Source organism: Mesorhizobium sp. M1295 (assembly GCF_040318135.1).
In the GTDB taxonomy this organism is placed as follows: Bacteria; Pseudomonadota; Alphaproteobacteria; order Rhizobiales; family Rhizobiaceae; genus Mesorhizobium.
Genome location: NZ_JAMYLU010000013.1, coordinates 57672 through 115342 on the forward strand (window position 1 = coordinate 57672; position 57671 = coordinate 115342).

The following is a 57671-nucleotide window of genomic DNA, read 5'->3' on the forward strand; positions in this document are numbered from 1 at the left end:
GCGTTGGTCCGAGACAATGCCTTGGTCGCGCAGCCCACTCAGGGCAGCAATTTCCTTTTGGAGAATCTCGGTGCTTTTCTCACAAGCGATTTCCTGCGCCTTGAGCCCCTCGATCTCGTGCTCATATTGAGTGATGCGTTCCGCTAGCTGCGCCTGCCTTCCGTCGCGGGATTGTCTGCGGAATTCGAACAGCCGCGTCTCGCCATGTACTGCCGAAGCTACGTCCGGAACATCTCTGCGGGCGAGCAGCCAGTCCGGGAAGGCGATCTCCGCCAGATCGTCACGCTCAGCTTCGAGTCGTGCCAGGTTGGCGGCCAGCTCATCGAGCCGCTTGGTGACTACAGCGAGAGTGGCGCGCGTCTGGGTGGCGTCGAGCCGCATGAGGATGTCGCCGGCTTTTACTTTATCACCTTCGCTCACCAGGATTTCTCCCACCACCCCGCCGGTCGGGTGCTGCACCTTCTTCACATAGGAATCGACGACAAAGTGTCCGGACGCGACAACCGCACCGGAGAGATTCGTGAAGGCCGCCCAGGCTCCGGCTCCTCCAACAAAGATCACGCTCGCCAGAAGGCCCGCCACCAGGTGCCGGCGAATGGAGCTGGAAACGTCATTGTTCTGATGAATGCCGGCCACCGGGACCCTCCATGTCAGCGCGCTCTCCCACGTTATCCTGTGTAGACTCGATGGCCTTGACGCCAGCGCCTGGTGCCATCGCTGCCCTCTTCAAGACTTTGGAAAGCGCTTCATCACGCGCACCGAATGCTCGCTGCCGTCCACCTTCCATGACCAACACAAAATCCACGGCGCGGATGGCGCTCGGCCGATGGGCGACGACAACCGCAATGCCCTTGCGCCCGCGCACGGAGGCGATCGCCTTGACGACCGCAGCCTCGCCTTCCGCATCGAGATTGGCATTGGGTTCATCCAGCACAACAAGGAAAGGGTCTCGATAAAGAGCACGGGCAAGACCGATACGCTGGCGCTGCCCGGCGGAAAGTGCCGATCCGGCCTCACCAATCGGAGTTTCGTAGCCGTGCTCAAATCGGAGGATCAGTTCGTGCGTGCCCGCTGCTTTCGCCGCGGTGACAATAGCCTCAGGGTCAGGATTATCTTCAAAACGAGCGATGTTTTCGGCAATGGTGCCGTCGAACAGTTCAACACCTTGCGGCAGATAGCCGATATGACGGCCTAGCGCTTCCCGGTCCCATTGATCGAGGCTTGCGCTGTCGATGCGAACCTTTCCGGCGACCGGCGTCCATGCGCCGACGATGGCGCGCGAGAGTGTCGACTTGCCCGAACCCGATGCACCGATGATCCCGAGTGCGCTTCCCGCCTGAACGGCAAACGCAAGGCCGGTCACGGTCGGCTTCCTTTCGCCGGGCGGAACGATTGTCACGCCTTCGAGGCGGAGTTCGCGTTCAGGTGCAGGCATTGGCATAACAGGAGCGGTTTCAGGAACCTTTCCCAGGAGGTCCTCCAGCCGCGCCCAACCCTCGCGCGCCATGAGGAAGGGTTTCCAGCTTGAAATGGCCAGATCGACCGGAGCCAGCGCACGCCCCATCATGATCGAACTGGCAATCATGACCCCGGCCGTAGCCTCCTGCCTGATCACAAGGTACGCGCCGACGGCAAGAATGGCCGATTGCAGCAGCACGCGCAGCGACTTTGAAATGGCACCCAGCCCACCTGCCACGTCCCCGGCTTTCCGGCTGGCGGCCAGATACTTGGCATTGGCCTTGTGCCATCGGGCAGCGATCCGCTTTCCGAGACCGAGAGCTTGCACGACCTCGGCATTGCAACGCGCTGCTTGCAGTAGACCATTGCGTGCCATGTTGTGGGCAATGGTATCGCGTATCGGTCGTTGCGAGAGAGTGTTGGCAAGAAGTGTCAGAGATGTGAGACCGATCGCCCCGACAAGTGCCGTCATGCCGATCCAGAAATGAAAGAGGAAGCAAATGCCAAGATAAAGCAGCATCCATGGCAGATCGAAGAACGCTGTCGGGCCGTTTCCACCTAAGAATCCGCGAACATTGTCGAGATCGCGTAGCGGCTGCAAGCCGTCGCCCGGCATGCGCGTTGAAAGCGGAAGGCGAACGATCGCATCGTGAACGCGTCCGGAAAACTGTTCATCGAAACGCTCGCCAATCCGCAGCAGCACGCGCGCGCGCAAAATGTCGAGCAGGCACTGGAACGCATAAAGCCCTGTAGCAAGCACGACGAGCCCCACTAGCGTCGATACGCTGCCACTTGCCAGAACGCGGTCGTAGACCTGAAGCATGAACAGCGGCGAGATCAGCGCAAGCACGTTCACCACGCCGCTGATCAACAGAATTCCCCAAATAGCGGAAGTCAGAGGGAAAGGTCTCAAAGCTGAATCCTTCAAGGAATGGTTACTCACGTAGGTCTCCGTGAGGATCTGGCGACCCAGCTCCCCATATTGCTCCCCGAGCGGCGACCGACTGCATCCGCTCGCTGCTTCAGGATCAGTGCTCCCGCCGAATATGTTTGGTTTGGCATCTAATGGAGCGGGTCAACAACAACACCGTCCGGCTGAAGGTTTGGAAGGGCAACGTCATCGTGGCCGGCCGCAAGGGCCCGAACAGGCTTCCGCCTCCACGCCTTCAGGGAGATTTCGGTGTACGACCAGCGCGACGTGCAGGGCTTCGTCAAGCTGTACACGCTGCGACTGCTCCCGGGCGCCCCGGCCCATCGCACGTAGCGGAAACGGAAAGCGCCCGCCCCCGGGGGGCGGGGCGCTGTTCCGTATGGGTTTTCTGGATCAAACGAAGGTGAAGTCCGACGCGGTCAGGCCTAGGTCGGCCACGGTGACCACACCGCCCAGGTGGACGAATTCATGCGCGCTGTTGTCGGCGGTGACATAGGCCAGAGTTGCGACTCTGTCGGTGTAGCTGCTTTGGTAGACAATGATGTCGCCGGCGTGCTCGCCGGAGATCGCACTCGCGGCTTCAGAAGCAGAGTTGAAAGATTCGCCAGTGATTACCACGACGTGTTCGCCGTTCGCACCCGAGGCCGCACCACTGTAGAAGCTGCTCACCGGGTAGCCGGACTGTATGCTGGCGTTGTTGACGAAGTTCGCGCCAAAACCGTCATTGTAGAGGCCCACCGCATCGAAGGCGAACTTGTCCTCCGCCGGGTTGAAATCGGTGATAGTGGTAATGTCCGACTTCGACCCGACAACCCCAGGCACCGGATTGTGGAACTGGAACACGAACGTGTCACTGTCGGTGCCCCCGGTCAACGTGTCCTGGCCGTCACCCACGTAGAGGACATCCTGGCCGGGACCGCCGCTGAGCCTGTCATTGTCCTCACCGGAGACGCGCGGGTTGAAGCGGCCGTTGTCGCCGGAGAGATCGTCCCAGCCATCTCCGCCGAAGATGCGGTCGTTACCCTTGCCGCCGATGAGTCGGTCACTGTCCGGGCCACCCGAGATCTCGTCGTTGCCGCCACGACCGTCAATCCAGTCACCGCCCTGGAAACCCTCCATCCAATCGTCAAGCTCGGTGCCGATGAGTGTTTCGGCACCCGGGCCACCCTCGATAATCTTTGCCATCGAAAATACTCCTAATGATGCACCCTGCCTGACGCGTTCATATTGCTCATCGGATAATTAGAGAAATCGATTGCTTGGATAGACACACATTTACGAAATGGATGCATTCACGTTCACTTCGCCCTTCTGCTGAGCAGTTGCGGGCTCGCTGGCGGCGGGGACGCTGGTCGCCCAAGCAATCGATGAAGATTCGACACTCAAACCGGGACCAGGACGAACTTCGTAACGGGGCCGTCCTGGTTGGGCCCCAAACTTCTCTCTGTTTGCTCGACGCCGGCATACCCGCACCGTGAGCGCTGGACGAGGACAAGTTCCGCTGGCGGAGAACGGCGTGATCGGCTTGCCGCGCCGAAACTGATGGCGCTCGTCGAAGGCATGGACTGGACACGCGTTCGAGCCGAACGGCGACGGCGTCCGGCCGGAAGGCGGTGGCGAAGTGACTCAGGCGCAAAAGGCGGGCTTCAGGCCGTGCACAATAAGCTTCTGTCGGCGTCATGACGAGAAGCGCTTCGGCCCGTCCCCACGAAATCGATACGCTCAAGGCGATGTTCGTCGCCATGGCGGCGGAGAAGGCCGAACTGCAACAACTCCGGAGCGAAACACTCAAGGCCGAGATCGTCCGGATGGCGACACTCAACGAGCCTGCCCAGGAGCGAATCGCCGACCTTCATGGGATCGTCAAGCAGCTGGCGCGCGCCGCTTCGGTCGCAGCTCCGAGAAGCTCGAACGTGACCAGCAGGCCTTCGCCTTCGACGAAATCCAGACCGGGCTCGGCGCGATTGAGTCCGAGCTCGAGGCCGCAAGACCGACAGGCGAGCCGCGACGTGCTGCGCGACCGCGCAAGGCGTTCCCGGCGCATCTGGAGCGGGTCGAGATCGTCATCCAGCCCGAGCCATGGGGGAAGAAGCGCTCCCGCAGCCAATCGTCCAGTCCGTCAAACGCGGTCGGCCGCACAGGCTTACGAAACGGAACAGTCCCGCCCTCGCTTAGATACCGAGGCACCGTGTTGCGCGCGCACCCGAATTCTTTCGCCCGTCGGTTCATTCCCCAGCCAAGCTCATGCAGCCGCAGCATCGCTGCCACCTCTTCAGGCTGAAGGATCTGCTCTCCCTGCATCGTTCTCGACAATGCAGGAATCGCCCAATCCCAATCGCCATCCATGCCTCCTCTCATAACCGAGGGGGTCAGTTTCTCAATTCGGCCGACAACTGAGACGTCCGGTGCTCTTAGGCGGGGTAATCATACGAGATGCCTCCTGCAACATCATTTCCCGCATCCATAGGCTTGCCGGATCATTATTGTGAAGCGCAGGCCATTGGACGGCCTCCGTGAATGCGGCAGGAAGTGGCGGCGGAAGTTCGACAATCCGCAGGGGTGTTAATTTTGCGAAATGCTGCGCCAGCCGTAAGGGCATTGTCCCGATGCGGTTGGTGCCTGATAGAAGGGGCGGGATCATGCTAAAGCCCTGTACGACGACCTCGATACGTCTCTCGAAACCGTTCTCGAGCAAATACCATTCCTCGATGGAGGGCTGCCGGGTGTCCCCGAATTTAAGCACAACCTGCCCCATCGACAAGTATCGGTCGAATGTAAGTGGCTCTGACAGCTGCTTGTTCGTGCCGCAGCCTACGCATACGAGTATATCTTCGAACAGGGCTGCGCGAGGATGTTTCGACATGAACACTTCCGGCATAATCAGAAAATCAACGTCGCCGCGCCGGAGAAGCTCCTCGGGGTCGTCGGAAATAGGCAGACATTCGAAGCGGACGGCGGGAGCTTCCCGCGCAGCACGCTTTACGATCTTCTTAAAAAATACGAGTGTGAGGTAATCGGAAAGGATGATGCGGAAGCGACGATCCGATCGGGCCGGGTTAAAGGCGTCCCAGGAAATTATCGATAGCTGGATGTGCAGCAATGCTTCCCGGACTGCTGTGGCGAGCCCCTCCGCGCGCGGTGTCAAAATGAGTTCGCGGCCGTTCATCGTAAATAGCTCATCACTGAAATAGGCGCGTAACCGACCGACGGCGGCGCTCATGGCCGGCTGACTCAGGTTAATACTGCGGGCCGCGGCGGTGACTTTACGCTCCCTTATCAAAGCGTCCAGCACAACGAGGAGATTTAGATCGAGTCCCTTAAAACGCATCTATTGACCTATCCGACGCGTGGATGGGTATCGCCAAAGCAATCAATTTTACGAATGGTGAGTAGCGTCAACGCATCAGCCGACGACGAAATAGAGCAACCGACAGGAAGAACGGCAAAACCGTGTATATGCAAAGCGCGCCGATATGCAGGCCCATGCTGCCGGCCGGACGGCCAAGCATCGCCGGACGAATGAGGTCAATTGCGTGTGCGAGCGGCAACAAGGAGGCGACGTCCTGAAAAGCGCCGGGCAATTGGTTGACCGGAAACATTGCGCCGCAAAGGAACAGCATGGGTGTTATAACAAGCGTATTATAAAATATGAAATATTCATAACTGGGCGCAAGCGCCGTGACGACCATCGCTAGACTCGCGAAGGCGAGGCCACTGAGAGCGATGACTGGCAGCAAGCAGAGGATGGATGGCCACGATGCGTAGCCGAGCGTGGTGGCAACAATAGTGATTGCTGTGCCCGCCATCAGGGCCTTGGTGGCTGCCCACGCCAATTCGCCGAGTAAGATATCGCCGAGCGTCAGCTGAGTGCATAGCATTGCTTCCCAGGTGCGCTGGTGGTCCATGCGGCCGAAACTCCCGTAAACCGTTTCAGCGGTCGCCGATGCCATCGCGCTTGTGGCAACCATGCCAGCCGCGAGAAACGCAATGTACGAAGTGCCATCAACAGGACCTATCATTGTTCCGATGCCAAAGCCGAGACCGAACAGATAGATCATCGGATCGGCGAGGTTGCCGAGAACCGATGCAAGCCCGATTTTCTTCCATCCAAGATAGTTGCGGCGCCAAACCGCGACCCAATTCCACGCATTGGCGGGCATGCCCGCCGCATAACGTTCGCCCATTGTTCAGTCCTCCATCTCGCGCCCGGTTAGCCGCAAAAACACATCCTCGAGATTGGGGGGACGCTGCAGAAGGCGTAGACCCGCGCGCCCGCGTAGCTGCACCAGCACCTGCTCCGGATCGGGTGCATAGCAAAAAAGCGTCTCACCGCTCACCTCGATGCGCTGTGCGTACGGCCGGATCAGCGCACCCAGTTCATGCGGATTGCCGCCGTAGACCTCGACCACGTCACAGCCGATCTGCTCGTCAATGAGTGCGGACGGGCGGCCTTCGGCGATCTTGCGCCCCTCCTCCATAACGCACAGCCGATCGCACAGCCGCTCGGCCTCTTCCATGAAATGGGTAGTCAAAAGAATAGTCTTGCCCCGCGCCAGCAGCGATCGCAGCCGTTCCCAGATCAGGTGGCGGGCCTGCGGATCGAGGCCGGTGGTCGGCTCGTCCATCACCAGCAAGTGCGGGTCATTGATCAGCGCACGCGCGAGCGTCAGGCGCCGCTTCATGCCGCCGGACAGTTCGGCGACGCGCGCATCCGCTTTGTTCTCGAGGCGGGCGAACTCAAGCAGCGACGGTATAACCGCTTCGATCTGGCGTCTGCTCATCCGGAAGTAGCGCCCGAACACCAACAGGTTCTCGCGTACAGTGAACGCGGTATCAAGATTGTCGAACTGCGGGACCACGCCGATGCGCATACGTGCCAAACGCGCGCGCGCCGGCACTGGAGCGCCGAGCACAGTAATCTTCCCCGCATCAGGCGATGTCATGCCGAGGACCATACGCGCAATCGTGCTTTTGCCCGCACCGTTCGGTCCCAAGAGCCCGAAGCATTCCCCCGCTGCAACGCGGAACGACAGTCTGTCGACAACGAGCTTGTCATAAGTTTTGCTTACGTCAGTAAGATCGATCGCTACCATGGACATGGGTTCATTTTACCGAGAGGGTCGCCAAGACTGGCGGTTGCTTGGTTGCCTGCCCGACCTGAAACTGTGACTCGTCTTCGCCATCCCAGCCGTCGATAACGAATTGATCGACATCACAAGGATTTAGCCCCTGTTCCGCCAAAGCGGCGACAATTGCGTCGAGATTATCGATGGTTTGGTAACGCGGATTGTTGTGCCGCTTTTCCTGCTCAACGCAGAAGACGAGCCGTCCATCCTCGACAAGGGCGATCGCCCCGTCATGGGTCAGCTTGATACCACAGATGCGCATAGTGTCTCCACGTTAACGGCGATAAATTCGATTCATCAGGAAGCGGAAAGCGGGTTCCGGAAACGGACGAGCAAGCAGTGTTCGTTAGCCGACTCGCCCCGACACTCAAGACGCTCTACCTCGATCAACGTTTCGTTCAGCATGGCGATGACCGGCTCAGCACCAGCGGCGTGACCCCAGCGACGGCGATTAGCATCCCTTGCCGATCCGAAGATCAGATGCCCGCCTGGCGCAAGCACCCGCACCAGGTTTTTGACGGCCGCGCGCATCTCGGCTATGTCTTCGAGGTAGTATAGGACCTCCGCCACAACGATCAGGTCAAACAACTGGTCGGTCGAAAACTGTTGAACATCGGAGACTATCCAGTTGATGCGCGACGGCTCCTTTATCCGTTGACGTGCTCGAGCAATCGCTTGCGCCACGACATCGATGACGGTGAGCCCTTGGCAGTAGGGAGCTAGTTTTTCCGTGAATGCGCCGGCAGCGCACCCGACTTCGAGGGCATTTGTAATGGAGCCTTGGGCAAGCGCCAGCTGGAGCATTTGCGTGTGGCGCTCCCGCTCGAACGGATTGCCGTCGAGGCGCCACGGATCGTCTGCGGCCAATTCCCGATCGAGCAACTGATGATTCATGTTCTGGGTCAAACTCGTCCACCTCTCGTCCACCTAGGTAATTAGCGATCACTCGTCGCCGCAGATGTTGCTCGACAGCGCTAATCCCGAAGAATCCGCGCAAGATTGAGCCTGCGAAGCGGAGCCGCATGCGGTGAGAATTCTGCCCTGCTTGATCCAGTGATCGGAGTTTGGGTGGGGGCCTGTTTTCCCCCAGTGTTCGATGTAGCGACAGCAGAGCTTCGCGACAGCCAATCGCTATTGCTCAATGTACACAGCGCGTAGGCCTTCAAGGGAAGTAAGAGAAAGATGTTGATGAACGTGTGCAGGGAAAAGCCCAGAAATCGAAACTGTCGAGCACGAAATGCTACCACGCTGCATCGGAGCATGGTCATGGACACAATCATCAGTCCTGTCCACCAAGGCACAGTGCCTGTCAGTGCGAAATGTGCGAGGCCCGTTAGTACCGATAGGGCGAGGAGTAGCGGCCCGAGATTCTGTCCGACCACGTCCAACGTGAGATAGCTATTGAGGCCGGGCAGCAAGCGCAGCCCAAGCAGCGTGTCCCGGAATGTGCTTCGTGCCCAACGGAGTTGTTGGCGCAGATACGGTCCGAGTCTGTTCGGAACGACTGTGGCCGCGATGGCGCCCGGAACGTACTCGGTTCGAAAGCCTGCTTTCAGCATGAGGATAGTGAGATGGCGATCCTCCCCGAAGTCGCTTGGCTTGCCCCGAAAAAATTGCGACTCGTACTGGTCCAGTAACAAAAGGAGCGCAGACCGGCGGTACATGGCACATGGGCCGCAACAGCACATAACGGCACCGAAGCGAGCCTGTGCCGCGCGCTCCTCGTTGCAAGCCAGCCAGTACTCCATGTCTATCAGCCTTGTCAGCCAGCTCTCGCTCCGGTTACTGGCAATCAACTGACCCATGACTGCGCCGACCGCTGGATCTCGCATCTTCGGTACAAGCTTGGTGATGACGTCGGACGCGAGTATCGTGTCTGAATCAACGTTAAGCACCAAATCCCCGGATGAGCGGCGTATCGCGGCGATCTGCGCCTTGCGCTTTCCAACATTCTCGGGAAGCAAAATGATGTCGAACCTAGGGTCGCGCGCGTAGGTTTCGTGGACAATTCCTACGGCTTCGCGATTTCCAGAACCGTCATCAACCACATAGACCCGAAGTCTTCCGGCGTATTCTTGGTCTGCAATGGACGCCAGGCACTCTGAAAGCGTGCGCGGATCCTCGTTGAAGCAGGGGACGATGACATCCACGCTGGGCAGTTGATCGGAGCCGACGAGATCCTCCAACGCCGATGAGTCGTTTGTCGGCAGAGCATAAATCCCCTGCATGCTCTTATAAGCAGTCGAGAGCAGTGCATAAAGCGAAATGGCCACAGTGCTGGTTGTACCAAGAAGAGTCATGTGATCTCGTTTGTTCAGTGATGTTGAGGAAGTGAGCGGATTACAAATCCGCGCTCATGAAGTGCTGGAATCAGCCGGGACAGCGCCGTGACCGTCTGGTCGCGCAGACCGGCGTGAGCGCCCTGGCTCAACTCGCCGGGAGGGCATCCGTCGTGCAAGAGTACGATTGCGCCCGGCCGGACAGAGGCGAGCACGGTATCGATAATCGCGTCGACCCCAGGGCGAGACCAATCTCGAGGGTCGACGGACCAATGGAGGGCCGTCAGCCCGGCGATCTGTGACGCTGTGAAGACTTCTTCGCTCCAGGCCCCGTAGGGCGCGCGAATATAGCGCACCGAGGCCTGAGGGCACGCCCTCATGATGGCGCCGTTCGCTTCAAAGATCTCACGTTGCACTTCGCCGAAGCCGCATTTGTACAGATCCGGATGAGTCATCGTGTGGTTGCCTAGCTCGTGCCCTTCTGCAAACATTCGTTGGATTAGATCCGGGTGCTCTAAGGCGTAGGCGCCGATGACGAAGAAAGTCGCCGGCACCCGCTGCTCTGCCAGCACATCCAGAATCTCCGGTGTGAAAAGTGGATTGGGACCGTCGTCAAACGTCAGATAAACGCTGCGACGGCCGGTGCCGTCAGAGCACTCACGGCGCACTTCGTACAAGCAATCGGGACGGCTCATAGCTCTGGTCCGTTCCGATCGATCATCGTGCCCGTGGGCCATTCGCTGATCGGCCGTCCAACTGGCAGAACAATGGTGAGTGCGTCATCGATGCGTGTGGGCGGCAGGTCGAGGCGCGCCTCTGGTCGGGTGGAGCGCACGCGAATTCCCGACAAAACGGCCAAAGGGCTGTATCGCCGCCCGAACCTCTCAACATGATTCCGCAGCGCGTCCCGGACCGTTCCGAAAGCGAATGGAACGCCAAGCTCCTGCAGTATTGGAAGCATGACATGGATTGAATGGGCGATTCCGAGACCATCAAGGTCCGGACGTACCCCGTACAGGCCCAGCTCAGCCACCAACAGGTCGACCGCGTCAACCTTGATGAAACGGCGCAGTACGCCCATGTGAGCCGCTACACCGCTTGAATCATAGGCGATTGCGCGGAGTTCAGGCCTGGCTCCGGCCCAGCTTCGACTACCCACGAACGGTTCTGCGTTGGACGCCCCAGTCGGCCCGTAGGTATCACGGAAGAACTGGGCGAGCTCGACGTGATCGGAGAGCTGCAACTCGTTTTCCCAGCACAATTTCCACTGCACCTGAGGGCGCATTCAGGACCTCTCTTCAAAATAGTTTCTTGCGGGCCGCATTACCCGGCCAAAGCGGCGGCGTTGTTGGCTGCACTCAACCGTTGTCGTTAGCGAAGGTGAGCCAGCCGGTGGGGCTCGCCAATGAGCTCTCTCGATGTTCCCGCCCGTGTCGGCGCCGTCGATTTGAGCTTGACGTCGGTCATTTACGTTCCTCTAATGCATGGTTCGTAAATTCGTAAAATTGATTGTTTAGATGATACCCATCCACACGCTGGATAGATCAGGACATGCGTTTTAAGGGGCTGGATCTAAATCTCCTCGTTGTGCTGGACGCTCTGATCAGGGAACGTAAAGTCACCGCGGCGGCCCGGAGTATTAACCTGAGCCAGCCGGCCATGAGCGCCGCCGTCGCTCGGTTACGCGCCTATTTCAGCGATGAGCTATTTGCGATGAACGGCCGCGAGCTCATTTTGACACCGCGCGCGGAGGGGCTCGCCCCAGCAGTCCGGGACGCATTGCTGCACATCCAGCTATCGATAATTTCCTGGGACGCCTTTAACCCAGCCCAATCGGATCGTCTCTTCCGAATCATGCTTTCCGATTACCTCACGCTCGTATTTTTTAAGAAGATCGTAGAGCGTGCTGCGCGGGAAGCTCCCGCCGTCCGCTTCGAATGTCTGCCTATTTGCGACGACCCTGAGGAGCTTCTCCGGCGCGGCGACGTTCATTTTCTGATTATGCCGGAAGTGTTCATGTCGAAACATCCTCGCGCAGCCCTGTTCGAAGATATGCTCGTATGCGTAGGCTGCGGCACGAACAAGCAGCTGTCAGAGCCACTTACATTCGAGCGATACTTGTCCATGGGGCATGTTGTGCTCAGATTCAGGCACACCCGGCAGCCCACCATGGAGGAATGGTATTTGCTCGAGCACGGTTTCGAGAGACGTATCGAGGTCGTCGTACAGGGCTTTAGCATGATCCCGCCCGTTGTATCAGGCACCAACCGCATCGGGACCATGCCCTTACGGCTGGCGCAGCATTTCGCAAAAACAACACCCCTGCGGATTGTCGGACTTCCGCCGCCACTTCCTCATCCCGCATTCACGGAGGCCGTCCAATGGCCTGCGCTTCACAATACTGATCCGGCAAGCCTGTGGATGCGGGAAATGATGTTGCAGGAGGCATCTCGCCTGGCGCCTTTGCTTGAAATTATTGAGCGTCTCGGGCACGCCGGATCCGACCTTGCCGTTGTTGGTACCGAATTGACTGCCGCCTCCGATTTCGCGTGCGAAGTCCCAGAAGAGATTTAGCCCCACTTAAACACCGGCTGTAAGAATAATGTCATTAATCAGCATGTTAGGCGCGCGCCGGCGCGTGTTACCACTACCTTTTTGGGGGTGATCTCAGGCGAGTTGTTTGTCGAGGTGTGTCGCAGAGCGATGCCAGCTGCCTTCAAGACGTTGCCCACTTTTGCCGTGACGTGGTGGTGACGACGCGACCATCCTTTTCGATGGTGGCTCCTGGAGGCGGTCGCGGAGGAGCGGTTGCCATTCGGGGCAGAGCGGCGCAGTTCCTTGCTGAGTATGAGGGCCAGGAACGAGCAGAACACATGCCCGGGTTGGTGCTGAGTTGACTGCCGCCTCCGATTTCGCGTGCGAAGTCCCAGAAGATGTCTAGCCCCATTCAAATGCCAACTTTGCCGGCCTTGCCGCGGCTTTTCACGCGCGGCCAGGCGAGGAGATGGCGGTCGACGAGGTCGATCCCAATGGACTGTGCCGGCCTCGCTCGGCTACTGGCGTGAGGCATCCTTGACGACACCGCCCTGCACCGACAACGTCGAGATGTTGGCAATGAAGCCGGTCGAGGTCGACGCTGCGGATGTAGGGAATTTACCTCGCGCTTCCGCCTGAACGCGCGGCCGATCCGTTCACCCAATTGGCGCTTCATCCTGGGCCGCGGCTGAGGCCTGTGGGGTGCGGCTACCCCGCGTGGATCGGATCATCAATCAACTTTCTCTCATTTATGAAAGGAAACTCCCCGCTTACGATAGAATCCATCAGCTTCATATATTTTCCGGCAGATGGATGTCGAACGGCAGAAATGTCTGTCCTGGTGTTTCAGCAGTGCCGGTCTCGATAGCCCGCGTCATCAGCGTTATCAGCTCCTGGGAAAGCCGGCGCATTGGCGTGGCGACCGCCATCGTGATGATGTTATCAGCGAGTGCCGCCCGAGATTCCGGCGTGATTTCATTCACGATCGCGACGAGATCGCGACTTTTACCCTCTTCCCGGACCGCGGAGATGGCGCCCTCCATGCCGCCCCCGGCGACATAGAAGCCGACGAGCTCGGGTTCCCGCTGCATGAGATCAAGCGTTGCCTCGTAGGTGACCTGCCGTTTCTCCAGGTTCACAAGCGGATCGAGCACCTCGAACGTCGGCGCGTTCTCACGGCAATAGGAGCGAAAGCCGACGTCACGGAGCTCGTGCCCCTGGAAACGATGGCTACCGACAAACACCGCCACCTTGCCGGGCCGTTTTGCGACCTTGGACACCATCCAAGCGGCCGTGCGCCCCACCTTGCGGTTGTTGAGGCCGATATAGCCCTGTCGCACGCCGGCGGCGAAGTCGGAAAGCAGCGAGAAAACCGGAATGCCTTTGGCCTTGAGGTCCTCAACCGCTGCTGTAATTTTTGGGTGGTCCGGTGCCACCATCGCGATCGCATGGCAGCGTGCGCCCAAATCCTTGAGCGGTGCGATTAGGTCGCTCGGCATATGTGACGGGGCGAATTGGATGAGCGGAATGCCGTGGAAGGACTGGGCCAAATTGACCGACGCTTCGACCTCGCGCGCAAAGTCTTGGTAGAAATGCTGGGCCGGTTTTCTCAAGATGAAGCCCAGACGGTAGCACGGTAGGTCTCGCCGCAAGCGCTGCTTGATGAGCCCGGCAGCATGATAGCCGATCGCGTGGGCGGCGTCGTGGACCCGCCGCGCGGTCTCCTCGCGCACCGGATGGCGGGCGTTCAGAACCCGATCGACCGTTGCTACGCTGACTCGGGCTTCGCGGGCGAGATCGGCAATTGTGGGGCGCTTGGTCATGGGTCCTATTCTGATTGGTTTTTGACGCAGGCTGGCTCTCTGTCACCTAGCGCGATTCGACAATGGTTTCGGGTGGGCAAAGTGAAGACGCCCGCATACTGAATGATCGACAGCGTATTGGACTACTCCAGACGTAGACCGGCCGGGTATAACGGAAGGTTCATTCGCTTAGGGCGGCGACGATTTGCACTCACACATTTAGCGCTTCTGATACATGGTCCGTGAGGCGCCGTTTAGAGCCTGCGAGTCGGTCGTTCAGGTCATGTGACCAGCTTGGCGAAACCGGTCGCGGTGCGTCGCCCTTACTCGGCGGAGGATAGCCGATTTGATGCCTCGGCAAGCTGATGACCGCAGAAGGCGGCTTTCATCTGCGCTCGGTCCAATTCTCCTTCCCAGCGGGCGACGACGAGGGATGCCACTGCGTTACCAACGCAATTAGTCAACGCCCGGCATTCGGACATGAAGCGGTCGATGCCGAGTATCAGGGCCATCCCAGCAACGGGAACACTCGGAACTACGGCGAGCGTAGCAGCCAGGGTGATGAAGCCCGCACCTGTCACACCTGCAGCGCCCTTGGAGGAAAGCATCGCAACGAGCAGCAGCAGCACCTGATCGCCGATTGACAGGTCCGTGTTCGTCGCCTGCGCGATGAAGAGGGCCGCCAGGGTCATGTAGATATTCGTGCCGTCCAGATTGAACGAATATCCGGCCGGGATGACGAGACCCACAACCGAACGCCTGGCGCCCGCCTTCTCCATCTTCTGCATGAGCGAGGGGAGCGCGGCCTCCGAGGAGGACGTTGCGAGCACAAGCAGCAGCTCTTCCTTGATGTAGCGAATGAGAGAAAAGATCGAAAAGCCGTTGTAGCGACAGACCGCGCCGAGAACCCCGAACACGAAGAGGAAGGCGGTGAAATAAAACGTCGCGACCAGCATCGCGAGGTTGACGACCGAACCGATGCCATATCTACCGATGGTGAAGGCCATTGCGCCGAAAGCGCCGATCGGCGCGGCTTTCATCAGAATGCCGACGAGCTTGAAGACAGGCGCGATGAGCGCCTGAAGGAAGGAAACGACAGGCTTGCCCGTCTCTCCGGCCATCGCGAGCGCCATGCCGAACAGAACCGAGAAGAACAGCACCTGCAGGATGTCGCCTTCCGCGAAGGCACCGACAATCGTTGGCGGGATGATGTTCATCAGGAAGCCGGTGACCGACTGCTCGTGGGCCTTTGCGGCATAGGTATTCACGGCCTGGACATCGAGCGAGGCCGGATCGATGTTGAGGCCGGCGCCAGGCTGGACGACATTGGCGACGATCAGGCCGACGATCAGCGCGAGCGTCGAGAAGGTGAGGAAATAGACCATTGCCTTGCCGGCGACCCGGCCGACCTTGTGAAGATCGTTCATGCCGGCAATGCCGGTCGCAATTGTCAGGAAGATGACAGGCGCGATGATCATCTTGACCAGCTTGATGAAGGCATCACCCAGCGGCTTCAGGCTCTCGCCGGTCCCCGGATAGAAATAGCCAATTGCGACGCCTAGGGCGATGGCGGCAAGCACCTGCGCGTAAAGCTTGGCATAGAAGGGTTTGCGGGGCGCGGGACTCGCGCCGCGGACTTGTGCAGCTGACACTGTTTCTCTCTCCCTGACCGGATCGAGGTGGCGTGACTTCTCCCGGGCTTCTCCCTATCGCGGCGCTCCGGTCGAACGCTGCACCAACGCCGCCGCAATACCCATGCCAAATGGATCCGCATGACCTGAACTGACGTTAGGCTCGCCAATGATGGGATGAATGCGGTGGCACAAGACGGGAATGACAAGGCCGCCGTCCAGCACGCGCTTGATGTTCTCCAGCTATTGCCGGTCGATCTCTCTGGCTTGCGGTTTTGCTGCACATCGTGGCGGGCTCCTCGGTTTGCCGACTTTGGGAAGGGCCGCATCGCTGGCGCAGAATTGCCGTGTTCTTTGCCGCGCTCCCGCTGCAGCGACAGCTTGAAAGCGACGTCGAGACGTAGGGATTGACGCCGCTGGTGCTGACCGCGACGATGCGGTTCAGAAGTTCCGAGCACCGCCGAGAAAGCCGCGCTCGACCGCCACCTTCGCGCCTTCACACGCGACGCCGCCGCCTTATCTGCGTCATCAATATCGAGGAAATGGCGGTTGCCGCGACCGACCAGTGTCGTCGGCAGTGATTATCGCTCCCGCCCCTGGTTCGCAGGCGCTGGTGACTGGCACGGCCCGGCAACTCGGCGCGGTCAGCCGCTCGGGCACCGCATCGCCGGCGCCGTATTTCTGTCGTTCAACATCGCCGAAAAAATTAGAACTGATGAATTCTATCATAGGCCGCGAGGTTTCCTTTCACGAATGAAAGAAAGCTCGATTGACTATCCCGCCTCGCTCCAGTCTTTTGAAAATCAACGTGTGGTTGCCCCCGTGCAAGCCGAGAACGTGGCCAAGCTTCGTGGAGGGAGAGCCAAGCGATGCGTCAGGGGTCGACCCGCTTTGCACTCGACCACACGGCGGTGGCACGAGTTCACGTCAGAGCATTTTCGCGCTTGCCCGCGACGTCGCGGGCGCACATGCCGCCGGCATGCATTTCATGGCGCGAGATCGAGGATCATATGCACCACAACATTCCCAAATCAGAACAAAATGCCAGCGAGTGCCGCATTTCGCTTCCGGATGCGAAAAGGGCTTACCCAAAGTCCGAGATGAACACCGCGGTCCCTTTTGTGCCATCGCACGAGCACGCGCTTACCGGCATCTTCGAAATATCGAAAGTACTCACCGACCCCGCCCGGCTCGAAGTCACGTTGGCCAAGGTCGTCGATCTCCTGCCCTCGTTTGTGCAGATGCGGCACGGCATCATCGCTCTCTTCGACGCTGAGGGCGTACTGGACATCACCGTAGTCACCGGCTGCGACGAGAACAGCGATGAGCGCTCCCGGATGCGCCTGCCGCGCAAGGCAATCGATCTGATTGTGACGACGGACACGCCGCTCGTCGCCGAGAACATAGCGGTGCATTCGGCCTTCACTGCCGCTGACATAGAGGTGCTTGGGGCCTCCGACACCGTGTCCTTCATCGGCGTTCCCATTCGTGTTGATGGGAACGCCGTAGGCACGCTGACTATCGACCGCGCCTTGGACAGCAGGTCAACGTATCGGCTCGATTATGATGTCCGGCTGCTCACCATGATAGCCAACATGGTGGGACAGACAGTCAAGTTGCACCGCTTCTCCGCGGGCGACCGCGAACGACCGACGGAGGTGGAAGATGGGCTGCAAACGCAATTCTCTGATGTCAAGCACCCTGCACCGCAGCGCAAGAAGGTTCACGTCAAGGGGATGATTGGCGATAGTCCGGCGCTAAGCGCACTGCTCGAGAAGATCGCAGTGGTAGCTAAGGCAAAGACCACGGTCCTGTTGCGAGGCGAATCCGGTACCGGGAAGGAGCTGGTCGCCAAGGCAATTCACGAGTTGTCGCCGCGCGCCAAGCGGCCCTTCATCAAACTCAATTGTGCAGCGCTGCCAGAGACAGTCCTGGAATCCGAATTGTTCGGTCATGAGAAGGGTGCCTTCACAAGCGCGTTCAATTCCCGCAAGGGTCGCTTTGAGCTCGCCGACAAGGGGACGTTGTTTCTGGATGAGATCGGCGAGATCTCGGCCTCCTTCCAGGCAAAGCTACTGCGCGTGCTGCAGGAGCAGGAGTTTGAGCGCGTCGGCAGCAACCAGACCATCAAGGTCGACGTTCGCGTGATTGCCGCCACGAACAGGAACCTTGAAGAGGCGGTTGCAAGGAATGAGTTCCGCGCCGACCTATATTATCGCATCAACGTGGTTCCCTTGCTGGTGCCGGCATTACGCCAAAGGCGCAGCGATATTCCGCTCCTCGCAGCTGAGTTTCTCAAGAATTTCAACGATGAGAACGGCCGTACGCTGACCTTCGATGCGCGTGCGATTGAAGTACTGATGAAATGTGAATTTCCCGGCAACATTCGCGAGCTTGAAAATTGCGTGCACCGGACAGCGATCCTGGCGGAGGGACGATCAATCGGGAGAAACGACTTTGCGTGCTCCCACGACCAATGCTTTGCCGAGGCGCTGCGGAAGAGCAGATCGGGCAAGGCCGCGCTGCAACCAGCGCCAATCCTCCCAGAGGCAGTGAATCCGGCCACGCCGCCGGATGCGGCCGCTCGTTCGGCCGCCACCACAGTCCCGCCTGCCGGAGCAACCCACTCATTGGGCGCGAGGACCACCGACGCCGAGCGCGTCATTGCTGCCATGGAAAGATGTGGCTGGGTGCAGGCAAAGGCGGCGCGCCTGCTTGGACTGACCCCGCGCCAGATTGGCTACGTGCTGAGGAAATACGGCATCGAGGTCAAGCGTCTGTGAAAGCATGACTCAGGCGGATTAGCTGAGCCGCTTAGCGGCTTGGCCCGCGCAGGGATGCAGATCCGCGTCCGCGTCAAGTCGATCCGACCGAGGACAGCCTGGCCGAATTCCCGTGGCAGCCGGCGTTGCGACCATCTTGTGAAAGGCGACGCTGCCATCGTCAATCCGTCCGCCATGTTGCTCTCGTTGCGAGCTCATACGGATGCCCCTGTGCGACTGAAACGGAGATAAAATATGTCCGATGCAAAACTGCAAGCTGTGCTTTCGTCTCTTCCGCAAGGGACGCGACAGTTAGATGCTCTGCCGTCCAACGGACCAGCGCCGGACAGAAGTTTTGTCAAGCTGAATACGAATGAGAACCCGTTTCCGTTGCCGCCAATCATAATGCAAAGTGCAGTGGCGGCCCTCAATCGCCAGTATCTGTATCCGGAGGACGATAACATCAGCTTGAGGGAAGCAGCGTCCAATACCTATGGCGTATCCACGGATCAGGTCATCGCAGGCAACGGGTCGTCTGAACTGCTCGGACTCATCTACAGAGCTTTCCTCGCCCCTGGCGACAAGGTGGCGATGATATCGCCAGGGTTTTCGTTCAACCGCAAACTTGCCATGTTGCATGGTGCTGAGTTTCTCGAGATCGGATGTCAAACTCATTCGCTGCCAATCGAGCAATTGCTTTCCGGTCCGGCAAAAGACGCCAAGTTCATTCTGGTGGCCAATCCAAACAATCCGACCGGAACATTCCTCTCGATAAGCAATATCGAACGCCTCGTGGCACAATCGGATCGCCTGGTCGTCCTTGATGAGGCCTATGTCGACTTTGCACCCGATCACGGGCTGCGCCTCATCAACCGTTATTCGAACCTTCTGATCTTGAGAACATTTTCGAAGAGCTATGCCGCCGCCGGCATTCGCGTCGGTTTCGGTTTCGGTCACCCTGAGATTATTGGCAGGCTGCGCAACATCCAGAACGTCTTCAACATGAACGTGATCGGGCATGCGGTTGGTATCAGCGTGCTTGCGCATCGCGGCGCCTACGCAGAGAACCACAAGCACATCAGACATGAACGACAGCGAGTGACAGCCGCACTGTCGCAACTTGGATTTTCCGTAACGCCCTCCCACGCAAATTTCTTGCTAGCCCGTGTGCCAGCGGGACAGGACGGCTCATGGTGGCAAGCAGCCTTGGAAAGGCAAAAGATACTCGTTGCCTACTTTCCGGACAATGGTTTGGAACATTGCATCCGCGTCAGCATCGGCACAAAAGAGCAATTGGATGCATTTCTTGCTGCCGCTCGCGATATAGTTGGAAGCTTAAACATACCAAGCACCACGGGCAGGGGAGCGTCAGGCTCTGCTCGTTCGGTACGCTGACGCTAATCCGAGATCACACACTGCTATCTTTCGACTTGCTTGGTCACCCAAGCACGACAACATTTTTCTTTAAAATCGGGGACAATATCGAGTGACAAACGTCTTTCCTTCAAACCTAGCCTTCGGCATCTTCGATCATCTGGACGAGGACCGCCTCGATATCGCCCGGCAGTACGAAGATCGCCTGATATTAGCAGAGGCGTGCGATCAGCTAGGGTTCTATGCCTATCATCTCGCAGAGCACCACTGTACCCCCCATGGGAGAGGTCCATCGCCGAATCTGTTCTTATCGAGCGTCGCCCAGCGCACCCGGCGCCTGCGTCTCGGACCCTTGGTGATGCTGCTTGCGCTTTATCATCCGCTGCGTGCGTTCGAAGAGATCTGTATGCTGGACCAGTTGAGCGGTGGCAGGCTCGAACTGGGCATAGGGCGCGGTGCTCTCCCGATCGAATTGGGTTACTTCGGGATTGGTGCGGACGCGGTGCCGGGCCGCTATGCGGAAGCCAGCGAAATTCTTGTTGAAATACTTGTTAATGCCATGAAGGTTGGCACGCTGTGCTATCAAGGCCGCCATTTTGAGCTCAATGACGTTCCTTTGACGCTAAGACCTCATCAGCGCCCACATCCGCCGACATGGGTCGCCGCCAATCGACCCGAGTCCGCAGCCTGGGCCGCTGCGAATGGAGCAAATATCGCGTGTGTAGGACCTTCCTCTTCTGTTCGCAAAACTACTGATGCGTTCCGCGCCTATCGAGAGGACAACACTGACACGGGCGATCGAGCGCCATTTATTGGATTGCTCCGAATGGTGGTGATTGGGCGTTCTGAAACAGACGCGTATTCGATCGCGGCACCTGCTTACGATCGATGGCTCAAGAGCTTCCAATTCCTTTACGAGCTTAACGCTATCCCCACTCCACCCAACCTGCCGCTGACCTTCGATGCGGCAATAGAGCGTGAATTGTGTGTGGTAGGATCAGCAGAATCTGTGCGAGAAGCTCTGTTAGATCAGTTGGAAGAGGCAGGTGCCAACTACCTGCTTTGTCAACTGGCATTTGGAAATCTGCCGCTAGATGCTTCCCTGTACACCGCGACGACCATTCAATCCGAAATCATGGCTCGACTTGTCTGACCGTGAAATTCGCGGTCTGATCTGAAGGTTAAACTCGTAGTAACAGCGCTCCCTCACATCCACGTGCTCGAGCGTGCACGTGGTGGGGACGGGCAATCGGGAGGGAGGCCAAACTGACGACGAGCCGGCGGCACAGATTACCAGGTTTGTGCGTTGGCTGGCGTCTGGGCCATCGTGTGAACCTGCGCCATCCTAAGGAGATGATGGCCGAGCGCGTCACGGTGCCGGCACGCGTCTGCTCGTCGCGCTCGCGCTAGTCGTTGCACATAGCCCGCCGCAGAGGTTCTTCTGGCCCGGGGCGGCGCCGGTGCGGCGCCCAGATCCAGCTTCATCAGCGGCTCGGCGGTAGCAAAGCCGTCACTCGCTACGGCGCTGTTGAGGGCGCGCTCGCGAGCGGCTTTGCTACGCCGAGCGACACCACCTGGAGCGAGTTCGCCCGATGTCGCGGGGTGCACCGCGGTCGCATAACGATGCTGGAGGAAATCGTTCGCAGCCGGTCTTCACGATCTGCGCGAGTGCTTTGCATGAATGCTGCCTGCTTCCTCGTCTGCGGCGGCCTGAGTGTCCGCCGGCACGCCCGAAGTCAATGCCAGTACCACAAGGCCGCCAAGACGTCAGGTCTGGGAGCCGGCTTGTACGGTCGTATCGTGTTCGGGAATATCGTCGAAGGAGGCGTAGTTGAGATTGTAGAGTTTGGAATACAGGCCCCCCATAGCTATTAGCTGATCGTGGTTGCCAGTCGCAATAACTTGGCCATTCTGAAGCACGATGATGCGGTTGGCACCCCGGGTCGTGGCAAGACGGTGGGCGATCACGAGGCCAGTGCGGCCTTCAAGCAGCTTTATCAGAGCCTTCTGAATCTGCATTTCCGTGTAGCTGTCGATGTTGGCGGTAGCTTCGTCGAGCACGAGGATCTTGGCGTCGGCGACGAGGGCGCGGGCGAAACTGATAAGCTGGCGCTGGCCTAGAGATAAGTTGTCGCCGCGTTCGCCAAGTTGGGTCTCATACCCATCGGCGAGGCTCATGATGAAGTCGTGGGCGCCGACCGCCTTGGCCGCCTCGATCACCTTGTCGCGCGTGGCTTCCGTCTTGTGGTATCGAATGTTCTCGAAGACCGTCCCGGTGAACAGGAACGGCTCCTGCAGCACCATGGCGACCTGGCGGCCGAGCGATTCCTGGGTGAGATCGCGCACATCATGTCCGCCGACCAGCACTTGGCCCTGCTGAACATCATAGAAGCGGTGGACCAGGGCCATCGCGCTCGATTTGCCAGAACCGCTCGGCCCGACCAGTGCGACCGTCTCGCCGGGATTGACCCGGAAGGAGACATTTTTCAGCACCGAATGGTTCGGATTGTAGCCGAAGGTGACGTCCCTGAACTCGACCGAGCCGTCCATTTCGGGCGAAAGCACCTCGGCATTGGGTTTGTCCTGAACATCGATCTTGACGTCGAGCACATCGGTCAGGCGCTTGCCTGAGGCCATGGCGCGCTGCATGACCGAATATTGCAGGGTGAGTGAGCGGATCGGGTCAAAGAAGCGCTGGATGTAAAATAGGTAGGCAACCAATACGCCCACATCTATTCGGCCATTCATGACCATCGAGCCGCCGACCACAATAACGGCGGCCATGGCGAGGCCGGTGAGGCCATCGACGATAGGCACCATGACCAGTGCATATTTGGCAGCGATCAGGTGGGTCCTGAGGTTGGCATGGGCCTTGTCGTCAAAAAGGATGAAATTCACCTGCTGGCGGTCCATGGACTGGACGGTGCGCACGCCGTGAATGGCTTCGGCCAGCGCGCCGTTGACGACGGAATTAGTCTCGTGTGCAGCCATGAAGGCGGCGCGGGCACGCGGCAGCCAGACAATGCGGACGATCACCAGGACCGGCAGAACCGAGAGCGTCAGGAGGCCGAGGCGGAAGTCGAGCCACAGCATTACGAAAACGATGCCGAAGAGAAGCGCAACATCGCCTACGGAATATACCGAGGTTTCGAGGAATTCCTGTATGGAGTTGACGTCGCCTTGCAGGCGCGACATGAGGCGTCCGACCTCGGTCTTGTCCATGAAGGAGAGCGAAACCTTCTGCAGATGGCCAAACATGGCGCGGCGGATGTCGAACAGGACAGTTTCGGCCACTTTCCCAACCACGGTTTCCTGCATGTAGCCGGCAGCGAAATTGACCAAAATCGCCAAAACGAACGCGCCGACGGCCGCAAGCTGGGCTGAGCGATCGGTCCTTGCAGGGTTCATGCCCTGGTCGATCGCGTAGCGGATGATCAACGGGATGAGAAGCTGCGTCCCGGTGAAGATCAGCATTGCTGCAATGGTGATGACTACCCTGGCCCGATAGGGACGGACGAAGGTCCAGATGCGCCGGAGGATGCTCTTGTCGAAAGCCCGGCCGAACATCTCCTCCTCGATGCGGTGCGAGCCGACAACGGCGCGCGGAGGGCGTCTGCCGTCGTCACGTTCGGCTTCGAGTTCGCCGGCGCGGCCCTGCGCCATCAGCGGGCGCCCCCATACTGGGTCATAATGTCATCACCCGGGCGCGTCTGGAGATCGTAAAGGGCCTTGTAGCGTCCCCGCTTCGCCAAAAGCTCTTGATGCGTGCCGCGTTCTACGATTTCGCCGTTATCGACAAAAAGGATCTGATCGGCGTGCATAAGCGCACTCAGCCGGTGCGCGATGATGATCGTCACCCGATCCTTGGCGAAGCGCCGCATCGCCGCGCGGATGCGCTGCTCGGTGCCGGCATCGATCGCCGCCGTTGAGTCGTCGAAAACGACGACGGAGGGGCGCAGCATCATGGTGCGAGCAATCGTGAGACGCTGGCGCTGGCCGCCAGAGAGAGAGACGCCGCGTTCGCCCACGACCGTCTCGTAGCCTGCTGGGAGCCCGAGGATGTAGTTGTGGAGCTGGGCGAATTCGCCAGCGCGTTCTATTTGCTGTCTCTTCGCCCAGGGATCGCCATAAGCGATGTTGTTCTCGATCGTGGTGGTGAATAGGAATGCATCCTGCTGTACGACGGCGACCGCCTTGCGAAGCGTCGCGAGGGTGACATTACGTATGTCCTGGCCGTCCAGCGTGATGGCGCCACCGGTCACGTCGTAAAAGCGGGGGACCAGATGAGCCATCGTCGATTTGCCCGAACCCGGCGGACCGACGATCGCGATCGTCTCGCCTCTACGGGCCTCAAAGCTGAGGTTCTTCAGAATGGCGCAGTTTTCGGCGCTGGGGTACGCAAACGAGACATTGTGGAAGCGCAGAGTGCCGTCGCTTATCTCGAGCGGTCTGGCCTCGAGAGCATCCCTGATTGTGATCTCCTGGTCGAGGAGACCGAAAAGCCGCGAACCGCAGCTAGAAGCGCGGGCAAAGGCATTGACCATGAGGCCGATCTGGCGGACTGGCATTTGCAGGATTGTCATGAAGGTCAGGAAGGTCGCCACCGTTCCGACGCTGATCTCGCCAGCGACGAGCCTGCTGCCACCGATCCAGAGCACCAATCCCATTGCGAAAAAGAAGGACAAGGTCATCGCCGACGTGCTGGGCACGTAGATGTCAACTCGGTCGTGGGCGAGGTCGAGCGCGTTCTTGGAAGCGCCGTCGAACTTCAGCATCTCATAGGCTTGAGCCGCAAAAGCGCGGACCACGCGCATGCCTGCGAGATTTTCCTCCATCACGCGGCTTAGTACTGAAAGCCGCTCATGCAGGTCGAGCCAGGTGGCGCGCAGCCTAAGCTGTGTGGCCGATGAGCGCCAGGCGACAAAAGGCACGAAGCTCAGCGCGACCAGGCCGAGCATGGGATCGGTCGAGATCATCATGTAGGCGCCGATCCCGATCAGCATGGTGAGCAGGAGCACGCGAATGAGCGCGGTGGAAAAATACATCCGCACGCCTTGGAGATCGAGCATTCCGATGGTGATCAGATCGCCTGAATGGACCCGGTCGTGAAAGGAAAAGCTGAGACGCTGGATCTTGTCGTAGTAGGCGAGCCGCAGTTCGTACGCGACATGATGCCCGACGGCTTCGGCAAAATAGTTCTGCGCCATCGTGAAAAGGCCGCGTAGCGCGCTGACGGCGAGCAGCAGGAGAGCCGGGGTCCAGAGCGCTTGTCCTGCCGCGGTCCCCGCGACACCGCCCCCAATGGCTGTCTGGGTCTGGTCGACAGCCCGGCCGAGAAGCTGGGGAATGAGCAACTGGAGGATTGCCGCCATGATCGTCGAGCCCATAGCGAAGGCGACCTGCCAGGGATGCCGCAAATTCATACGCGTGATGCGCAACAGCGTACTCAAATCCCGGCCCCAGCGCGTCGCTTCCACATCGGTCAACGAATTCAGAGCGTTCGTTGCGCTGTCGATAGCATCACTGCTCACGGGTGTATTCCCGACTGCATTTTGCGCCTTCGAGGCAAGCCGAAGGACCAATCATCAAAGGGGCCCGCCATTGTTAATCCTGTCCACCACCTGCAGCAGTACCCGTTCCTATAAGCCGAGCCGCGGCTTCACTTACTGGCATGTCGATCACCGTGATTCCGCTTGCCGCAAGGAAACGCGATTCGTTTCTGGTCAGCGTTTCCGCGTCCATTACCGCGCAATGTGGACCTCGGGAGCGCTTCATGATCTGCCTGGCGTAGGTGCGCAGCATCTGATCGTTGAAGCGGCAGCCAACGAAGAAAAATCCGCGGGTGATGCGCCGTTCCTTCACCACGTCTGGGATCGGTGTCTGGATATCGATTTCGGTCAGGACTTCGACATAGTCGGAATCTGCGACGAGAAAGTTTTGCGCCGGCCTAATACTCCCGTGAGGTGTATAGAGAACCGTCTTTGCCCCCGATCGGGGGTCGAGTTCCCTCCCGGACAAATCGTAGGTTTTCGTCCAAATGTTACCGATTTCGTTCGCCCGCGTGACGCCTTGTATCTCAACGACGTCCGTTCGGCCGGTCTCTACGAGAGCCGTGCGCATCGCGCCGTCGTACCAGCTGTCGACGATGAGGGAGAGCGGCAGCCTTGCGAGCCAGGCGTGGAGGAGGGTCGGCGCCACCGGCGCTGCGAATATGTCGGTCATCCAAGCTTGAAGCGTCCGGCGATGCCGGCGCTGTTCGATGAACTGCGCAACCGACCACATATTGGTGCGGATCCTGGAAGGGGCTGGCGCCCGTGCATTGAGTGCCGCGGCAACGACCTCCGGCGTATGTGGCACAGGCGGTTCCGCACAGTTGAACCCAAGAAGACCCGGACCGAGATAGGGGATCACCTCATCGGCGGCGAGCGCTTCCTTCGCCAGGTCAAGCAGCTTTTCGGCAAAACTGTCCCGCACGATGACCAGGTGGCCCGATGTCAGGATCGTGTTCATGCTCGTTTCCTCGCGACGCACCTATCAAGGGGCAGCATCAGTCCTGTTCGGAAACCTTCCTTGCCTCGACGGTGATCGGCAGACGCGTATCCCGTGGAAGATCGGGTAGGAGGAGCCGCCACCCGTTCCTGAGCGTCACAGTTCCGCCCCACAACTCTTCCTTCTCGAGCTTGATGATCGGCTCTTCGAGGTCCTTCTTCGGGACATACGCCGACAAGCCAGCCTCCGTCCTGCGGATCATGACTTTCATCTGGCCGTCCCTTCATTGGTATTGCTTTCAGCACTGCAGGGCGCCTCGGCTTTGTCGAGGCTCATCAGTTCACGCGCTCGCATGCCGACGACCGTGCCACGGTCGACCCATTCGACCGCATAGATGAAGAACTGCTGGAGAAAGGTGCCAATGTCGCGCACATATCCCTCGTCGCCCTTCCGCACGAGATTTTCGCCGATCTCCCTGCCAGGATAGGTCCCGTCATTTTTTATGTGGCGAGTGGCACGTACCCGCTCTCCCGGCATAAATCGTGGAGGCCTGCGGATTTCGACCTCCTCTTCGCGTCCGAGCGACATGTCCGTTCCCTGATTTCTCTTGAGGCTGCAGATTGTGAACAAAGGCGTTCCAGGCGTCCTGCGAAGGCATCCCCGACCATGTCGGCAGCCCAATGTTCGTCACGCAGGAACGCAGGTCTTCGGCACCGGGCATACCGAGGCACATTGCTGCGCATCGAAGACCCCGTCGCACTCGGTGCACTTTTGCGGCTCGATCACATAGCTCTCGCCTTTGAACTTGATCGCGCCGGAGGGACACTCGAATTCGCAGGCGCCGCATTGGGTGCATTGGGATGCGATGATCTTGAAAGCCATTTTAACTCCTGGTCCGAATGGATGAGACGCGCTCAGGCCGTCGCCGCGAGTGCGGGGGTCCCAGACGCGGCCGCGTAAATCGCGCTGATTGCGGTCTCGATATAGTCGTGGGCATATGCGTCGGTGGCTTGGATTCCAGCGTCGGCGAGCTGATCCTGCGGGCAGTCTCCGATCTTGGCGCACAGCACGACATCTATGCCCTCAAGCGCAGCGATGACGCCATCCAGGGTGGCCTCTGCGCCCCAGCCGCCGAGACAATACTGCTCGACCTTGCGATGCCCGACAAAGCTGATCCCTCTCGGCGAGGCTTCGTAAACCTGGAATTCCTTGGCATGGCCGAAATGTTCATTGACGCGGCCGCCGCCCTTGGTCGCCACCGCGAAGAGAAGGGACTTGCCGGGGCTCGCTGCCTTGACCAATCCGATCGCTTCTCTCCTAGCCGCCACGTGATCACGGCGCTCCTCCGCGACCAGCTCCCGATAGGCCTTGCGATTGCTGGCATCGTAGGTGACCTCGCCGGGAATCCGGTCGACTGTGAATTCCTGGCCACGATCCTCACCGAGCAGGCCGACGGCATCTGCCCGGCACTGCCGGCAGTGGCGCATCAACTGGGCGCCGCCTTCGACACGATCCTGAAGAGCCTTCATCTCCATTGCGTTTGGGCCGCGTTGCCCCCTCAGTCCGTAGTGCGTGCCGTGCGCCGGGTCCGAAATCAGCGGCATGAGGTTGTGCAGGAACGCGCCTCGCTCCTTGACCCATCTATTCACCTCGATCAGATGCTCATCGTTCACGCCGGGGATCATCACCGAATTGATTTTGGTGAGGATGCCGCGCGCGGTCAGCATCTCCAGGCCCAACATCTGCCGCTCGTGCAGGATCCGGGCGGCTTCGATGCCGACGTAGCGGCGATGGTCGTAAAAGATCCAAGGATAGATCTTTGCACCGACCTCAGGGTCGACCATGTTGATGGTGATCGTCACGTGATCGACATTCATGTCGGCAAGCTCCTCGACATGGTCCGGCAGCGCGAGCCCATTCGTGGAGATGCAAAACTTGATGTCTGGGATTTCCCTGGCGACTCGTTCGAACGTTGCCTTCGTCTTCTTCCAGTCGTAACAGGCATCGCCAGGTCCGGCGATGCCGAGCACGGAAAGCTGCGGCACCTCGTTGGCGACCGCGATCACCTTGCGAAGCGCCTGGTCGGGCGTCAGCTTTTCGGAGACCACCCCAGGCCGGCTTTCGTTGGCGCAGTTATATTTGCGATTGCAGTAGTTGCACTGGATATTGCAGCCGGGCGCGACCGCGACGTGCATGCGCGCGAAATAGTGATGCGCCTCTTCTGAAAAGCAGGGGTGATCCTTGATCTTGTCCCAGACAGCCGGATCTGTGTCGTCCGGCTTTATCGACGAGCCGCAGGACGAAGACGCGCAGCCCCCGGCTTTCACGGTGGCAAGCAACTGGTCACCGAATGTCGTGCTGAGGCTCTCAAGCGAAATTGCCGGTGCGGACATCGAACGGCTCCGTTGCTGGGTGAATGTCGCAGTTCAAACCGCAAGAGCTATGCCAGCTCAAAGAGCGGTTTTGGTTCACGAATTGTGCTTTCGTGTCGGATTCCGTCGGATTGCTCCGACACACCTTTGTCGGGCTTCCGACAGTGGACAAGCAAATCGGGTCGCGAAGGTTACCAGCCTTGGGCGCGCAGAGTGTGAGGGAGACGTTTGACGTCATCACGACGTCTAGAATTTCTTCACCTCGATGCCATGTCGGCGCAGCGCGTAGCCGATTTGCCGCGGCGTGAGGCCGAGGATACGAGCCGCCCTGGCCTGAACCCAACCGGCCTTGTCCATCGCGTCGATCAGCCGGTCGCGTTCCGTCAGACGCGGGGGACAAGCGGGATCGTTCGGATCGCCGGCCGCAAGGGGAGATACCTTGCCTGCGGAGGCACCGATGCGACTGGCCGGCAGCCGCAATCCGACCGGCCCTGCGTTGACCCGTGCGAGATCGTCGATGATATTGCCGCCATTCGAGCGGTCGGCTCGCTTCCAGAGGAGCCAGGAAAGGCACTGGCTCTTCTTACAGGCGAAATCGGATGGCGTGATCGTCCTTGAACGCGCAAGTGTGGCCGTCCTTTGGACGCAGTTCTCCAGCTCGCGGACGTTACCAGGGAAGTAGCATTGCGAGATCAGGTCAAGGGCCGACGGCGCGAAGGCGAGTGCGCGATCGTTCTCCTTGTTGAATCGATTGAGGAAGGCGTTCGCAAGGCGTGGAATATCGCCGGGTCGCTCTCTGAGCGGAGGCAGGATAATTGGCACCACATTGATGCGGTAATAAAGGTCGGCCCTGAACTCCCCTTTTATGACGGCCGTCTCGAGGTCCTTGTTGGTGGCGCATATGAGGCGCACGTCGACCTGTAGCGTTTTGGTGCCGCCGACTCGCTCCAACTCGCCTTCCTGCAAGACACGCAACAGCTTGGCTTGAAAGGCCGGCGAAATCTCGCCGATTTCATCAAGTAGCAGCGTTCCCTCATTTGCCAATTCAAAACGACCGGCGCGCTGGGAGATAGCACCCGTGAAAGCGCCCTTTTCATGCCCAAACAGTTCTGACTCCAGAACGCTTTCAGACAGTGCGGCGCAGTTCAATTTGACGAAAGACTTCTTCCTCCGACGTGAGAGCTTATGGATGGCTTGCGCAAAGAATTCCTTGCCGGTGCCGCTTTCACCCCGCAGTAGCACGGTGGAATTGGTACCTGCTACGACCGAGACGGTTTCGAGCACCTGCTTGAGTGCGGGGCTTTCCCCGATGATCCCGTCGATTTTGACATCCGCATGCCGGGCAGGGTCGTAGGTCCTCCCCTCGTTGGGCGATTTCTCCGGTCTCCATTGCTCATGGACAGACCGCTGACGATCTGTACTCAGGATGCGATGGAGACGGATCGTCCGGCCGACAAGGTTGGCGACCATCGTCAGGAAGTATGTGTCCTCGTCGTCGCGAAAGTCGGTGGCGCCGTCTCCGGCGCGGTCGATCGACAATGTCCCAAGGATTTTATGATCAGCCTTTAGCGGGATACCGATAAAGGCAATTGGGATGGTGCCGCTGCTCGAATATGTTTGAAGGTCAGCCTGAAATAGTTGGGACTTGCGGACGTCCGGTATGAAGAGCGGCGTCCCCGTAGCGACGATTTGATCTGTTATGGCCTGTGGTATGACGCGGCGAGTGCCTGATTGAGGTGCGTGGGTATTGCCGGCAGTTGCGGCAATCTCCGGCTCTCCTTCAGCGTCCAGGACGACGATTGCTCCGTGACGCATCTGCAGAAACGAAGGCAGGATGTTCACGACATTGGCGAGCGTAATCTCCAGCTCGCTGGGGGCGGTCAGCACCTTCGATATCTCGTAGAGTCCCCTGAGCGCGATATCTGCTTGGGGCATGCTTTTGATGGGCGGTTCAGGGCGGGTATCCCGAGGTGCTACCTCGTCGACCCGATCTTGCGGTACGTGAGCCATGGAAACACCTCAGCGGTTGTCGTCCAGAGTGCTCCTCCTTTTGTGTCTGAGTCTGAATTCTGAAAGCACGGTATTCACGAGCTTCTCTTCGTGGCGCGGCAAATCAAGCAAAGATAGACTTGGCGTTGGTCGCGACCTCAGGTGTACCAAGATTGACCCTCTTGATACGGTGCGTGCGTCCTCATCCGAATTTGAAGAGGACTCCGAAGCCGCCGCGTGGATAGTTCCACTCGATCTCGCCACTGGTCTCGCACAAAATCCGGCAGGTGCCGCACTCCATGCAGCCGTCGGCAGTGATCTCCACTTGACCTTTGTCGTTCAACTCATAACATTTCGCGGGGCAGACGTGGGTCAGCGCGAGCAAGTTCGCGCTTGGCCTCTCGTGCGGTCGCACTTTGATATGCGGACGGCCGGAATCCACCAAGTAGCGGTTCTGGTAAAGCTTGTCCTCGACACGTGACTTCGTCACTGCGATCGTCATTTCGTCTCCCCTCAGCGCCACGCCAATGCAAGGCGGACCGCGTCGCTGACCAGCCCCCAGCGCGAGCGCGCCTTGATGAAGGCCGCCGTGGTCGCCTTTTCCTTCTCGATCTTCGGCGTGCCGTCGACACGCATGAAGTTCTGCGCGGCTTGCGACATCAACCGCGGATAAGCCGTGAAGTAATTGCAGGAATTGGTGTGGAGCAAGGCCGGCATGTCTTTGTATTTCCTTAGGTCCTTGACCACGAAGGACTTGTCCAGCATGGCTTTGTAAAGGGCGAGATTCCGTTTGGTCATAGGACCGTTGCGGCTCTTGACCTCGATGATTGCCTCAGCCGCGATGCGGCCGGAGGTCATGGCGAGGTTCGAACCCTCGCGGTGAATGGCGTTGTTCAGTTGCGCGGCATCGCCGACCACGACCCAGCCGTCGCCAAAGAGCTGCGGAATAGCCTTGTAGCCGCCTTCGGGAATGAGATGCGCGGAATATTCTTTCACTTCCGAGCCGGCGATCAGCGGCCGGATCGAAGGATGGGTTTTTAAGGCGTCGAGGAGGACGTAAGGGCTCTCGACCATCGCGGCGAAATCGGAGACGAGGCAGCCAATGCCCAGTGAGATCGACTCCTTGTTGGTGTAGAGGAAGCCGAGCCCGGCCATGCTGCGGGAGGTCGTGCCCACCGCCTCGATCACGCAGCCTTCATCGCCTTTCAGGCCGAACCGCTGCTCAATGACCTCTTCGGGCAGGAAATGCATTTCCTTGACGGCGAGCGCCACGGTTTGCGGCTTCGGCATCTCGCGCAGGCCGGCCCGCGTGCCAAGCAGTCCGCATACACCTTCTGCGAGGACGACCACGTCCGCGTAGATGGCTCCGCCGGCCCGGTCTGTGCGGACGCCGATCACCCTGTCTTTGGCGTCACGGATGAGTTCCATCACGGTCGTCTCGCACAGAACCGTCGCGCCGGCCTCGCGCACCTTACGTGAAAACCATTTGTCGAACTGGGCACGAATGATCGTGTAGCGGTTGGGCTTCGCCTCATTGAAGTCGTCCGACCGATAGTGAATCCCGGTATGGGATGTGTCGTCCATCACCCAAAGCCGCTGTTCAACCAAATGCCGCTCGAGAGGCGCATCGTCCCGGAAATCCGGGATGATCTTCTCCAGCATGTTCGCGTACATGATGGCACCCTGGACATTCTTGGAGCCCGGATATTCACCCCGCTCCAACTGCAGCACCTTCAGGCCGTGGCTGGCCATGGTGTAAGCAGCTGCGTTTCCGGACATCCCGGCCCCAATAACGATGGCGTCGAATTGTTCCTCAATCATGTCCATCCCTTAGCTCGCAAGCTTGTCGCGACTGTGGGGCGACAGCCGCCGGGTGAAAGCTTCCGTCAGTGCGGGCAGGAAGCGGATCGCGTCGGTGACGATCCCGAGGTGAGCGAAATCGAAAATCGGCGCGTTCGGGTCGGTGTTGATGGCCACGATGAGATCCGCCCCCTCGACGCCAACCCGATGCTGGACGGCGCCGGAAATACCGGCCGCTATGTAAAGCTTCGGCCGGATGGTCTTGCCAGTTTGGCCGATCTGCCGATCAGCTGGCATCCAGCTCTTCTGGACTAACGGGCGCGAACAGCCATGCTCGGCGCCGATTGCCCGCGCGAGATTCTTCACAAGCTGCAGGTTCTCCGCCGCGCCTAGACCGAGGCCTCCCGCAACCACGACGTCGGCATAGGCAAGATTTGCCTTTGCCGACTGACTATCCGGCAGGAAGCCGAGGATTTTGGTAACGATCTCGTCCTCGGCTACCGAGAGCTTGTGCCGGATGACACGCCCGACCGGTTTATCCGCCCGCTGCGGCATGGGCATGACCCTCGGTCGCACTGTCGCCATCTGGGGTCGGAAATTGAGCGTATAGATCGTGCACAACAAGGAACCGCCGAAAGTCGGACGGGTGGCGGCGAGCGAACCGTCGGTATCCACATCGAGTTCGGTGCAGTCGGCCGTGAGCCCTGTCTGCAAGGTCGTCGCCACGGAGCCGGCAAGATCCCTGCCGAGTGTGGTGGCACCGAGAAGAAGGATCTCGGGTTTGTGAGTATCGACCAGATCCGTCATCGCCTTGGTGAAAGGCTCGTTCCTGTAGTCGGCGAGCAGCGGCGCCTCGACGATGTAGACCAGGTCGGCACCATAAGCGAAGGCTTCGGCAACGGCGTTCCCGATGGCCTCTCCCGGCGGTCCAAGCACGACGCCCGCAAGCTGGACCTGAAGCTTGTCTGCTAACTTGCGGCCTTCGCCGAGCAGTTCGAATGATACGGGATGGACCTGACCGCGTTCGAGCTCGATGAAAACCCAAACGTGCCGGTAGTCCTTGAAATGCGCGGGCAGCTCCTTCTTTATGCCGGCACGGCCCGCGGCAGGGCGAAGGGTTTCTCGGTTCGCGTTCGACATCGTCTGATCCTTGCCCTCTCACGCGCCGCCGTTGAAGGCGAGCTCATGTTCCAATGCCGGCTGGCGGGTGAAGATTGCCGTGATGAGTTCGTCAGCGACATCGCGCAAAGCCATCTCGGCGGTGTCGATTTTTGCCGCCTTTTCCGCCCGCGCAGGAGGGGCGAAAACGCGCTTGACGACCGTCGGTGAACCGCGCAGCCCGCATTTGGTGAGATCCTCAATGCCGGCGTCGGCCGCACTCCATTTCAAGACCTGGCTGCGCGCGGCGCACAGGGCGTCCTGGATCGAGCCCCGGCGGATCTCGTTTGTGCCTTCCAGCATGGTGATCAGGCAAGGGAGCCTGCTCTTCAGCATCTGTGTGCCGCCTTCGGAGCGGCGCTCGACCCTGATCTCGCGTGCAGCAAGGTCAATAGAGGCGATCTTCGCGACATAGGTCAGTTGCAGGAGTCCGAGGCGCTTGGCGATGCCGGGCCCGACCTGGGCGGTGTCGCCATCGATCGTCTGCTTGCCGGTGAAGACGAGGTCTGGCGTGCCGAACGTCTCGCCAACCTTCGCGATTGCCTGGGAAAGGGCGAACGAGGTCGCCAGCGTGTCGGAGCCGGCAAAATAGCGGTCGGTCAAGAGCACCGCTCGGTCGGCGCCGTAACCGAGCGCCTTGCGCAGAGCGTCCTCTGCCATGGGCGGACCCATAGTGAGCACGGTGACTTCGCCACCATAGGCGTCGCGCAGTCTGAGGGCTTCTTCGAGGGCGAACAGGTCGTAAGGGTTGATGATAGTCGGAACACCCTGACGCATGATCGTGTTCGTCACCGGATGGACCCTTATCTGTGCCGAGTCCGGCACCTGCTTGATGCAGATTACAATGTGCATTGGCGGTTTCTCCAGGCTCCTGTCCGGATGCGGGCTTGGCGGTTATCTCTTTGGTGCGCATCATTCGTGCCAACTGTTTTGCGCTGCCCCAATTCCTAGAACTTCGCTTGGTTGCTTCTGAGGGCGCCGTGGTGATGACCGGATTTGTCGGCTTCTCGACATTGTCGCGTCGCAACCCGTGTCACGGTCATTCCTGTCCGAACCGCTTCAGTACGGAGTCGAACGGGACAAAGGTGCGGCCCGGCGTGGCAGGTTTGTTCGGATCGTGGTCTTTGAGCACCTTGAAGACCCGATGGGTGAGCGGCGAGGAAACCGCGAAGTCCTCGTAAGCGCGTTCGAGCGTCGCGCGCACCCGCGCGGCAATCACCTGGTCGGGCAGACCGGAGAAATCTTCTTCGGCAAGGTATTGGCCCACGCGCTTCATGATATGGAGCCGCGAGACATTCAGCACCTTCGGATCATAGGAGACGCCAAGGACTGCGAAGAACTCCTCCGCAGCCGACAGGCGCTTCAGTCGTGCGAGGATGTCGGTGACATCGATGGGGCGGCTGTCAGCGGAACAATTCATTGCATTCTCCCTGGTCGGAAAACTGTGGTGTCGGTGCGCTCGCGCACGGCTGACCTGGACCCGCCAACTCCGCGAGGGATGCCTCGCTGCACATTCCATCGTAGAGCTCGACCAGTTGAGTTGCAGTGACGGTCGATTTGGTCTCGGCCGCCTCGCGCCGGACGCGGGCCACCATCGCGGCTGCCAGATCCGGGTCGAGATCGCGACCGCTTTCGCTCAGCACATGGGCAATCGCAGTGGCGCCGGAATGCTTGCCGATGACGATACGCCGGCAGCGGCCCACGAGAGCCGGATCGAGCCCTTGATAAGTACGCGAGTCCTTCAGCAGCCCTGCGACGTGAATGCCGGATTCGTGGGTGAAAACATCGGCGCCGACGACCGGCTTAATGGCCGCGGTCTGCCGGCGGGCGGCCCAAGCCACCTGGGCGGCGAGGTCGGGCAATGCGGTCAGCTCGATGCCGGTATCCGCGCCGTCGAAGACCGCCATCGCGGCGGCCACCTCTTCCAGCGCGGCATTGCCCGCACGCTCGCCGAGCCCCAGGACGGTGACGGAGGCATGGCGCGCGCCTGCGCGGATCGCGGCCAGCGTGTTGGCGGCAGCAAGTCCGAGATCGTTGTGCGCATGAAATTCAAGGTCGATTGGAGACTGCGGCACGAGCTGGGCGACAAGTTCGAAGGTCGAAAACGGGTCGAGAACGCCGACTGTGTCGGCTAGCCTGACGCGGCTTGCGCCGGCGCGTGCAGCCGTCTCGATGACGTGGGCGAGATGATCCCGATTGGCCCGCGAGGCATCCTCGCAGCCCACCGCGACGAAGAAGCCGGCGGCGGCTGCGCGCCTGACCATATTTTCGATGACCTGGAGCGCTCCCGCCTTATCGAGGCCGAGCTTGGCGGCAAGTTGGATGTCCGATGCAGGCAGCGATAGATTGACGGCGTGGACGCCGCTCTCGATCGCTGCATCGAGATCCAGCGACGTCATCCGGCACCAGGCCATGAGCCGAACCGGGAGACACCGCGCGACCACGGCGCGAATTGTTTCGATCTCGTCGGCGCCCATGACCGGCGTGCCGATCTCGATCTCTGTGACGCCGGCCGCGGCAAGAGACTCGGCGATCTCCAGCTTTTCCGTCGTGGTAAAGGCGACGCCGGGCGCCTGCTCGCCATCGCGCAAGGTCGTATCGTTGAGAAAGACATGACGGGTCATGAACGGTAGCCTGTTCTGCTGCCGCTCAGGCATAGACCGGATTGAACGTCTTCGGAGTTTCGCTTACCCGGCCCAGAACTGGGAAAGCCACGCAGCTTCTCCACGATTGCCGGCATGACCTCGAGCACCCGGTCGACGTCCGCTTCGCCGTTGTCCCGCGCCAAGGAGAAGCGGACTGCCGCGTGTGGCGTTTTCATCGCGCTCAGGACATGGCTCGGTTCCAGCGAGCCGGAGGTGCAGGCGGAGCCGGAGGAACACGCGATGCCCACGCGGCTGAGGAGAAGTGGAATTCCATCACTTTCGACATGTTCGAAGGAGATGTTTGCGGTGTTGGGCAACCGTTCCAGGGGATCACCAGTGACACAGGTGCTTGGGATGCGCTGGAGAATCCCGTCCTCTAAACGGTCGCGGAGCGACTTTACCCGTGTGGTCTCGTCGTCCATGAATTTCGAGGCGAGTTCGGCCGCCATGCCGAGCCCGACTATGCCGGGCGTATTCTCGGTGCCAGCACGCCGGTTGTGTTCTTGGTGGCCCCCCTTGATCAGCGAGTGGAAATTGACGCCACGTTTTACGAAAAGCGCGCCGATCCCTTTCGGCCCGTGCAGCTTGTGGCCGGAGAGCGACAGCATGTCGATTGCGGTCGACTTCAGGTCCATCGGAAGCTTGCCGACCGCCTGCACAGCATCGGTATGGAAAAGGGCGCCCACTTCCTTGGCCAACTCGGCAAGCCTGGCCACGGGGAAGATCACACCAGTCTCATTGTTCGCCCACATTATCGAGACGATTGCCACCTGTGGGGTGAGGGCGGCCATATAGGCGTCGAGGTCGAGCCGGCCACGGCAATCCACTGGGATCCTGTGCACCTTGACGCGGCGGGTCTTCTCAAGATGCGCGCAGAGCGTCAGCACGGCGGGATGCTCGACCGCAGACGTCACGATCTCGGTTCGGTTGGGCGCCGCCTCGAGCGCCGAAAGAAGCGCTGCATTGTCGCTTTCTGTCCCACCCGAGGTGAAGGTGATCTCATCGTCGAACTCCGCGCCGATCAGAGCTTGCAACTGCCTCCGCGCCTTTCTCACCGCCGCACTGACTGAGGCGCCAAGAGCGTGCGCCGACGAAGGGTTGCCGAATTGATCCCTAAAGAACGGCAACATCGCTTGCACGACCTCAGGATCGACCCGTGTGGTTGCGTTGTTGTCGAGGTAGACAGGTTTCATGTGCGATCCTCAGTTGACCGGAATGACGCGACCGTGCGACCGCCTCATTGAGCCTCTGGCGCATGCCGTTGATGATGATGGGCCCGAACTGGCAGCCGGCGCAGACGCCCGAGAGTTTGACGTAGACCGGATCGGCGTCGACATGGACAAGTCCGCAGTCGCCGCCGTCAGCCCGCAGGTAAGGACGCCCGAACACGACGACGTTATCGATAAGCCGAATTTGGCGCAGCGGTGCGATTTGGCCGCCAGCAGCTTGGGTGCCACCAGGAACCGAACTGTTTCGGGAGGGGACGTTCTTTGCATCCTGCCGGAAGGGATTGCCGGTCCCAAGGTCGGCTTCGACCTTGCCTTGTTCTTGAGGACGGGGACATCTGTTGTGCCGGCCATATAAGCCTCCTCTGGCGCAAATGAGTCCGTCGGCGGCAATCGCTTCATGGACCCGCACAGGCGCTTTCGGGCGATCAACTGAAGGACTTGCCGCAGCCACACTTCTCGCGCGCGTTGGGGTTATCGAAGACAAAGCCGGAAGATTCGAGCCCGGTGAGGAAGTCGACGGTCATGCCGGCGACATGGGGTTGGGAGCCCGCGTCCACGAACAGCTTGATCCCATCTGTCTCGGTGATCGCGTCGCCTTCGCGCGAGACGCTCTCCAGGCCCATTAAATATTTGAAGCCGGCGCAGCCGCCAGCCTGGACCATGATGCGAAAGCCTTCCGCCGGCTCACTGGCGCGGGAAAGAGCAGTCTTGACGGCGGCAACAGCATTGTCGGTGAGCGTAATCATGGCTCCATTCTCCTCAGTCCGGGACCTGCTTGCGCATCACGTTGCATGCACCGTGCCAAAGCAAAAAAATGTTTCAACACAGCGCGACATCTCAGACACTGCTATGGTTCTCGTGAGCGATTGCTGCGAAGGTGTCGGCCAACCGACACGTACTGTCGGGTTTGTCGGGTCCGCGACGCGGGATGTTGGGCCTGAGTTGTTGGCTGAACTCACATTAAACCAATGACCATTACAGAAGACTTCTTCTGAGCTTGCTTCGGCGCAATTGGCACGGTTTTTGAAGCTCCACTGGCGAGGCGGCAAGAGACTGCCGATCCACAATCGTGTCGTGGGTGCCCTCGCGATCGATGGGGCGAAGCAAGGGAGCAACATGTCAGGACTGGGTCAGACACGCTTTGTTTGGCGAAGCAGCGCCGCCCGTGGCATCCGAATGACCGATTGGCCGATTGCGACAACACCCACAATCGCTCACCACCGCCCGGTGGCCACCGACCGGCTCGATGTGATTCCATCGGCATGTGCCTGCTCGTGTCACTCGGGTCTCGCCGCTCCGATAGCACCCCCGGTTTTCGCGCGGGTGCGACGACGTGCGCACGCTGTCCAGCGACACTTTGTTCACGGGCTAGCAGCAGATCAGGGTCGAGCATCACGGCGCGCCCTATCGGCTGAAGATTCACCGGCAGGGCAGCTGATCCTCACACGTAGGTGGAAGCAGGGGTAAGACATGGACCAGCGCGAGAAACCGTCGCCGGACGAAATCCGGCGGGCGTGCGAAGACAATCCGAAAATCCGGGAGCATGATCTCGCCGCTCGATTGGGCATTTCGGAAGCCGAATTGGTCGCGGCGCATTGTGGTCACGGCGCGGTGCGCATCGAGCCGCGCGTCCATGATCTGCTGACCGGCCTCGAAGCGGTCGGCGAGGTAATGGCGGTCACCCGCAACCAAAGTGCCGTGCACCAAAAGATCGGCGTCTACGACAAAGTGGTCACCGGCAACCCGCATGCCATGGTGCTCGGCGACGAGATCGACCTGCGCATCTTCCCGAAAGCGTGGGCGTATGGCTTCGCCGTCGAGAAGCGCGAGGGAGCCGAGATCCGCCGCAGCCTGCAATTCTTTGATGCCACCGGCGAGGCGATGCACAAAGTACATCTCAGGCCCGCCTCGAACCTGCAGGCCTATCAGCATCTGGCGGCAGAGCTCGCATCCTCCGACCAGGAGCCGATCATATCGGTCGAGGCGAGCGGGGCGCGCGATAACGCAGTGAGTCCAGACCAAGCCGCCACGGTCGACGACCTACGCGAGCACTGGAGCCGGCTGAGCGACGTGCATCAGTTCTACCATATGTTGAAGGCACTGAAGCTCAGCCGCTGCCAGGCGATGCATATGGCCGACGAGGATTACGCCTGGCTGCTCGACAATGATGCCGTTCGCGCCCTATTCCAACAGGCGGCCGAAGACGAGATGCCGATCATGTGCTTTGTCGGCAATCATGGTTGCATCCAGATCCATTCCGGCCCGATCAAGTCGGTCAAGCAGATCGGGCCGCGGATCAATGTGCTCGACGAGACCTTCCATTTGCATCTTAGGACCCATCACATTCGCGAGGTCTGGGCCGTGCGCAAGCCGACGAGGGACGGTCACGTCACGTCCATTGAAGCCTATGGCGCCGACGGCAAGATGATCATCCAGTTCTTCGGCACGCGCAAGGAAGGCGAACGCGAGCGCAGCGACTGGCAGTTTCTGGCCGAGAGTCTGCCACGCGTTCCCGGTCCGACCGACAGGGATGTGTAGAGCCGACAGGCCCTCGGATTGAACCGGCCGCCATAGGACTCGGCACCACGTTCCGACAGCGGCTCGCAAGGAAATATAGGTCCATGTGCGATAGAGCTTGCCGTCGTAGCGCATACGGACGGTCAGGGTGCACGCCGGAATTGACCGCAGCGATACAGTCAAGCTCGTCGTCGGCCGGACCGCTGCGCACGAGTGCATCGCCGTCTAGCCGGAAATCCTTGCAGCGGCTCCGAGCGATACAACGCATACGCCAAGCGCCGAACCGAAGCGCGGTTCGACCTTGTTGATATTTCCGATCATCGCGCGCAAGCGCCGTCGGGTCTTGTTGGACCGCCCCCGATCCTTGCGCGGGATCGCGTCGTTGCTCAATCCGGTGCGAGCGATCTCCTCGCTCGTCGACCAGAAGGCTGTGCAGCAGCAGCCGAGCCGAGCAGCCCGATGTCGCGGACTCGACAAAACCGACGTGGATGTCGGTTGTCGGACGTTGTCCTAAGAATGATGGACAGGTGATCATCAACCTAGCGGCGGTGGGCCCAGTGCAGGCTGGCATCGCTTGGTGCAGCGCCATGGGTACGCCTATCCGGCACGCGACTTGCTTTGACAATTTGATCAGCAGGGCATCAGCAGCGCGTCAGCAGTGCGTCACAGAGCTCCGCGGCGATTGACCAGCCTCTCAACCCTAACGGGGATAAGCGGCGGCTTTGCTTCATGACCGCAGCGCGGCGGAGATGCCCCTTCTGATTGACTTCGCAACCGATCTCATCCGCGCTGGTGCAGGTGGGCTGTATCGCGCGACAGAATGTAGAAGGCGCCTGACCCGAGACGTACCTATGCTGGAAATCGGCTTTATGAACAGCGGTGCAATCTCAATCGAGCGCATGAACGCCTGATGTAGAGAAAGCAAAATGGCGACCAACCCCGTTCCAGATCATGTCCCGCCCGAAATGGTGAGGGACTTCAGCCTGTTTACGTCACCAGGGATGTCACCGACGCCCAACGGGGATCCGCAAGCAGCCGTCGCTTGCGTCCATGCCGGGCCGCCGATCTTCTATTCGCCCTGCAACACGCGCGATGGGCGGGGTACCTGGGTCATCACTCGCGCCAGTGACCAGCGCCGGGTGCTGCAGGACGCCGAAACGTTTTCGAGCCATCGCAGCATCTTCGCGTCCGCGCTTGGCGAAAACTGGCCGATGATCCCGCTTGAACTGGATCCGCCTGCCCATGGCGTTTTTCGCTCACTACTCAATCCGCTGCTTTCGCCAAAGCGGGTGATGGCTTTGGAACCGGCTGTCCGCGAACGGGCGGTCGAGCTGATCGAAAGGATCGCCGCGTCGGGCACAAGCTGCGACGTCATGAAGGATTTTGCATTTCCTTTCGCGGTGAGCATCTTCCTTCGCTTTCTGGGGCTGCCGGATGACCGACTCGACACATTTGTCGGCTGGGGGAAAGATCTGCTTCACGGTGACGATGTGAAACGTCCGGCGGCGGCCCGGACGATCGTGGCATTCATCGACGAACTTGCAGCCATGCGCCGCCAGGAGGCGGTTGACGATTTCATGACCTTTATCGTGCAGGCACAGGTCGAGGGCCGCCGGCTGACGGACACCCAAGTCCGCGGCATCGGCGTGCTTGTCTTCGTCGCTGGGCTCGACACGGTCGCAGCAGCTATAGGCTTTGACTTGGCGTACCTCGCGCGCAACCTCAAAGATCAGCAATTGCTGCGGAGCGAACCGGACCGCATCCCGCTCGCAACCGAAGAATTGCTGCGGGCCTATCCGCCCATTCAGTTGATCCGCGTGGCTACGAAAGATATCGACTTCGAAGGCGCGCCGATCCGGAAGGGGGACTATGTTTCCTGCGCCACGATGATTGCCAATCGTGACCCGGCGGAATTCGAATGCCCCAACACGATCGATTTGGAGCGGGAGGACAACCGCCACGCAGCGTTTGGCTATGGTCCCCACCGTTGCCTTGGCTCACACCTTGCCCGGCGGGAGATTGTCATTGGGCTGGAGGAGTGGCTGGCGCGCATCCCGGCCTTCCGGATCAAGGAGGGTACGGCACCCATCACCTCTGGTGGCCATGTGTTCGGGATCGAAAATTTGATCCTGGACTGGTCCTAGGCCCGCCCCGAGCCGGGGCACAGACAAAGGCAGCGTCATGCGCATCACCGTCCAAAATGCCAAATGCCAGGGTCACGCCCGATGCGCGGCGCAAGCGCCCGACATCTTCAAGCTTGATGACGAGGGTTACATCCTTCCCGGTGACATTGAAGTTGCGGAAGGGGAGGAGCTGCCTGCATCGCGAGGCGCGCGATCCTGCCCCGAACGGGCGCTGGAACTCGACCTTACACCGGCTGCGCGGCTTGAATAGGACGTCATTCAAGTCGAGAGTCTGGCGGGCTTGAATGGGATCGACCATGTGGCCGCCCTGGAAAGGACAGCACGCGACCTCTGTCCCGCACGGTCCACGTCCAACTCCGCGGGGGTATTTCCAGCGCCAGTGTTCCCCATGAGGCGCAAACGGCAGGGCGGGGGTTCGCGAAACACCTCTTCCACTCACAAAATTTGCGACAGAGCCGATGGACGAAATTACCGAACTACTCGACCGCGAGGCGATCCGCGACTGCCTCTACCCGAAGAACTGCCCGACCCATGTTGCGGCCGGCCGGGTCGCTGCATGACCTGATATGACAAACCAGGAGAACGGCACCATATTTGCCCAACACTATGCCCGGCTCAGCACCGGCCGATGGCCGCAGATCGAGCTGGAGAGGAGGTTCGACCAGCATGTGCTTGCCTGTGTGCTTTCACGTGCGCTCGAGGAGATCGAGGCCGGCGAGGCGACGGTGACGGAGGCAACCGGCCTTTCGCGCGCCGAGCTGCGCGATGTCCTGGCCCGCTGTTTCCCTGCTATTCCTACCAACGCGTTTGCCTTGGAAGAGGTGAGCGAGCCCGAGCCGGATCGGGAGGAAGAACTTCTGCGCGGACTGCTGCTGGCGCATGCCCGTCCGGGCGACCCGGCGAGCGCCCGCTTCGCCAAGATCATCGCCCGGCGTGCCATGCGCAATGACCATCTCTGGCAGGGCCTTGGCCTTTTCAATCGAAGCGACCTCGGCCGCCTGCTCGCCTCGCATTTTCCGACGCTGGCGGCCGGCAACACCCAAAACATGAAATGGAAGAAATACTTTTACCGCAAGCTCTGCGAGGCCGAAGGTTCTTCGCTATGCAGCGCGCCCAGTTGCGGGGAATGCAATGATTTCGAAAGCTGCTTCGGCCCGGAGGACGGCGAAAGCCACCTCACACGGATCAAGAATGGCATCGCCTCGGATTGAGCGCCGCTTCGTAGGTCGTACAGCGCCAGCGCTCGCGCCGCGCCATATGTCTCTTGTCGAATGTCGACGGACACCTTCGAGGATTTTAATGCTGTGCCTGCTGTCCGATTACTCGCCATGCTCGCTTCGGCGGGCGCCGTCATGATGGCGGTGCAGGATGCGACCCGCACCATCGCCGCCGAGCAACTGGTGTTCTCCGGGCCGTTGCTGCTCGCCTGCCTCGCGGTTGCGGCGCCTGGGCGGCCGCGGTTCACCGCCGTCATTTTTCGCGCTGGTGCACAGTTCCGCCTCGCTCACCCATTGGGGCGGCCAGATTGTCTCCGGCGTGGCCATCAATTTCGTTGCTGCCGGCTCCGCCATCATTCTCGGCCAGGTTCCGGCAGGGCGCGCGCTGGGGTTCCTGGAAGCTTTTCGAACTTTCTGGATCACGCCTCAACCCGAATTGCGTGTGCTTGTTGGACAAATTAGGTCACTAGATTCGGATTTAGGATAGATTCAGGAGGCTTCGAATTTCTAACGCTCGCGACCTCGCAGGTCGTTCACGTCAGCACGAAGGCGTCTCTACGTGTCTTATTGGCAGCTATACGCCTGATGTCGGTCATTGAAAATTGATGGCCACCCCCTGAAAGCGGACGTCGCTCGCAACCAACCATGACGTGACGAGCTCACCCGTTTTGCTGGGCCCTATGCCTCAGCGCCTCGACGACGATCGACATCGCCGGCGACAGTTGCCGCCGACTTTGATATGACAGGTGGTGCCAAGGCATTAGGGGGGAGCAGACTGCCGTCCGAACAGTTCCTTGGCGACCAATACCCCGGCCCCGGTGCGGGTGTTGCACTCAGCGACTCTAGGGGTTAATCCGGGGGCGAATGAAACCACCGGCTGAACACATCACTGACGCCATGGGCTCGATCGATAGACACGGAATCTATCTCGACTACCAAGCGACGACGCCGCTGGACCCTCGTGTCCTAGAAGCCATGCTGCCGCATCTAACTGCGTTGGGGAATCCGCACTCCAGTCGCCACGACCACGGCATCGCGGCGATGGCCGCGGTGGAGACGGCGCGGGCGCAAGTCGCCGCCCTGGTCGGTGCTGAACCGGACGAGATCGTCTTCACCTCGGGTGCCACGGAGGCCGACAACCTTGCAATCAAGGGCCCGCTCGCTTCGTCCAGGCGGGACGGCGTCGTCACCTTGGCTACCGAACACCATGCCGTATTAGATGTGGTGCTGGCGACTGGCCGGAGAGGCGCCCGGTCGACGATCATCGGCGTGGACGGCGAAGGCCTTGTCGATCTCGATGCACTTGCGCAGACTGTGGACGAAGGGACGGCCGTGGTCAGCGCCATGGCCGCCAACAACGAGATCGGCGTCCTGCAACCCCTCGCGGAAATCTCCCGGATCGCGAAGCGCGCCGGCGCCTTATTCCACAGCGACGCGGCGCAGGCGATAGGCAAAGTTCCGTTCGACGTGGCCGAAACCGGTGTCGACATGGCTAGTATCTCGTCGCACAAGCTGTACGGACCGATGGGCGTTGGCGCCCTCTATATGTCCCGTGACGCGGGTCGACGCATCAGCCCGATCATCGAGGGGGGCGGTCAGGAGCGCGGCTTCCGCAGCGGTACGTTGCCGGTGGCGCTATGTGTCGGCTTCGGCGAGGCCTGCAGGATATCCGGGGAAGTGATGACGAAGGAGGCTGGGCTCCTGCGGGAGTTGCGGGCCGCATTCATGGAACGTCTGCGCGAGAGCGGCGTGCGGTTCACGATCAACGGTACGATGGGCGAACGCTTGCCGGGAAATCTCAATCTCAGCTTCGACGGTGTGGACGCCGAGGCGTTGCTAATGCGCCTGCGCGGGAAAGTGTCGGTAGCTTCGGGTTCGGCATGCACTTCCGACAGCCTCGATCCCAGCCACGTCGTGATGGCACTGGGGTTTGGCTTGGAGCGCGCCGAAGAAGCCATCCGCATCGGCTTCGGACGGTTCACTACGCTCGACGAGGTGTTAACAGGCGCCGGGACGATGGCGGAAGCGGTGGCTAAACTGCGCCGAGTCGGCTACAACCGGACCAAAGGAGCTTAAGTCGATGAGCCTGTTGCCTTTAGCTGCCCAGATGGATGAGGACGCGCTCGAGGACAAGCTCGAAGCGGCCAAGGCTGATCTGTCGGATGAGTACGGTCAAAACCACAAATATCCCTGGATCATCGGCTTCTCCGGCGGCAAGGACAGTACCCTTGTCCTGCAGCTGGCGATGGAGATGCTGCTCGAGCTCCCGCCCAGCGAACGAAAACGCACGGTGCACGTCGTCTCGAACGACACCCTCGTCGAAGCCCCGGTTGTCGCCGACCTGGTTGACAGGACCTTGGACCGCATTTCTGACGCTGTGACGGCGATGCGCTTGCCCATAGTCGTGGCGAAGACGGCGCCCAAGGTCGACCAGACTTTCTGGGTCAACTTGATCGGACGGGGCTATCCGGCCCCAAGCAGGACCTTCCGCTGGTGTACGGACCGCATGAAGATCCAGCCGACATCCCATTACATCCGGAGTCGAGTATCTGAAAACGGCGAAGTCATCCTTTTGCTTGGTGTGCGCCGTCAGGAATCAGCGACTCGAGCGGTTAGCATGAGCCGGTATGATAACGGCGAGAGGCTGAATGGCCATAACGACCTCAAAGGCTGTAAGGTGTTTCGTCCGATCGTGGATTTCTCCACCGACGAGGTCTGGACAACCCTGTTGCAACGTCGCCCACCATGGGGCGGCAGCCACCGCGATCTGGTGGCACTCTACAAGGATGGTCAGGGGGGCGAGTGCCCGCTGGTGCTCAGTAAGGATGATGCTCCGTCATGCGGTACGTCGTCCTCGCGATTCGGCTGCTGGACCTGCACCGTCGTCGTGAAGGACCGGAGTATGGCCGGCTTCATCGAGGCGGGTCACGAGAACCTCGAACCACTTATGGATTTCCGCGACTGGCTTGCCGAAATCCGGAACGATCCGGCTCGCCGATCGGCGCGGCGCCGCAACGGCCAGACGACGTTCCTTGCCGACGGCTCATTGGTCCCGGGACCGTTCACGCCGACCGCGCGTCGGGAAATTCTCGATCGCCTGCATCAGGTCGAACGTGCCACCGGCCGCACCCTGATCACCGCCGCCGAGATCGAGGCGATCAACCGTATCTGGGCCGAGGACGCCGCCGCCGTCGTCGCTTCTGTCGAGGCTACCGCTCTTGAGGCGGTTTCGTGAAGCCGGCGCTGCTCCGTACGCCCGCCGGTCGGGAATTGCTGCAGCGACTGTCCACCGAACGGGGTGTTGATCCCACGATCGTGGATGACCTGTTGGACGCCATCGATGAGCATGCCGGTATGCTACGCCGCCGCGGTCTCTTCCAGCGCTTCGATGCTATTTTAGACAAGGCCCGGGAATAGCATGCGCCTTAACGCCATCGGGCTACGCAACTGGAAGTCCTATCGTCGCTTCCGGTTGGACATTCCCTACGGTCGCGAAAAACCAGTCGCGCTGATCGAGGGTAATAACGGATCAGGGAAGACCAGCCTACTCGAGGCCTTCGTGCTGTGTCTCTACGGGCGGCTTGGCATTCCGCTGCTGGCCCGCGCTAATTCCGTCAGCCGTGTAGACCGGTCATATGAACGCTTCATGGAGCGTGCGCTGAACTCAGGAGCGCGCCAAGGGCGGGCGCAAATCGCGATTGAGATCACTTTCCAATCGGACGACAACGAGTACGTCATCGAGAGGATCTGGCATTTCGTTGACGGCGCCCTGCGCAAGAACGACGAGGAAGTGCGCATCTTCCAAGGGGCCGACCGCATAATCCTTGCTTCCCCCGACCCCGAAGACGACGAGCGGTTCGTCCGGGACTTCGTCGATCAGAACATCCTTCAGGACAATCTTGCGGGCTTCTTCATCCTAGACGGTGAACACCTCGAGCGCATGGCGAGCATCAATATGGACGGCCAGGTCAAGACGGCGCTGGAAGCCGCGATCGGGATCGACCGGCTGCATCGCGCCTCGGCTGACCTTCGCACCTATGCGCGGGAGCGGCGCCGCAACCTTCCCGACAACGCGGCTGCCACGGCCGAAGCCCGGCTCGCGCTTAACAATCTGGGGCGCGAGATCGAGGAACGCGCGACGTCGGTGGAACTGCTTCTGGCGGTCATCGGGCCGTTGCGGGAGCGGCGTGATGACGTAGTCAGCCGTATCGGCCGCCTGCACGGCGACAGCTACCGTGCGTTCAAGACGCATTTCGAGCAGCGCGAAAGCGTGATCCGGGAACGAGACGCTCTCCGCGACGAACTGCGTCGTTTGCTGAGCGGCGAGCTCGCACACGCGCTGGCCGGCGAAACTCTCAGGACTGCCGCACTAGAGCGGATCGAGGCTGAGCATAAGGCCGCGCAAGTCAAGGGGGACGAGGAGCGGAACCTGAACCGCGCCTCGGAATTCGTGGACCGCGTCTCGCGCCACACGACGGTGACGGACGATGTCGCCCGTGCTCTCGCCCTGGCGTGGCGGGAGATGTGGGGAAATCGCACCGCGGATGCCGGCGGCCCCCTGCTCTCGCATTTGGGCGAGACAGATCGCCTTTCCGTGGCGGAGCATCTCCGTAAGTTGTCGTCGGTCAGTGCCTCCGACATCCGGGATCTCGCCCGCGCGGTTTCTAGGGCCGACGAGAGAATTGGCCAACTCGATCGCGCCTTAGGCGAGCAGAAGGGTACGGACGACGAGTCCAAGTCGTTGGCGGAGGAGTTGAACGGAATCCAGGAAGAACTGGCCCGCGCGGAAGCCCGTCACGCGATGGAAGCTGCCGCGTTGCGGGAGTTGGAGGACAGGCGTTCATGCGAGGTGCAACAGTTGGCGGCGGTCTCGCTGGGCGAGAGCGGCAACGCGGTGGCGCTCAAACGGAGCGCCGCGGCGGACCGGGCCGCCGATCTGATCGACGCTCTTGCCGACGCTGCCGTTCCGCAAAACCTCGATGCGCTGTCCGCCGAGATTACCGACGCCTATCGCTCGATGGCGCACAAGACTGTGGTCGAACAGATCAAGGTCAACGAGGAGGGACGTGTTACACTGCTCGACCGGTCCGGACGGGATCTGCATGAACTCGACGCCAGCGCCGGCGAAAACCACATCTTCACGCTGTCGCTGATGTCCGCTCTCGCCCGCCTAGCCGCGGACTTCCCCATCATCATGGACAGTCCGTTCGCGAGGCTCGACGCCGAACATCGCCGTAGGGTAATCGGCCATTTCACGGAAATGGACCGACAACTCGTCCTTCTTGTTCATCCGGCCGAGCTTCATCCCGGCGAGCTGGCGCTTGTGACACGACGGAGCGGCGAATCGCTGAAGCTGCCTTCGACCGAACGCCTTCCAGTAACGGGAGCGGCATCCTGATGTCGGCGACAATGGTAGAATTCACGCGCGGTGACTTCAGAACGTCGCGCTATGCCGACGAACTGAACAGCCGATTTCAGGGCTTCCTAGGTCTGCCGCATCGATACGGGCCGGCAAGGCTCGCTCTGGGTCGGTCGCTAAGTATTCCCCAACTCCCCTCCTTTGAATTGGGCAGCATGGGTTACGGCAAGCCGATCAAGGGCGAGCAGCTGTTCGGCCAGGGTATAGAGCTGGCAACGTGGATCACCCTGATCTCGGAGCATGACGCGAGGTCGGGCGAAGCGATGACCCGCAAGCGAATGCAGTCCTTGGCGGCATCGCATTGGCAGCGCGGCATAACGCTGCTGTGGGAAGACTGGAGAGCCAGCACCGGGGACTTCGACACGTTCGTTGGGCGCTTGGTCGGCATGGCCCGTCTGTAATCAATTCAGGCGGCCACCAGGATTTCGTTGATGCGCTTCTCCAACTCCTGAGGCCGCCGACCGGACTTCTCCATCATGGTGGCGAGGAACCAGCGGATGTCGCCCACCGTGTCGAATCTCCTGCTCAGCCTGCCGATGAGTCGCTTCGTATCCACGAACCTGAGAAGCCAACGCCACTTGTCCTCGTCCGGACCTGGGGACGAGTCCACGATGGCGTCGAGAAGCGGTCGGACAGCCGCGGCAGCCGCCAGGCCGTTCTCGTGCGTGAAAGCCTCCAGCTCCTTCTCGCACTCGGCTTCGAGCTCTTCGGCGAGCTTGTGCACTAGGTGGTTCGACGCGCGATTGATGCCGGCCACATGACACGCCACGAAAAGCCGCTGCACGAGCAGGAGGTTCTCAATCTCTACCAATGCACGCTCGAGCGCCGCCCTGCATTCCGCCTCGGTCCCTTTTCCCGATCGTGTGAAGGACTTCACTAGATCGGCCATTAGGTCGGGCTCCAGCAGATAGGCTTCGATCTCCCAACGGCGGGTCGTATAGAACTCCTCGTTCCACGTCGCCGCCTCGAAAACGGCATCATCGAGCGCGAAGAGGTTATCCCAGTCGCGGTGTCGGAAAAGCCAGTCCCGGTCCACGAAACCGAACGCAGGTATCTTGTCCACCTCACGACTCTTTTTGACCGCGGCGGCCACCGCGGTGCATCCTGAGCCCTGCACGAGGTCGTTGGCCTGGACGAAATCGACGCGGTCCATGTAGCTAGCGAACCAATACCGCTCGAACAGCCGCAAGTCGTCGACGCCTTCGAGCACGATGCGTGGCAGGCCTAGATGGGTAGCACCGATCTGCCGTTCGTCGTCGAACTCGTCGAACATGACTACATTGTCAGTCATCGTCCGACCTGAACTTGGGTTTGACGAGACAGCCGCTCTTGAAGAGCCCGTCCTCGACGGTCTTCGGAGCCAGAAGCCGCATCGAGTCCGTCTGGTGCGAGGTCAGCACGAAACTCAGACCGTCGCGCTCTTGCGCCCAACTCTTGAGGATGTTGATGAGGCGACGGCGCATCACGGTATGCAGATGCTGTTCGGTCTCGTCGATCAGCACGATCGTTGAACCGGTCATGTGTGCGGCGATACGGATGGCCAACTGGACCAGTTGCCGTTCGCCGCTGCTGAGCTGGTCGAGCCGATGATGGTCTCCGCTCGCGGTCTCCACGGGGATCGACAGTTCGTTGCGATCAACGGCGCCGAGACGCTTCGTTCCCTTGAACACAACGTCGTTCACGATCTCCCGGCAGATCTTTTCCCGGTCGTCGCCGAGCCAGGCGAACCACACGAGCAGGTTCTCGATGGACTCGGCCCAGTTCGTGCCGTCTGGACCGAACAGATGGGCGGGCGAATAGCCCAGGGATTTGGGACGCACGATGGAGCGGTTTTCGTGCGGCGGCCGACGCAGGCCTCGGTCGGAATGGAAATACAGCACCGTCGGCAGGGCCATCGAGGTGCCCCAAAGCGACAGCGGATGCTGGTCTAGGCTCTGGATTATCGCCTCGGCGAATTCGAGCGCCAGCGGGGAGGACGAGTTGGATCGCTCGACAGGGCCGTAGCCGAGCCTTTTGCCGAAGAAAAGCAGTTGCTGGTCCTCGTACACTCCGATGCGCTCGCACTCCTCGGGCGTCCAAAATTTCAGCGGTTTGTCCGCCCCCGCCACCATCGAGATCAGGTGCATAACCGACCGGCGCCCGTCGTCAAGCTGGACCAGCGCGTCGAGCTGGATCGCGCCTTTTCCGCTATCGAGCGCCTCGTGGCCGTAAGCCTCGCTTGTGCGCGCCCGCAGCAAGGACATAGCGCAGTAGATGGCGTCGAGAATGGTGGTCTTGCCCGCGCCGTTCTTTCCCATGATCAGGAAGACGTTGGTGGGGTTGCCTGTCGGATCCAGGAACGGGACGAACGTCTTTCCCCGCAAAGGGCCGACGTCGACGGTAGAAATGCCCACCAGAGAGAATTTGGTCGGTCTGTTCATGTGTGCCTCGAATTGGCCGCGGCTACGGCTCGCTTCACATCGGCGATGTCCACACGCGCGCCGTGTGCCCGGAGAAGCGGTCTCCCGGCCAGCTTAATGAGCATGTCGCCACGCATCATCAAGTCTTCGGCGCCGGACTCGTCAAGAATGATCCTAGAGTCCGAGGACTTTTGGACCGTCAACGCGATGCGACTGGGTATGTTGGCCCTAAGCAGACCGGGGAAAGTAGCTGCTTCCGGTCGCTGGGTCGCCAGCAGGAGGTGGATGCCGACAGCCCTGGCCTTCTGCGCGATGCGGACCAGTGGCTCTTCCGCACCGGTGCGCGACATCAGAAAATCAGCGAGCTCGTCCACAACGACCACCAGCCGTCTCATCGGACTGCCGGCGGCACGTGCCTCCGCAATGTTCCGGGCGCCGAATTCTCTTAGACGCTCCTGTCGCGCGTCCATCTCCTCGACGACGGCACGCAGCATTTCCACGGCAGCCCCCATCTCGGTAACGACCTTTTCGCCACGCAACAGTTTGAGCCCGTCGTACTCCGCGAAGTCTACGCCTTTCGGGTCGATCATGAGCAACTCGGGCGGGTTGTCCGAAGCCAGCATCGACAGAAGGATGGCGTTCATGCAGACTGACTTGCCGCTGCCGGTGGCGCCAGCCACGAACATGTGCGGCGCCTCGACGAAGTCGAACACGACGGGTTCGCCGATAACGTCGACGCCTGGGCATACCGCCAACGCCGCATCGGAGGACATGAACGCCTCAACCAGCGGAGGCCACGGCACGTCGCGCCATGCGCCGGACGGCCGGGGAATGTCGAGCACGACCCGCCGCTCGCCGGGTTCGCGGCCGAAAGCGATCGTACCCGTACCCAGACCGATGGCGAAGGCCAGATCTTCGAGGCCGCGGCGAAGTCTGTCGTAGTCCTCGACGCCGCCCAAGGTCAGCCTGTGACGAGAGAGGCGGGGTCCTGAAATGGGCTCGCCGATCGGGTTCGCGTCCACGCCGATCTGCTGTAGTCCCTTCTTGAGGATATCGAACTGTACGTCACCCTTGTTGGTCGAGTGATCGTCGTCGACCGACGGCCGGAAGTAGAGGCTGTCTAGGAGGACATCGTGGAAACTTGTACCCGGCAACCAGCTTTCGTGCAGCAATTCCATACCACGACGCGCGTGGCGCTGCAGCACCTCGACATACAGGTCGTGGTTCTCGAACAGGTCCTCGTCCCGGCGAAGGGACAATAGCAGCGCGAAAGCGTCGTCGTAATCGGGTTCTTTCGCGCGACCGGTTATCTGCTCCAGATGCAACTCGCTCGGCGACTTCGGCATGGCCTTGTAGCGCTCGTCCGGTTCGTCGCTTTCCTGTAGGGAGCGGGCGATGGCGATGCGGACAATCCACCAGTAGACTCCGCGCCTGCCGTCCTGCATCAGACCGTCGTCGATAATGCGCTCGAAAAACGCGCGCTCCTCGACGGTGAAATAGATGCTGTCCTTCATAGCTCTACCGGCATCAGCTTGGCGGTCTCGCCGCCCTCGTTGTCGATGCGGTATCGGCGCCGGATATGCTCACCGAGCAGATCGTCGGCGATCTCGGTGAATTCGGTGTCGGTCGGCAATAGGATGAGAGGCGCGCCAGCCTCCGGAAAATAGTCACGCATCAGGAGGTTGCGGTTGGTGGAGTCGATACGGCCCAGGGGCGTGTCGACGATCACCGGGATGGATCGGGCGGCCTCCTCCTTCAGCGCCCAAAGCATCGACATGGCGATGAGTTGGCGCATGCCTGCCGAGATGCTGTGGCGCGAGACCTCCTCGCCGTCCTGGTCGAAGTAGCTCATGATGAATTGTCCGTCGAGGCGGACGCTTTTCACCAATTCACTGGGCGCGAGCAGGATGGCCACCTTTTGGTTCACCCGATCCTCCACGGACTGTCGGATGCGTGAGCGCCGCAGTTCCAGATAGCGTTCGAGGGCGCGCTTAGCCCGGAGAGCGAACCGATAACCTTCGTCCAGCTCCATGGAGACTTTGTACTCCTTCATCTCCTGGGTGGCGCGTTCGTCGTGGCCAACGGCTTCGTGGGCAAAGCCCTTTTCGTCCACCAGTGCCTTGGCTGACCGCTGCATCGCGTCGCGAATCGCTTCTCCGATCCTAGTAATCTCGGCGGTGATTTCCTCATACCGCGCTCGAGCCTCGTCGGTGCTCAGCTCCGCTTCGTCCAGCTCCTTGCGCAATCTACGCGTCTCGGTGACCAGTTCGCGCATGCGACGAAGTTGCGCACGCTCCTCGGCGAAGTCGGCGGCTCCCCGGCTTCTCCAGACTAGGAACCGGTCGCGCAGCGCCTTGGTCTTCTTGGCGCTTAGCGACGCCAACACCGGATGCTGATCGCCGGACACAACGCCGAGCGTTCGCAACGATTCCCTAATGTCGTTCTGCAGGTCAGTCTGCTGCTTGGCATTCAGCGTCACCGGATCCTCGATCGTGGTGAGGCTGCGTACCGTCATGGCCGGTAATTCCGCATGTAATCTCCCGGCCAGGCTCGCGTCGGCCGTGGTCTGGCGGTCCAAAACGGCGAAGGCCTCATCCACAAGGTGTGGCTGGGTACGGAAGACGATCTCGAGCGGCAGGCGTTCCGCTAATTCGTCTGCCAGGGTCTGACGTTGGGTTGCCAGGACTTCCAACCGGTCGTGGAAGCGCTTCGCCTCGCTTTCCGAAAGGGTGCCGCTGCGCAAACGTTGCCGTTCCCCATCGAGCCGAGCGCGCCTCGCCTCCAGATCAAGCAGTTCTTCCTCGGCCGCCACCCGTGCTCGCGCCTGGACGGCCTCGTTGGCGCGAGCCTCTCGGGCGGCGTTTTCCGCCTCAACGACGCTTTTCATGACGTCGACAGGCAAACGCGCCCGGCTTCGGCGGTTGGCGTCGTCGTTCACCTTATCGATCAGGTGTGCTACGAAGTGCAGCCCCAAAAGACGTTCGATCTCGCCGGCCTCGCGTCCGATCTCCGCGTCGGCGAGCGACTGCACCTGTTCGCCGTCAAAAAAGAAGAAGGGCACCAATTCGCGCGGGAGCATTGCCTGCAGCGCGTCCTCCGCAGCGTTGCCATCAAGCGGCGAACTTACCGGGCCGAATTCGACCAGTTCGGAGTATGCCGAAAAGCTCTTCTGGCCAACGAAAGTGCGGCGCGCCCGATGCACCACGCCGCCTTCGGTCCAGCACAACGACACGCTAGCACGGTTATGCCCCTGCTGCCGCGCGGTCTTGTTGAACACCCCGGACCAACGTCCGGGCTGGCCCAGAACATATTGCTTATCTGTAAGCGCGGTGCGCGAGAAGCCTACCCGCCGCAGAGACTCGTCCTGCGCGCCCGCGAAGAGGAGTTTCGCGCTGTTGAGCAGGCTAGTTTTTCCGGCGCCGTTGCGCCCCTTGATGAGCACTATGTTGCGCTCACCATCCTGCGTCTCGGACAGATCCACCGAGCAGGTCCCGTTATAGGCGAACATATTCTCGATATCGAAGGAAACGAACTTCAATCCTTCGACCCCAGCCCGGCTGAAATGACTTCTTCGACCCTTCGGGTCAAGCGCGACTTGGCGCTGCGGGCGGACATGTTCGGGAATTCGCTTTCGAGATCCAACAACGCCTGCACGGTCACCGGCGGTAGCTCGAACTCGCGGGACACCCGCTCGATCAACTTGTCCTCTGCTTCGGATATGTTAGACATCTTAGCCCCCGTAGCACCCAATACCACGAAATCCTTATGTTGTATGAATTTTCAGACCGAAGGGGCATACAATGGCTTCAATATTTTTCTGATGGTTAGCAGCTCTCGTCGGCCGTTTCAGTGTCCGGTGACCGGCTGACGGCCACGAGTTCGCCTGTGGCGTGCCAGGCTTGCTCGAGGAATTCACCCCTGCGGTATTCTTGCCGCTGGAGCACCATTGATGAACGGCAGCTATTCCATTCGGCACGTTCAACAGCCGACAGTCCACTGTCGGCCCCACAGCCGCCGGGCTGCAATGCGCCTCATGCACGAACATGACGTAATCGCGGGAGCGGTGGCCACCAAAGCTGTGGCGGCGACGTTCGGAGCTCTAGCCGGCTGGCTGTCCCCCGATAGGATGAAGAACGGGCTCACGATGGACCCGGGCCCAGGCATCGAACGGAGGACAGCCATGGAGCAGTATATCGGTCTCGACGTATCCATGAAAGACACGGCAATATCGATCCGGCAGGACGGCAAAAGGATGTGGCGGGGCAAGTGCGCGTCCGACCCACAACTGCTCGCGGCGGTGATCCGCAAGCGCGCACCGTATGCCCGGCGGGTTGTGTTCGAGACGGGGCCGCTGTCGGTGTGGTTCTACCATGCGCTGACGGCAGAGGGGTTGCCGGTAATCTGTATCGACGCGCGGCATGCCAAGGCCGCGCTCGACATGGCCGCGAACAAGACCGAGGCGAACGATGCGGATGGCCTGGCACATCTGGCCGAGGTCGGCTTCTACCGCGAGGTTCGGGTCAAAGGTTTCGACAGCATGCTGATCCGCACGCTGATCACCGCGCGGCGCCAGCTTCTCAAGATGCGTTTGCAGATATCCAACCAAATCCGCGGATTGATGAAGACGTTCGGCCTTGTCGTGCCCAAGGGCGCCGGCAGCGTGTTCGAGCGCAACGTTCACGGTCTTCTGCAGGGCGAAGCAAAGCTGGCGCGCATCGTCGTGCCAATGCTTCGGGCATGGAGTGATATTCGATACCCGATAGCAGAGCTGAGCAAGCAACCGGCCGCGATGGCTCGTGAAGACCAGCACTGCCGTCTGCTCATGTCGGTGCCCGGTGTCGGCACCGTCACAGCCACCGCCTTTGCCGCGGCCGTGGAGGATCCGGCGAACTTCAGGAACTCGCGCGCCGTGGGCGCATGGGTGGGCCTGACCCCGAGACGCTACCAGTCCGGCGAGGTCGATAATGACGGACATATCTCGCGCCGTGGCGACAATCAGTTGCGCGGACTGCTATACGAGGCGGCCGCGGTCATCCTGAACCGGTCGACGAATACCAGTACTCTGCGAACCGGGCGTTGGAGTTCAAAGAACGGCTCGGCTTCAAACGAGCCGCCGTGGCCCTGGCGCGCAAGCTGGCAGTGATCATGCATACGATGCTCCGGACGGGCGAGCTGTTCGATCCGCACGGAGGAACGCCCGCCGCCGCCTGATCCTGCAGACGCTCGACCACGGCGATTTCTTCAGGGCCATTCCACCAATAGCGTTCTTACAGGACGCATCGAGCCGTCCCTGCCGGGACGTGGCTGGGATCATTCCGCGAAGCGGGAAGCAACTGCCTCGTTAAGCAGATTGCGCAACGAACATAGGAAGATCTCACCTGCGAAACTCATCCTGCGGCGATCTTTGCATCGACCGCGTAGACGACCTTGTACCCGGCATACGAACGAACGAACATGGACAGAAAGGACGACTGGCTTGCACTCACCCCCTTGACGGCCGAGCGATTAGACGACCCGCTTCGCGGGAGGGGCGCCTCGGCCTGAGCTGGCGCGACTGCCATTTGACTTGAGCGGGTAGAGGCGTCGATCTGACCATGGAGTTCCCTTCAACGACAGGAACTCGCCATGGCTACCCTGTCGACCGATGCACCAATCTCTCCGCTTCGCTAGCGCATGCAGCACGACATGCTCATGTGTGGCCTGGGCTCCCAGACCCAGCAGAACTACGTTCGTCACGTCCGGCGCTTCGCTGTGTTCCTTGGCCGCTCGCCCGACACGGCGACGGCTGAGGACATCCGTCGATTCCAACTGCATCAGCATGAGAGCGGCGTCGGCCCTGCGACGATCAATGGCGCGGGGTCTCGGCACTGCGGTTCCTGTTCCTCGTGACGCTGAAGCGTCGGGATCTGGCGCGTGCGCTGGTGATCATGAGGTATCAGCGCAAGCTGCCCGAGGTGCTGAGCGTGGAGGAAGCGGCGCGGCTGCTTGAAGCCGCACCCGGCACCAAGTACAAGGCCGCGCTCGGCGTCGCCTATGGCGCGGGCCTGCGCGTGTCCGAAGTCGCGCACCTCAAGATCGACGACATCGACTCGACACGCATGCTGATCCGCGTCGAACAGGCAAGGGACGCAGGGACCGCAACGCCATGCTCTCGCCGCAACTTCTGGAACTGCTGCGGCTGTGGTGGCGCGAAGGCAGGCAGCGCGGGGTGATGCTCCCCAATGGCTGGCTGTTCCCGGGGCGCAGCTTCACCGCGCCCGATCTCATCGAGGCAATTGCACCGCGCAGTCCAGGAGGCAGCCGAAGTCGCCGGCATCCGCAAACGCGTCAGCCCTCACACGCTGCGTCACAGCTTCGCCACCCACCTGCTCGAACAGGAGGTCGACATCCGCGTC

General features: G+C 60.5%; 48 protein-coding genes and 8 pseudogenes (2 of these 56 cut by a window edge). 18 read left to right on the forward strand and 38 right to left on the reverse strand.

Features of this window, described 5'->3' with window-relative positions; genetic code table 11:
* The 3 genes from NKH29_RS18735 to NKH29_RS18745 all read right to left on the reverse strand — a co-directional run.
* Positions 1-636 carry the start of an HlyD family type I secretion periplasmic adaptor subunit gene (locus tag NKH29_RS18735; RefSeq protein WP_353000290.1) on the reverse strand. 678 nt of this gene lie to the left of the window's left edge, so 636 of the gene's 1314 nt are visible here — the first part of the coding sequence; its start codon is at positions 634-636; the stop codon falls past the left edge of the window.
* The gene (locus tag NKH29_RS18740; protein WP_353000416.1) at positions 611-2386 is read right to left on the reverse strand and encodes a type I secretion system permease/ATPase; all 1776 of its coding nucleotides are present in this window, start codon (positions 2384-2386) and stop codon (positions 611-613) included. Before NKH29_RS18740 ends, NKH29_RS18735 begins: the two co-directional genes overlap by 26 nt.
* A gap of 396 nt (positions 2387-2782) precedes the next feature.
* Positions 2783-3574, reverse strand: coding sequence for a calcium-binding protein (locus NKH29_RS18745; RefSeq protein ID WP_352450736.1), 792 nt, complete (start codon positions 3572-3574; stop codon positions 2783-2785).
* Between the two features lie 436 nt (positions 3575-4010).
* Between NKH29_RS18745 and NKH29_RS18750 the strand changes: the two are divergent.
* Positions 4011-4391: pseudogene (locus tag NKH29_RS18750) on the forward strand (transposase domain-containing protein); the annotation flags it as partial.
* A 77-nt stretch (positions 4392-4468) separates the two neighbouring features.
* Here the strand turns inward: NKH29_RS18750 and NKH29_RS18755 are convergent.
* The 9 genes and pseudogenes from NKH29_RS18755 to NKH29_RS18795 all read right to left on the reverse strand — a co-directional run.
* Positions 4469-4735, reverse strand: a pseudogene (locus tag NKH29_RS18755) (hypothetical protein); the annotation flags it as partial.
* 31 nt (positions 4736-4766) lie between these two features.
* The gene (locus NKH29_RS18760; RefSeq protein ID WP_353000292.1) at positions 4767-5717 is read right to left on the reverse strand and encodes a LysR family transcriptional regulator; all 951 of its coding nucleotides are present in this window, start codon (positions 5715-5717) and stop codon (positions 4767-4769) included.
* A gap of 67 nt (positions 5718-5784) precedes the next feature.
* Positions 5785-6573 (reverse strand): ABC transporter permease, encoded by a 789-nt coding sequence (locus NKH29_RS18765; RefSeq protein ID WP_352516374.1) that lies wholly within the window; start codon positions 6571-6573, stop codon positions 5785-5787.
* A gap of 3 nt (positions 6574-6576) precedes the next feature.
* Positions 6577-7488: a nodulation factor ABC transporter ATP-binding protein NodI gene (gene nodI / locus NKH29_RS18770; RefSeq protein ID WP_023719311.1), complete on the reverse strand. Its 912-nt coding sequence runs from the start codon at positions 7486-7488 to the stop codon at positions 6577-6579.
* Positions 7489-7543: 55 nt separating this feature from the next.
* Positions 7544-7777, reverse strand: a pseudogene (locus NKH29_RS18775) (carbamoyltransferase N-terminal domain-containing protein); the annotation flags it as partial.
* Between the two features lie 35 nt (positions 7778-7812).
* The gene (gene nodS / locus NKH29_RS18780; protein ID WP_352523407.1) at positions 7813-8409 is read right to left on the reverse strand and encodes a nodulation methyltransferase NodS; all 597 of its coding nucleotides are present in this window, start codon (positions 8407-8409) and stop codon (positions 7813-7815) included.
* Between the two features lie 80 nt (positions 8410-8489).
* A complete protein-coding gene (gene nodC, locus NKH29_RS18785; protein ID WP_353000295.1) occupies positions 8490-9815 on the reverse strand; it encodes a chitooligosaccharide synthase NodC in 1326 nt (441 codons plus the stop codon).
* A gap of 14 nt (positions 9816-9829) precedes the next feature.
* Positions 9830-10489 carry a chitooligosaccharide deacetylase NodB gene (gene nodB, locus NKH29_RS18790; protein WP_352457035.1) on the reverse strand — a complete coding sequence of 220 codons (660 nt, stop codon included), beginning with the start codon at positions 10487-10489 and terminating at the stop codon, positions 9830-9832.
* Positions 10486-11079, reverse strand: coding sequence for a NodA family N-acyltransferase (locus NKH29_RS18795; protein ID WP_352516371.1), 594 nt, complete (start codon positions 11077-11079; stop codon positions 10486-10488). Before NKH29_RS18795 ends, nodB begins: the two co-directional genes overlap by 4 nt.
* A gap of 266 nt (positions 11080-11345) precedes the next feature.
* Here NKH29_RS18795 and NKH29_RS18800 point away from each other — a divergent pair, with 266 nt between their 5' ends.
* Complete coding sequence (locus NKH29_RS18800; RefSeq protein ID WP_353000297.1) at positions 11346-12368, forward strand: LysR family transcriptional regulator; 1023 nt, start codon at positions 11346-11348, stop codon at positions 12366-12368.
* Positions 12369-12461: 93 nt separating this feature from the next.
* On the opposite strand, the pseudogene NKH29_RS32660 reads toward NKH29_RS18800, so the two are convergent.
* From NKH29_RS32660 to NKH29_RS18810, 3 genes and pseudogenes are all read right to left on the reverse strand, one after another.
* Positions 12462-12712, reverse strand: a pseudogene (locus NKH29_RS32660) (IS1634 family transposase); the annotation flags it as partial.
* 408 nt (positions 12713-13120) lie between these two features.
* Positions 13121-14152, reverse strand: coding sequence for a LacI family DNA-binding transcriptional regulator (locus tag NKH29_RS18805; RefSeq protein WP_023678260.1), 1032 nt, complete (start codon positions 14150-14152; stop codon positions 13121-13123).
* A gap of 302 nt (positions 14153-14454) precedes the next feature.
* Positions 14455-15783, reverse strand: coding sequence for a dicarboxylate/amino acid:cation symporter (locus NKH29_RS18810; protein ID WP_352506790.1), 1329 nt, complete (start codon positions 15781-15783; stop codon positions 14455-14457).
* Positions 15784-16772: 989 nt separating this feature from the next.
* Here NKH29_RS18810 and nifA (NKH29_RS18815) point away from each other — a divergent pair.
* From nifA (NKH29_RS18815) to NKH29_RS18825, 3 genes are all read left to right on the forward strand, one after another.
* Positions 16773-18545, forward strand: a complete 1773-nt coding sequence (gene nifA, locus NKH29_RS18815; protein WP_352853875.1) for a nif-specific transcriptional activator NifA — start codon at positions 16773-16775, stop codon at positions 18543-18545.
* 234 nt (positions 18546-18779) lie between these two features.
* On the forward strand, positions 18780-19919 hold the full coding sequence (gene hisC / locus NKH29_RS18820) for a histidinol-phosphate transaminase (RefSeq protein WP_353000299.1): 1140 nt from the start codon (positions 18780-18782) through the stop codon (positions 19917-19919).
* Positions 19920-20010: 91 nt separating this feature from the next.
* The gene (locus tag NKH29_RS18825) at positions 20011-21051 is read left to right on the forward strand and encodes an LLM class flavin-dependent oxidoreductase (RefSeq protein ID WP_353000301.1); all 1041 of its coding nucleotides are present in this window, start codon (positions 20011-20013) and stop codon (positions 21049-21051) included.
* A gap of 614 nt (positions 21052-21665) precedes the next feature.
* On the opposite strand, the gene NKH29_RS18830 is transcribed toward NKH29_RS18825, so the two are convergent.
* The 17 genes from NKH29_RS18830 to NKH29_RS18910 form a co-directional block, all read right to left on the reverse strand.
* A complete protein-coding gene (locus NKH29_RS18830; RefSeq protein ID WP_353000303.1) occupies positions 21666-23561 on the reverse strand; it encodes an ABC transporter ATP-binding protein in 1896 nt (631 codons plus the stop codon).
* The gene (locus tag NKH29_RS18835; protein WP_353000305.1) at positions 23561-25429 is read right to left on the reverse strand and encodes an ABC transporter ATP-binding protein; all 1869 of its coding nucleotides are present in this window, start codon (positions 25427-25429) and stop codon (positions 23561-23563) included. The genes NKH29_RS18830 and NKH29_RS18835 overlap by 1 nt, the downstream gene beginning before the upstream one ends.
* Before the next feature lie 73 nt (positions 25430-25502).
* Positions 25503-26408, reverse strand: coding sequence for an SIR2 family NAD-dependent protein deacylase (locus tag NKH29_RS18840; RefSeq protein ID WP_353000307.1), 906 nt, complete (start codon positions 26406-26408; stop codon positions 25503-25505).
* Between the two features lie 37 nt (positions 26409-26445).
* Positions 26446-26658, reverse strand: a complete 213-nt coding sequence (gene nifT, locus NKH29_RS18845) for a putative nitrogen fixation protein NifT (protein WP_352542071.1) — start codon at positions 26656-26658, stop codon at positions 26446-26448.
* Positions 26655-26975, reverse strand: a complete 321-nt coding sequence (locus NKH29_RS18850) for a nitrogen fixation protein NifZ (RefSeq protein ID WP_352542072.1) — start codon at positions 26973-26975, stop codon at positions 26655-26657. Before NKH29_RS18850 ends, nifT begins: the two co-directional genes overlap by 4 nt.
* Positions 26976-27074: 99 nt before the next feature.
* Positions 27075-27269: a 4Fe-4S dicluster domain-containing protein gene (locus NKH29_RS32665; protein ID WP_502906622.1), complete on the reverse strand. Its 195-nt coding sequence runs from the start codon at positions 27267-27269 to the stop codon at positions 27075-27077.
* Between the two features lie 32 nt (positions 27270-27301).
* A complete protein-coding gene (nifB, locus tag NKH29_RS18860; RefSeq protein ID WP_353000309.1) occupies positions 27302-28780 on the reverse strand; it encodes a nitrogenase cofactor biosynthesis protein NifB in 1479 nt (492 codons plus the stop codon).
* Between the two features lie 225 nt (positions 28781-29005).
* Positions 29006-30769, reverse strand: coding sequence for a nif-specific transcriptional activator NifA (gene nifA, locus NKH29_RS18865; protein WP_353000311.1), 1764 nt, complete (start codon positions 30767-30769; stop codon positions 29006-29008).
* A 181-nt stretch (positions 30770-30950) separates the two neighbouring features.
* Positions 30951-31250 (reverse strand): ferredoxin family protein, encoded by a 300-nt coding sequence (locus NKH29_RS18870; RefSeq protein ID WP_023678245.1) that lies wholly within the window; start codon positions 31248-31250, stop codon positions 30951-30953.
* Between the two features lie 11 nt (positions 31251-31261).
* A complete protein-coding gene (locus NKH29_RS18875) occupies positions 31262-32569 on the reverse strand; it encodes an FAD-binding protein (RefSeq protein ID WP_353000418.1) in 1308 nt (435 codons plus the stop codon).
* Positions 32570-32578: 9 nt separating this feature from the next.
* Positions 32579-33688 (reverse strand): electron transfer flavoprotein subunit alpha/FixB family protein, encoded by a 1110-nt coding sequence (locus tag NKH29_RS18880; RefSeq protein WP_353000313.1) that lies wholly within the window; start codon positions 33686-33688, stop codon positions 32579-32581.
* 18 nt (positions 33689-33706) lie between these two features.
* Positions 33707-34558: an electron transfer flavoprotein subunit beta/FixA family protein gene (locus NKH29_RS18885; protein ID WP_352472415.1), complete on the reverse strand. Its 852-nt coding sequence runs from the start codon at positions 34556-34558 to the stop codon at positions 33707-33709.
* A 187-nt stretch (positions 34559-34745) separates the two neighbouring features.
* Complete coding sequence (nifW, locus tag NKH29_RS18890; protein WP_352503026.1) at positions 34746-35126, reverse strand: nitrogenase stabilizing/protective protein NifW; 381 nt, start codon at positions 35124-35126, stop codon at positions 34746-34748.
* The gene (nifV, locus tag NKH29_RS18895) at positions 35110-36330 is read right to left on the reverse strand and encodes a homocitrate synthase (RefSeq protein ID WP_353000315.1); all 1221 of its coding nucleotides are present in this window, start codon (positions 36328-36330) and stop codon (positions 35110-35112) included. Before nifV ends, nifW begins: the two co-directional genes overlap by 17 nt.
* Positions 36327-37544, reverse strand: coding sequence for a cysteine desulfurase NifS (gene nifS / locus NKH29_RS18900; protein ID WP_353000317.1), 1218 nt, complete (start codon positions 37542-37544; stop codon positions 36327-36329). Before nifS ends, nifV begins: the two co-directional genes overlap by 4 nt.
* Complete coding sequence (locus NKH29_RS18905; protein WP_353000319.1) at positions 37495-38031, reverse strand: NifU family protein; 537 nt, start codon at positions 38029-38031, stop codon at positions 37495-37497. The genes nifS and NKH29_RS18905 overlap by 50 nt, the downstream gene beginning before the upstream one ends.
* Complete coding sequence (locus NKH29_RS18910; protein ID WP_353000321.1) at positions 38006-38326, reverse strand: HesB/IscA family protein; 321 nt, start codon at positions 38324-38326, stop codon at positions 38006-38008. The genes NKH29_RS18905 and NKH29_RS18910 overlap by 26 nt, the downstream gene beginning before the upstream one ends.
* A gap of 724 nt (positions 38327-39050) precedes the next feature.
* Between NKH29_RS18910 and NKH29_RS18915 the strand changes: the two genes are divergently transcribed.
* Positions 39051-40118, forward strand: coding sequence for a hemin-degrading factor (locus tag NKH29_RS18915; protein WP_353000323.1), 1068 nt, complete (start codon positions 39051-39053; stop codon positions 40116-40118).
* A gap of 127 nt (positions 40119-40245) precedes the next feature.
* Here the strand turns inward: NKH29_RS18915 and NKH29_RS18920 are convergent.
* A pseudogene (locus NKH29_RS18920) lies at positions 40246-40574 on the reverse strand (hypothetical protein); the annotation flags it as partial.
* A 449-nt stretch (positions 40575-41023) separates the two neighbouring features.
* Here NKH29_RS18920 and NKH29_RS18925 point away from each other — a divergent pair.
* The 9 genes and pseudogenes from NKH29_RS18925 (at position 41024) to NKH29_RS18965 (ending at position 49278) form a co-directional block, all read left to right on the forward strand.
* Positions 41024-42241: a cytochrome P450 gene (locus NKH29_RS18925; protein WP_353000325.1), complete on the forward strand. Its 1218-nt coding sequence runs from the start codon at positions 41024-41026 to the stop codon at positions 42239-42241.
* A 37-nt stretch (positions 42242-42278) separates the two neighbouring features.
* Positions 42279-42491, forward strand: a complete 213-nt coding sequence (locus NKH29_RS18930) for a ferredoxin (RefSeq protein ID WP_353000327.1) — start codon at positions 42279-42281, stop codon at positions 42489-42491.
* 316 nt (positions 42492-42807) lie between these two features.
* A complete protein-coding gene (locus NKH29_RS18935) occupies positions 42808-43452 on the forward strand; it encodes a nitrogen fixation protein NifQ (protein ID WP_353000329.1) in 645 nt (214 codons plus the stop codon).
* Positions 43453-43717: 265 nt separating this feature from the next.
* Positions 43718-43825, forward strand: a pseudogene (locus tag NKH29_RS18940) (ABC transporter permease); the annotation flags it as partial.
* Between the two features lie 497 nt (positions 43826-44322).
* The gene (locus tag NKH29_RS18945; protein WP_353000330.1) at positions 44323-45534 is read left to right on the forward strand and encodes a cysteine desulfurase family protein; all 1212 of its coding nucleotides are present in this window, start codon (positions 44323-44325) and stop codon (positions 45532-45534) included.
* 4 nt (positions 45535-45538) lie between these two features.
* Positions 45539-46693: a DNA phosphorothioation system sulfurtransferase DndC gene (dndC, locus tag NKH29_RS18950; protein ID WP_353000332.1), complete on the forward strand. Its 1155-nt coding sequence runs from the start codon at positions 45539-45541 to the stop codon at positions 46691-46693.
* Positions 46690-46875 (forward strand): hypothetical protein, encoded by a 186-nt coding sequence (locus tag NKH29_RS18955; protein WP_124998086.1) that lies wholly within the window; start codon positions 46690-46692, stop codon positions 46873-46875. The genes dndC and NKH29_RS18955 overlap by 4 nt, the downstream gene beginning before the upstream one ends.
* A 1-nt stretch (position 46876) precedes the next feature.
* Positions 46877-48856, forward strand: a complete 1980-nt coding sequence (locus tag NKH29_RS18960; RefSeq protein ID WP_353000334.1) for an AAA family ATPase — start codon at positions 46877-46879, stop codon at positions 48854-48856.
* Positions 48856-49278, forward strand: a complete 423-nt coding sequence (locus NKH29_RS18965; RefSeq protein WP_352752941.1) for a hypothetical protein — start codon at positions 48856-48858, stop codon at positions 49276-49278. Before NKH29_RS18960 ends, NKH29_RS18965 begins: the two co-directional genes overlap by 1 nt.
* Positions 49279-49283: 5 nt before the next feature.
* Here NKH29_RS18965 and NKH29_RS18970 read toward each other — a convergent pair whose 3' ends face one another.
* The 5 genes from NKH29_RS18970 to NKH29_RS18990 are packed head-to-tail and all read right to left on the reverse strand — an operon-like array spanning position 49284 to position 54975.
* Positions 49284-50150: a hypothetical protein gene (locus NKH29_RS18970; protein WP_352752940.1), complete on the reverse strand. Its 867-nt coding sequence runs from the start codon at positions 50148-50150 to the stop codon at positions 49284-49286.
* A gap of 10 nt (positions 50151-50160) precedes the next feature.
* A complete protein-coding gene (locus tag NKH29_RS18975) occupies positions 50161-51297 on the reverse strand; it encodes an AAA family ATPase (protein WP_353000335.1) in 1137 nt (378 codons plus the stop codon).
* Positions 51294-52790: an FtsK/SpoIIIE domain-containing protein gene (locus NKH29_RS18980; protein WP_353000337.1), complete on the reverse strand. Its 1497-nt coding sequence runs from the start codon at positions 52788-52790 to the stop codon at positions 51294-51296. The genes NKH29_RS18975 and NKH29_RS18980 overlap by 4 nt, the downstream gene beginning before the upstream one ends.
* Positions 52787-54814 (reverse strand): hypothetical protein, encoded by a 2028-nt coding sequence (locus NKH29_RS18985; RefSeq protein ID WP_353000340.1) that lies wholly within the window; start codon positions 54812-54814, stop codon positions 52787-52789. The genes NKH29_RS18980 and NKH29_RS18985 overlap by 4 nt, the downstream gene beginning before the upstream one ends.
* Positions 54811-54975, reverse strand: a complete 165-nt coding sequence (locus NKH29_RS18990) for a hypothetical protein (RefSeq protein WP_352504634.1) — start codon at positions 54973-54975, stop codon at positions 54811-54813. Before NKH29_RS18990 ends, NKH29_RS18985 begins: the two co-directional genes overlap by 4 nt.
* Positions 54976-55456: 481 nt before the next feature.
* On the opposite strand from NKH29_RS18990, the pseudogene NKH29_RS18995 reads away from it, so the two are divergent.
* The 3 genes and pseudogenes from NKH29_RS18995 to NKH29_RS19005 form a co-directional block, all read left to right on the forward strand.
* Positions 55457-56487 (forward strand): annotated as a pseudogene (locus NKH29_RS18995) (IS110 family RNA-guided transposase).
* A gap of 480 nt (positions 56488-56967) precedes the next feature.
* Positions 56968-57165, forward strand: a complete 198-nt coding sequence (locus NKH29_RS19000; protein WP_353000420.1) for a phage integrase N-terminal SAM-like domain-containing protein — start codon at positions 56968-56970, stop codon at positions 57163-57165.
* Between the two features lie 38 nt (positions 57166-57203).
* Positions 57204-57671: pseudogene (locus NKH29_RS19005) on the forward strand (tyrosine-type recombinase/integrase) (it continues 138 nt past the right edge of the window).

Bases quoted from the DNA above. Each gene is read 5' to 3' on its own strand.
- NKH29_RS18870 (WP_023678245.1), bottom strand. From the start codon at position 31,250: ATGACGATCGCAGTGACGAAGTCACGTGTCGAGGACAAGCTTTACCAG.
- NKH29_RS18760 (WP_353000292.1), bottom strand. From the start codon at position 5,717: ATGCGTTTTAAGGGACTCGATCTAAATCTCCTCGTTGTGCTGGACGCT.
- NKH29_RS18800 (WP_353000297.1), top strand. From the start codon at position 11,346: ATGCGTTTTAAGGGGCTGGATCTAAATCTCCTCGTTGTGCTGGACGCT.
- NKH29_RS18965 (WP_352752941.1), top strand. From the start codon at position 48,856: ATGTCGGCGACAATGGTAGAATTCACGCGCGGTGACTTCAGAACGTCG.
- NKH29_RS18975 (WP_353000335.1), bottom strand. From the start codon at position 51,297: ATGAACAGACCGACCAAATTCTCTCTGGTGGGCATTTCTACCGTCGAC.
- nodC (WP_353000295.1), bottom strand. From the start codon at position 9,815: ATGACTCTTCTTGGTACAACCAGCACTGTGGCCATTTCGCTTTATGCA.
- nifA (WP_353000311.1), bottom strand. From the start codon at position 30,769: ATGGCTCACGTACCGCAAGATCGGGTCGACGAGGTAGCACCTCGGGAT.
- dndC (WP_353000332.1), top strand. From the start codon at position 45,539: ATGAGCCTGTTGCCTTTAGCTGCCCAGATGGATGAGGACGCGCTCGAG.
- nodB (WP_352457035.1), bottom strand. From the start codon at position 10,489: ATGAGCCGTCCCGATTGCTTGTACGAAGTGCGCCGTGAGTGCTCTGAC.
- NKH29_RS18885 (WP_352472415.1), bottom strand. From the start codon at position 34,558: ATGCACATTGTAATCTGCATCAAGCAGGTGCCGGACTCGGCACAGATA.
- NKH29_RS32665 (WP_502906622.1), bottom strand. From the start codon at position 27,269: ATGGCTTTCAAGATCATCGCATCCCAATGCACCCAATGCGGCGCCTGC.
- NKH29_RS18880 (WP_353000313.1), bottom strand. From the start codon at position 33,688: ATGTCGAACGCGAACCGAGAAACCCTTCGCCCTGCCGCGGGCCGTGCC.
- nifS (WP_353000317.1), bottom strand. From the start codon at position 37,544: ATGAAACCTGTCTACCTCGACAACAACGCAACCACACGGGTCGATCCT.
- NKH29_RS18840 (WP_353000307.1), bottom strand. From the start codon at position 26,408: ATGAACACGATCCTGACATCGGGCCACCTGGTCATCGTGCGGGACAGT.
- NKH29_RS18795 (WP_352516371.1), bottom strand. From the start codon at position 11,079: ATGCGCCCTCAGGTGCAGTGGAAATTGTGCTGGGAAAACGAGTTGCAG.
- NKH29_RS18830 (WP_353000303.1), bottom strand. From the start codon at position 23,561: ATGGCGCAGGGCCGCGCCGGCGAACTCGAAGCCGAACGTGACGACGGC.
- NKH29_RS18875 (WP_353000418.1), bottom strand. From the start codon at position 32,569: ATGATTGAGGAACAATTCGACGCCATCGTTATTGGGGCCGGGATGTCC.
- NKH29_RS18960 (WP_353000334.1), top strand. From the start codon at position 46,877: ATGCGCCTTAACGCCATCGGGCTACGCAACTGGAAGTCCTATCGTCGC.
- NKH29_RS18910 (WP_353000321.1), bottom strand. From the start codon at position 38,326: ATGATTACGCTCACCGACAATGCTGTTGCCGCCGTCAAGACTGCTCTT.
- nodI (WP_023719311.1), bottom strand. From the start codon at position 7,488: ATGTCCATGGTAGCGATCGATCTTACTGACGTAAGCAAAACTTATGAC.
- nifT (WP_352542071.1), bottom strand. From the start codon at position 26,658: ATGAAAGTCATGATCCGCAGGACGGAGGCTGGCTTGTCGGCGTATGTC.
- nodS (WP_352523407.1), bottom strand. From the start codon at position 8,409: ATGAATCATCAGTTGCTCGATCGGGAATTGGCCGCAGACGATCCGTGG.
- nifV (WP_353000315.1), bottom strand. From the start codon at position 36,330: ATGACCCGTCATGTCTTTCTCAACGATACGACCTTGCGCGATGGCGAG.
- NKH29_RS18980 (WP_353000337.1), bottom strand. From the start codon at position 52,790: ATGAAGGACAGCATCTATTTCACCGTCGAGGAGCGCGCGTTTTTCGAG.
- NKH29_RS18805 (WP_023678260.1), bottom strand. From the start codon at position 14,152: ATGACCAAGCGCCCCACAATTGCCGATCTCGCCCGCGAAGCCCGAGTC.
- NKH29_RS18930 (WP_353000327.1), top strand. From the start codon at position 42,279: ATGCGCATCACCGTCCAAAATGCCAAATGCCAGGGTCACGCCCGATGC.
- hisC (WP_353000299.1), top strand. From the start codon at position 18,780: ATGTCCGATGCAAAACTGCAAGCTGTGCTTTCGTCTCTTCCGCAAGGG.
- nifA (WP_352853875.1), top strand. From the start codon at position 16,773: ATGCACCACAACATTCCCAAATCAGAACAAAATGCCAGCGAGTGCCGC.
- nifB (WP_353000309.1), bottom strand. From the start codon at position 28,780: ATGTCCGCACCGGCAATTTCGCTTGAGAGCCTCAGCACGACATTCGGT.
- NKH29_RS18745 (WP_352450736.1), bottom strand. From the start codon at position 3,574: ATGGCAAAGATTATCGAGGGTGGCCCGGGTGCCGAAACACTCATCGGC.
- nifW (WP_352503026.1), bottom strand. From the start codon at position 35,126: ATGAATTGTTCCGCTGACAGCCGCCCCATCGATGTCACCGACATCCTC.
- NKH29_RS18850 (WP_352542072.1), bottom strand. From the start codon at position 26,975: ATGTCGCTCGGACGCGAAGAGGAGGTCGAAATCCGCAGGCCTCCACGA.
- NKH29_RS18925 (WP_353000325.1), top strand. From the start codon at position 41,024: ATGGCGACCAACCCCGTTCCAGATCATGTCCCGCCCGAAATGGTGAGG.
- NKH29_RS18935 (WP_353000329.1), top strand. From the start codon at position 42,808: ATGACAAACCAGGAGAACGGCACCATATTTGCCCAACACTATGCCCGG.
- NKH29_RS18765 (WP_352516374.1), bottom strand. From the start codon at position 6,573: ATGGGCGAACGTTATGCGGCGGGCATGCCCGCCAATGCGTGGAATTGG.
- NKH29_RS19000 (WP_353000420.1), top strand. From the start codon at position 56,968: ATGTGTGGCCTGGGCTCCCAGACCCAGCAGAACTACGTTCGTCACGTC.
- NKH29_RS18915 (WP_353000323.1), top strand. From the start codon at position 39,051: ATGGACCAGCGCGAGAAACCGTCGCCGGACGAAATCCGGCGGGCGTGC.
- NKH29_RS18970 (WP_352752940.1), bottom strand. From the start codon at position 50,150: ATGTTCGACGAGTTCGACGACGAACGGCAGATCGGTGCTACCCATCTA.
- NKH29_RS18945 (WP_353000330.1), top strand. From the start codon at position 44,323: ATGAAACCACCGGCTGAACACATCACTGACGCCATGGGCTCGATCGAT.